At 65.1% G+C, this 57671-nt stretch carries 49 protein-coding genes and 1 tRNA gene (1 of these 50 cut by a window edge); 22 read left to right on the top strand and 28 right to left on the bottom strand.

All coding sequences use genetic code 11. The features are described 5' to 3' along the window. Window positions 1-71: 71 nt before the first annotated feature. Together YUU_RS0146865 and YUU_RS0146870 are read right to left on the bottom strand one after the other, a co-directional pair. Window positions 72-147: transfer RNA gene (locus YUU_RS0146865), tRNA-Ala, on the bottom strand. Between the two features lie 66 nt (window positions 148-213). Continuing rightward, complete coding sequence (locus YUU_RS0146870; RefSeq protein ID WP_027528282.1) at window positions 214-621, bottom strand: TIGR02300 family protein; 408 nt, start codon at window positions 619-621, stop codon at window positions 214-216. 179 nt (window positions 622-800) lie between these two features. On the opposite strand from YUU_RS0146870, the gene aroA reads away from it, so the two are divergent. From aroA to YUU_RS0146930, 12 genes are all read left to right on the top strand, one after another. Continuing rightward, window positions 801-2138, top strand: a complete 1338-nt coding sequence (gene aroA, locus YUU_RS0146875) for a 3-phosphoshikimate 1-carboxyvinyltransferase (protein WP_027528283.1) — start codon at window positions 801-803, stop codon at window positions 2136-2138. Next, window positions 2135-2773, top strand: a complete 639-nt coding sequence (gene cmk, locus YUU_RS0146880) for a (d)CMP kinase (RefSeq protein ID WP_027528284.1) — start codon at window positions 2135-2137, stop codon at window positions 2771-2773. Before aroA ends, cmk begins: the two co-directional genes overlap by 4 nt. A gap of 267 nt (window positions 2774-3040) precedes the next feature. Continuing rightward, the gene (rpsA, locus tag YUU_RS0146885) at window positions 3041-4750 is read left to right on the top strand and encodes a 30S ribosomal protein S1 (RefSeq protein WP_027528285.1); all 1710 of its coding nucleotides are present in this window, start codon (window positions 3041-3043) and stop codon (window positions 4748-4750) included. 187 nt (window positions 4751-4937) lie between these two features. Beyond that, window positions 4938-5918 (top strand): signal peptide peptidase SppA, encoded by a 981-nt coding sequence (gene sppA, locus YUU_RS0146890; RefSeq protein ID WP_027528286.1) that lies wholly within the window; start codon window positions 4938-4940, stop codon window positions 5916-5918. Between the two features lie 173 nt (window positions 5919-6091). Beyond that, the gene (locus YUU_RS0146895; RefSeq protein WP_027528287.1) at window positions 6092-6397 is read left to right on the top strand and encodes an integration host factor subunit beta; all 306 of its coding nucleotides are present in this window, start codon (window positions 6092-6094) and stop codon (window positions 6395-6397) included. A 73-nt stretch (window positions 6398-6470) separates the two neighbouring features. Next, a complete protein-coding gene (locus tag YUU_RS0146900) occupies window positions 6471-6863 on the top strand; it encodes a DUF1049 domain-containing protein (RefSeq protein ID WP_027528288.1) in 393 nt (130 codons plus the stop codon). 67 nt (window positions 6864-6930) lie between these two features. Beyond that, window positions 6931-7590, top strand: coding sequence for a phosphoribosylanthranilate isomerase (locus tag YUU_RS0146905; RefSeq protein WP_027528289.1), 660 nt, complete (start codon window positions 6931-6933; stop codon window positions 7588-7590). Beyond that, window positions 7587-8804, top strand: coding sequence for a tryptophan synthase subunit beta (trpB, locus tag YUU_RS0146910; protein WP_027528290.1), 1218 nt, complete (start codon window positions 7587-7589; stop codon window positions 8802-8804). The genes YUU_RS0146905 and trpB overlap by 4 nt, the downstream gene beginning before the upstream one ends. Further along, complete coding sequence (gene trpA / locus YUU_RS0146915) at window positions 8801-9637, top strand: tryptophan synthase subunit alpha (protein WP_027528291.1); 837 nt, start codon at window positions 8801-8803, stop codon at window positions 9635-9637. The genes trpB and trpA overlap by 4 nt, the downstream gene beginning before the upstream one ends. Before the next feature lie 212 nt (window positions 9638-9849). Next, a complete protein-coding gene (accD, locus tag YUU_RS0146920; protein WP_027528292.1) occupies window positions 9850-10791 on the top strand; it encodes an acetyl-CoA carboxylase, carboxyltransferase subunit beta in 942 nt (313 codons plus the stop codon). Next, window positions 10788-12131, top strand: a complete 1344-nt coding sequence (locus YUU_RS0146925; RefSeq protein WP_027528293.1) for a folylpolyglutamate synthase/dihydrofolate synthase family protein — start codon at window positions 10788-10790, stop codon at window positions 12129-12131. Before accD ends, YUU_RS0146925 begins: the two co-directional genes overlap by 4 nt. A gap of 77 nt (window positions 12132-12208) precedes the next feature. Further along, on the top strand, window positions 12209-12949 hold the full coding sequence (locus YUU_RS0146930; RefSeq protein ID WP_027528294.1) for a metallophosphoesterase: 741 nt from the start codon (window positions 12209-12211) through the stop codon (window positions 12947-12949). 74 nt (window positions 12950-13023) lie between these two features. Here YUU_RS0146930 and trxA read toward each other — a convergent pair whose 3' ends face one another. The 11 genes from trxA to ubiE all read right to left on the bottom strand — a co-directional run bounded on the left by trxA (window position 13024) and on the right by ubiE (window position 30226). Then, window positions 13024-13344 carry a thioredoxin gene (gene trxA / locus YUU_RS0146935; RefSeq protein ID WP_027528295.1) on the bottom strand — a complete coding sequence of 107 codons (321 nt, stop codon included), beginning with the start codon at window positions 13342-13344 and terminating at the stop codon, window positions 13024-13026. A 64-nt stretch (window positions 13345-13408) separates the two neighbouring features. Beyond that, complete coding sequence (gene addA / locus YUU_RS0146940) at window positions 13409-16918, bottom strand: double-strand break repair helicase AddA (RefSeq protein ID WP_027528296.1); 3510 nt, start codon at window positions 16916-16918, stop codon at window positions 13409-13411. Next, entirely contained in the window at window positions 16912-20058 is a 3147-nt protein-coding gene (gene addB / locus YUU_RS0146945) for a double-strand break repair protein AddB (RefSeq protein WP_027528297.1), read from the bottom strand. The genes addA and addB overlap by 7 nt, the downstream gene beginning before the upstream one ends. Window positions 20059-20302: 244 nt before the next feature. Continuing rightward, the gene (locus tag YUU_RS0146950; RefSeq protein WP_027528298.1) at window positions 20303-21025 is read right to left on the bottom strand and encodes a nucleotidyltransferase family protein; all 723 of its coding nucleotides are present in this window, start codon (window positions 21023-21025) and stop codon (window positions 20303-20305) included. A 113-nt stretch (window positions 21026-21138) separates the two neighbouring features. Continuing rightward, window positions 21139-21456 (bottom strand): pilus assembly protein PilZ, encoded by a 318-nt coding sequence (locus tag YUU_RS0146955; protein WP_027528299.1) that lies wholly within the window; start codon window positions 21454-21456, stop codon window positions 21139-21141. A gap of 77 nt (window positions 21457-21533) precedes the next feature. After that, complete coding sequence (gene tsaE / locus YUU_RS0146960; RefSeq protein ID WP_027528300.1) at window positions 21534-23057, bottom strand: tRNA (adenosine(37)-N6)-threonylcarbamoyltransferase complex ATPase subunit type 1 TsaE; 1524 nt, start codon at window positions 23055-23057, stop codon at window positions 21534-21536. After that, the gene (locus tag YUU_RS0146965) at window positions 23054-25558 is read right to left on the bottom strand and encodes a PAS domain-containing sensor histidine kinase (protein ID WP_027528301.1); all 2505 of its coding nucleotides are present in this window, start codon (window positions 25556-25558) and stop codon (window positions 23054-23056) included. The genes tsaE and YUU_RS0146965 overlap by 4 nt, the downstream gene beginning before the upstream one ends. A gap of 373 nt (window positions 25559-25931) precedes the next feature. Then, entirely contained in the window at window positions 25932-26390 is a 459-nt protein-coding gene (gene dut / locus YUU_RS0146970; RefSeq protein ID WP_027528302.1) for a dUTP diphosphatase, read from the bottom strand. Continuing rightward, a complete protein-coding gene (coaBC, locus tag YUU_RS0146975; protein ID WP_027528303.1) occupies window positions 26387-27838 on the bottom strand; it encodes a bifunctional phosphopantothenoylcysteine decarboxylase/phosphopantothenate--cysteine ligase CoaBC in 1452 nt (483 codons plus the stop codon). The genes dut and coaBC overlap by 4 nt, the downstream gene beginning before the upstream one ends. 55 nt (window positions 27839-27893) lie before the next feature. Further along, on the bottom strand, window positions 27894-29468 hold the full coding sequence (ubiB, locus tag YUU_RS0146980; RefSeq protein WP_027528304.1) for a 2-polyprenylphenol 6-hydroxylase: 1575 nt from the start codon (window positions 29466-29468) through the stop codon (window positions 27894-27896). Next, window positions 29465-30226 carry a bifunctional demethylmenaquinone methyltransferase/2-methoxy-6-polyprenyl-1,4-benzoquinol methylase UbiE gene (gene ubiE / locus YUU_RS0146985; protein ID WP_027528305.1) on the bottom strand — a complete coding sequence of 254 codons (762 nt, stop codon included), beginning with the start codon at window positions 30224-30226 and terminating at the stop codon, window positions 29465-29467. The genes ubiB and ubiE overlap by 4 nt, the downstream gene beginning before the upstream one ends. An 81-nt stretch (window positions 30227-30307) precedes the next feature. Here ubiE and mutM point away from each other — a divergent pair, with 81 nt between their 5' ends. After that, window positions 30308-31189, top strand: a complete 882-nt coding sequence (gene mutM, locus YUU_RS0146990) for a bifunctional DNA-formamidopyrimidine glycosylase/DNA-(apurinic or apyrimidinic site) lyase (protein ID WP_027528306.1) — start codon at window positions 30308-30310, stop codon at window positions 31187-31189. Between the two features lie 270 nt (window positions 31190-31459). Here the strand turns inward: mutM and YUU_RS0146995 are convergent, their stop codons facing one another. After that, on the bottom strand, window positions 31460-32203 hold the full coding sequence (locus YUU_RS0146995; RefSeq protein ID WP_027528307.1) for a ParA family protein: 744 nt from the start codon (window positions 32201-32203) through the stop codon (window positions 31460-31462). Window positions 32204-32574: 371 nt separating this feature from the next. Then, window positions 32575-33933, bottom strand: a complete 1359-nt coding sequence (locus YUU_RS0147000; protein WP_027528308.1) for a serine protease — start codon at window positions 33931-33933, stop codon at window positions 32575-32577. Window positions 33934-34171: 238 nt separating this feature from the next. Here YUU_RS0147000 and YUU_RS0147005 point away from each other — a divergent pair, with 238 nt between their 5' ends. Beyond that, a complete protein-coding gene (locus YUU_RS0147005; protein ID WP_027528309.1) occupies window positions 34172-34975 on the top strand; it encodes a molybdopterin-synthase adenylyltransferase MoeB in 804 nt (267 codons plus the stop codon). A gap of 12 nt (window positions 34976-34987) precedes the next feature. Here the strand turns inward: YUU_RS0147005 and YUU_RS0147010 are convergent, their stop codons facing one another. Beyond that, on the bottom strand, window positions 34988-35995 hold the full coding sequence (locus YUU_RS0147010) for an aldo/keto reductase (RefSeq protein WP_027528310.1): 1008 nt from the start codon (window positions 35993-35995) through the stop codon (window positions 34988-34990). Between the two features lie 116 nt (window positions 35996-36111). Between YUU_RS0147010 and YUU_RS0147015 the strand changes: the two genes are divergently transcribed. Beyond that, window positions 36112-37023 (top strand): LysR family transcriptional regulator, encoded by a 912-nt coding sequence (locus YUU_RS0147015; RefSeq protein WP_027528311.1) that lies wholly within the window; start codon window positions 36112-36114, stop codon window positions 37021-37023. Between the two features lie 3 nt (window positions 37024-37026). Here the strand turns inward: YUU_RS0147015 and YUU_RS0147020 are convergent, their stop codons facing one another. After that, the gene (locus tag YUU_RS0147020; protein WP_027528312.1) at window positions 37027-38028 is read right to left on the bottom strand and encodes a D-glycerate dehydrogenase; all 1002 of its coding nucleotides are present in this window, start codon (window positions 38026-38028) and stop codon (window positions 37027-37029) included. 328 nt (window positions 38029-38356) lie between these two features. Here YUU_RS0147020 and YUU_RS0147025 point away from each other — a divergent pair, with 328 nt between their 5' ends. Further along, window positions 38357-38884 carry an SH3 domain-containing protein gene (locus YUU_RS0147025; RefSeq protein WP_027528313.1) on the top strand — a complete coding sequence of 176 codons (528 nt, stop codon included), beginning with the start codon at window positions 38357-38359 and terminating at the stop codon, window positions 38882-38884. Between the two features lie 177 nt (window positions 38885-39061). On the opposite strand, the gene irrA is transcribed toward YUU_RS0147025, so the two are convergent. Further along, entirely contained in the window at window positions 39062-39553 is a 492-nt protein-coding gene (irrA, locus tag YUU_RS0147030) for an iron response transcriptional regulator IrrA (RefSeq protein WP_027528314.1), read from the bottom strand. Between the two features lie 352 nt (window positions 39554-39905). Between irrA and fabA the strand changes: the two genes are divergently transcribed. The 4 genes from fabA (at window position 39906) to YUU_RS55710 (ending at window position 44777) form a co-directional block, all read left to right on the top strand. Continuing rightward, complete coding sequence (fabA, locus tag YUU_RS0147035) at window positions 39906-40427, top strand: bifunctional 3-hydroxydecanoyl-ACP dehydratase/trans-2-decenoyl-ACP isomerase (RefSeq protein ID WP_027528315.1); 522 nt, start codon at window positions 39906-39908, stop codon at window positions 40425-40427. 48 nt (window positions 40428-40475) lie between these two features. Next, window positions 40476-41699: a beta-ketoacyl-ACP synthase I gene (fabB, locus tag YUU_RS0147040; protein ID WP_027528316.1), complete on the top strand. Its 1224-nt coding sequence runs from the start codon at window positions 40476-40478 to the stop codon at window positions 41697-41699. Window positions 41700-41853: 154 nt separating this feature from the next. Beyond that, window positions 41854-42651 carry an enoyl-ACP reductase FabI gene (fabI, locus tag YUU_RS0147045; protein ID WP_027528317.1) on the top strand — a complete coding sequence of 266 codons (798 nt, stop codon included), beginning with the start codon at window positions 41854-41856 and terminating at the stop codon, window positions 42649-42651. 140 nt (window positions 42652-42791) lie between these two features. Then, window positions 42792-44777 carry an autotransporter outer membrane beta-barrel domain-containing protein gene (locus YUU_RS55710; protein WP_051390303.1) on the top strand — a complete coding sequence of 662 codons (1986 nt, stop codon included), beginning with the start codon at window positions 42792-42794 and terminating at the stop codon, window positions 44775-44777. Window positions 44778-44793: 16 nt separating this feature from the next. Here the strand turns inward: YUU_RS55710 and YUU_RS0147055 are convergent, their stop codons facing one another. Beyond that, window positions 44794-45390: a glutathione S-transferase family protein gene (locus tag YUU_RS0147055; RefSeq protein WP_027528319.1), complete on the bottom strand. Its 597-nt coding sequence runs from the start codon at window positions 45388-45390 to the stop codon at window positions 44794-44796. Window positions 45391-45476: 86 nt separating this feature from the next. Here YUU_RS0147055 and YUU_RS59950 point away from each other — a divergent pair, with 86 nt between their 5' ends. Beyond that, window positions 45477-45695 (top strand): hypothetical protein, encoded by a 219-nt coding sequence (locus YUU_RS59950; RefSeq protein WP_156944961.1) that lies wholly within the window; start codon window positions 45477-45479, stop codon window positions 45693-45695. Here YUU_RS59950 and YUU_RS0147060 read toward each other — a convergent pair. The 3 genes from YUU_RS0147060 to YUU_RS0147070 are packed head-to-tail and all read right to left on the bottom strand — an operon-like array spanning window position 45685 to window position 47589. Beyond that, window positions 45685-46104, bottom strand: a complete 420-nt coding sequence (locus YUU_RS0147060; RefSeq protein ID WP_027528320.1) for a Rid family hydrolase — start codon at window positions 46102-46104, stop codon at window positions 45685-45687. The genes YUU_RS59950 and YUU_RS0147060 overlap by 11 nt on opposite strands. Window positions 46105-46155: 51 nt before the next feature. Continuing rightward, entirely contained in the window at window positions 46156-46644 is a 489-nt protein-coding gene (locus tag YUU_RS0147065) for a GNAT family N-acetyltransferase (protein WP_027528321.1), read from the bottom strand. A gap of 12 nt (window positions 46645-46656) precedes the next feature. After that, window positions 46657-47589 (bottom strand): hydrogen peroxide-inducible genes activator, encoded by a 933-nt coding sequence (locus tag YUU_RS0147070; protein WP_027528322.1) that lies wholly within the window; start codon window positions 47587-47589, stop codon window positions 46657-46659. Window positions 47590-47702: 113 nt separating this feature from the next. Here YUU_RS0147070 and katG point away from each other — a divergent pair, with 113 nt between their 5' ends. Then, on the top strand, window positions 47703-49859 hold the full coding sequence (katG, locus tag YUU_RS0147075) for a catalase/peroxidase HPI (protein WP_027528323.1): 2157 nt from the start codon (window positions 47703-47705) through the stop codon (window positions 49857-49859). Between the two features lie 90 nt (window positions 49860-49949). Here katG and pnp read toward each other — a convergent pair whose 3' ends face one another. The 6 genes from pnp to YUU_RS0147110 all read right to left on the bottom strand — a co-directional run. Continuing rightward, window positions 49950-52112 (bottom strand): polyribonucleotide nucleotidyltransferase, encoded by a 2163-nt coding sequence (gene pnp / locus YUU_RS0147080; protein ID WP_027528324.1) that lies wholly within the window; start codon window positions 52110-52112, stop codon window positions 49950-49952. Window positions 52113-52491: 379 nt separating this feature from the next. Then, entirely contained in the window at window positions 52492-52761 is a 270-nt protein-coding gene (rpsO, locus tag YUU_RS0147090; RefSeq protein WP_008540131.1) for a 30S ribosomal protein S15, read from the bottom strand. A 2-nt stretch (window positions 52762-52763) separates the two neighbouring features. Further along, window positions 52764-53882, bottom strand: a complete 1119-nt coding sequence (truB, locus tag YUU_RS0147095; protein ID WP_027528325.1) for a tRNA pseudouridine(55) synthase TruB — start codon at window positions 53880-53882, stop codon at window positions 52764-52766. Continuing rightward, complete coding sequence (gene rbfA / locus YUU_RS0147100; RefSeq protein ID WP_027528326.1) at window positions 53879-54322, bottom strand: 30S ribosome-binding factor RbfA; 444 nt, start codon at window positions 54320-54322, stop codon at window positions 53879-53881. Before rbfA ends, truB begins: the two co-directional genes overlap by 4 nt. A 156-nt stretch (window positions 54323-54478) precedes the next feature. Continuing rightward, window positions 54479-57160 (bottom strand): translation initiation factor IF-2, encoded by a 2682-nt coding sequence (infB, locus tag YUU_RS0147105; RefSeq protein ID WP_027528327.1) that lies wholly within the window; start codon window positions 57158-57160, stop codon window positions 54479-54481. Window positions 57161-57224: 64 nt separating this feature from the next. Then, window positions 57225-57671, bottom strand: partial view of an RNA-binding protein gene (locus tag YUU_RS0147110; RefSeq protein ID WP_027528328.1) — the 3' portion only. The gene runs 237 nt beyond the window's last position; the window shows 447 of its 684 coding nt (coding positions 238-684); its start codon lies off the right edge, out of view; its stop codon occupies window positions 57225-57227.

Here is a 57671-nt window from a genome sequence, read left to right on the forward strand (position 1 = left end):
TTCGCCGGACACCACGCTTCACCCTTCGGGCTCTGCGCGGCTGCGCCACGCGTAGCCCGAAGGGCGAAGCGTGGTGGAGCCAGGCGGGATCGAACCGCCGACCTCTTGCATGCCATGCAAGCGCTCTCCCAGCTGAGCTATGGCCCCTTAACCATCCGACGCGCCTTGGGCAGCGCGTCGGGAAAGACCCAGAACCACAGTTCTGGAATTATCTCAAGTCTCTTCATCGCCTCCGACATCACCAATGATGTCGGTTACGTCCTCATCGCCCTCTTCGTCGTCGGCGATAAAGGTCGAATCATCGTCATCGTCGTCCTCGAGGGTCTCGTCGACCTCGATGTCGTCCTCGGATTCGGGCACGGCCGCCTTGACCTTGCCGGTGTTCTCCTCGGCATCGGCTTCCTCGAGGGATACCATTTCCTCGGTCTCGGCCGGTTCCGGCGTGGTGTCCTGGGCCATGCTGCGCGCTTCGGCGCTGCGGGTCGGGCGCGCTGGCGCTACCGGAGCAATCGGCACCACCTCGCCAGTATAGGGCGAGATCACCGGATTCTTGTTGAGGTCGTAGAACTTCTTGCCCGTGGTCGGGCAAATGCGTTTGGTTCCGAGTTCGGACTTGGCCACGGCAGGAATCCTGGGAATGTCTGAAAAGCGGTGCTTCACTTGGCTAGTTGGCGGCCCGCTGTCAATAGCGCATTGCGGAAGAAAGACATGCCCGTGACGGCGGGCTGACCATGTGGTACCTGCGCGCGCGAGCCCAAGGAGCATTCAAGGTCTACCTGCGGGCATTCAAGGACACAATCTTGACCCATTCCGACCAACCGAGGCCGCTCCAGTCGCGCGCCAGCGGCGCCCTGACCGGGAAAGTACGGGTACCCGGGGATAAGTCGATCTCCCACCGCTCGCTCATCCTGGGCGCGCTGTCGGTCGGCGAGACCCGGATCACCGGCCTCCTGGAGGGCGAGGATGTCCTCAATACCGCCAAGTCCATGCAGGCCCTCGGCGCCGCGGTCGAGCGGACCGGGGATTTTGCCTGGCGCGTGCGCGGGGTCGGGGTGGCCGGCTTTGCCCAGCCCAAGGCGCCTCTGGATTTCGGGAACTCCGGGACCGGCTGCCGGCTGGTGATGGGGGCAGTTGCCGGTTGTCCGATTTCGGCGGTTTTCGACGGCGATGCCTCGCTGCGCACCCGTCCCATGCGGCGGATATTTGATCCCCTTGAGAAGATGGGCGCCAAGGTCATCGCCGTCGTCGAAGGCGGCAAGCTGCCGCTGACCCTGCAAGGCGCGCGTGACCCCCTTCCGATCACCTACAAAACCCCGGTGGCCTCCGCCCAGATCAAGTCGGCAGTGCTGCTGGCGGGGCTGGCTGCGCCGGGAACGACGACCGTCATCGAGAGCGAGGCGAGCCGCGACCACACCGAGCTGATGCTCAAGCATTTTGGCGCCGATATCACGTCGGTGGCGGAGGGCCAGCATGGCCGCCGCATCACGCTCGTCGGCCAGGGCGAACTGCACGGCGCCGATGTCGTGGTACCCGCCGATCCTTCCTCGGCGGCCTTTCCGGTCGTTGCCGCGCTGATCGCCGAAGGCTCCGACGTCGTGCTGTCCGACGTCATGACCAATCCGCTGCGCACGGGTCTCTTCACGACGCTCCGCGAGATGGGCGGCTCGATCGAGGAGAGCGAGGTCCGCGGCGATGCCGGTGAGCCGATGGCGAGCTTGCGCGTGCGCGCCTCGAAACTGCACGGCGTCGAGGTGCCGCCGGAGCGCGCGCCGTCGATGATCGACGAATATCTGGTGCTCGCGGTGGCGGCGTCCTTCGCCGAAGGCACGACCATCATGCGGGGCCTGCACGAGCTGCGGGTCAAGGAATCCGATCGGCTGGCGGCGACTGCCGACATGCTGCGCGTCAACGGCGTAAAGGTCGAGATCTCCGGCGACGATCTGATCGTCGAGGGCAGGGGCCATGTGCCCGGCGGCGGTCTCGTCGCCACGCATATGGATCACCGGATCGCGATGTCGGCGCTGGTGATGGGCTGCGCCTCCGACAGGGCCGTGAAGGTCGACGACACCGCCTTCATCGCCACCAGCTTTCCCGATTTCATTCCGATGATGCGTTCGCTGGGGGCCGATTTTTCATGATCATTGCCATCGATGGCCCCGCGGCCTCCGGCAAGGGCACGCTCGGCAAGCGCCTCGCGCATCATTATGGCTATCGTCACCTCGATACCGGCGTGATCTACCGGGCGGTGGCCCATGCGCTGATACAGGCGGGCGCCGACCTGCGCGACGAGGCTGCCGCCGTCGCAGTGGCTTTGGAACTTGATCCCGAAAAATTCGGCAATCCCGTCCTGAAGACCCAGCAGATTGGCGAGGCTGCCTCGGTGGTCTCCGCAATTCCCAGGGTTCGCGAAGTCCTGGTCAATTTCCAGCGGCAATTCGCCGCCGACCCGCCCGGCGCGGTGCTCGACGGCCGCGATATTGGAACCGTGATCTGCCCCGATGCGGACGTGAAGATCTTCGTCGTCGCCGACCCCAAGGTCCGTGCCCGCCGCCGCACCATGGAGGCGCGGTCGCGGGGCGAGGAGGCCGACGAAGCCGCTGTGCTGGCCGACATCATTGCGCGCGACGAACGCGACCAGAACCGGCCGATCGCGCCCTTAAAGCCGGCCGCGGATGCTTACTTGCTAGATAACTCCCAACTGGATATAGAAGGCGGCGTCCGGGCCGCCATCGACATTATCGAGGCCGTCCGAGCGGGCCGCCCGCGGACTTGAGCCGCGGTCGTCATTGGAGGAAGAGCCCGCTCCCGTTCTTGAAGGTCGATATTCCGATCCCCGTTTTGGGACCGGCGACGATTTGAGGCTCCGGAAACAATTCAACGTATCGAACGCGCGGGCTCTCGCCGGCCCGCTCTTGCTGCTTTCAGGGGAAGCCCCGGTGCAGCGAGCGGTCGCTCGAAGGTTTTGCGGACCTTCCGACACTGCGCGCACGATACGCCCATAAACCCAACGGCCGGCAAGACGTCCGCAACTGGAGAACAAATGGCTTCGACTTCCGCTAGTACCTACAGCCCCTCGCGTGACGATTTCGCCGCGATGCTCGATGAGTCCTTTGCAGGCGGCAATCTGCAGGAAAGCTCCGTCGTCAAGGGCAAGGTTGTTGCAATTGAAAAGGACATGGCCGTCATCGACGTCGGCCTGAAGACCGAGGGCCGCGTCGCGCTGCGCGAATTTTCCGGCCCCGGCCGTGAAAGCGACCTCAAGGTCGGCGACGAGGTGGAAGTGTTCCTCGATCGCATCGAAAACGCCCTCGGCGAGGCCGTGCTGTCGCGCGACAAGGCGCGCCGCGAAGAGAGCTGGGGCAAGCTCGAGAAGGCGTTCCAGAACAACGAAAAGGTCAACGGCGTCATCTTCAACCAGGTCAAGGGCGGCTTCACCGTCGACCTCGACGGCGCCGTGGCGTTCCTGCCGCGCTCGCAGGTGGACATCCGTCCGATTCGCGACGTCGCGCCGCTGATGAACAACTCGCAGCCGTTCCAGATCCTCAAGATGGATCGCCGCCGCGGCAACATCGTCGTCTCCCGCCGCACCGTGCTGGAAGAGACCCGCGCCGAGCAGCGTCAGGAACTCGTGCAGAACCTCGAAGAGGGTCAGGTCATCGACGGCGTGGTCAAGAACATCACCGATTACGGTGCGTTCGTTGATCTCGGCGGCATCGACGGCCTCTTGCACGTCACCGACATCGCGTGGCGCCGCGTCAACCACCCGACCGAAGTGCTCTCGATCGGCCAGACCGTAAAGGTCAAGATCATCAAGATCAACCACGAGACGCACCGCATCTCGCTGGGCATGAAGCAGCTGCTGGACGATCCGTGGCAGGGCATCGAAGCCAAGTACCCGCTGGGTGCCCGCTTCACCGGCCGCGTCACCAACATCACCGACTACGGCGCGTTCGTCGAGCTCGAGCCGGGCATCGAAGGCCTGATCCACGTCTCCGAGATGTCGTGGACCAAGAAGAACATGCACCCCGGCAAGATCGTCTCGACCTCGCAGGAAGTCGAAGTGCAGGTGCTGGAAGTCGATTCCGTCAAGCGCCGCATTTCGCTCGGCCTCAAGCAGACCATGCGCAACCCCTGGGAGGTCTTCGTCGAGAAGCATCCGACCGGTTCGGTGGTCGAGGGCGAGGTCAAGAACAAGACCGAGTTCGGTCTGTTCCTGGGTCTCGAGGGCGACGTCGACGGCATGGTCCACCTCTCCGACCTCGACTGGAAGCTTCCGGGCGAGCAGGTGATCGACAACTACAAGAAGGGCGACGTGGTGAAGGCCGTCGTGCTCGATGTGGACGTCGAGAAGGAGCGCATCTCGCTCGGCATCAAGCAGCTCGAAGGCGACCCATTCGCCGAGCCGGGCGATGTCAAGAAGGGCGCGGTCGTGACCTGCGAAGTGCTCGAAGTGAAGGAAGCCGGTATCGAGGTGAAGATCGCCGGTACCGACTTCACCACCTTCATCAAGCGCTCCGAGCTTGCCCGTGACCGCAACGACCAGCGCGCCGAACGCTTCGCCGTCGGCGAGAAGGTCGATGCCCGCGTCATCCAGTTCGACAAGAAGGCCCGCAAGGTCCAGGTGTCGATCAAGGCGCTCGAAGTCGCCGAGGAGAAGGAAGCCATCGCGCAGTACGGCTCCTCCGATTCGGGAGCGACGCTCGGCGACATCCTCGGCACCGCGCTCAAGAACCGCGGCGAGAACAAGTAAGCCAACCGCTTGTTTCGCAAGCATCAAAGCCCCGGCGTTTCGCCGGGGCTTTTTTGCTGCGCTCCTTCCGGGCTACGCGGCTACCACCCTTGCTTTCTTCAAATTGCGTCGCAATTGATGTATCCAGATAAGCCGATGGTCACGCTGCGCCTGCAAAAGGCGTGAACCCACATTTGGAGATTTTTCGATGTCGCTCGATTCGGACATCATCGTCGATCGCCGCCGGATCCGCCGCAAGCTGACGTTCTGGCGCGTCGCTGCCGCGCTGATCGCGATCGCGGCGATTGCAGGCGTGGCGCTGGTCGCGACGCCGGGCGCGCGCGGCACATTCGCGTCCGCCGGCTCGATCGCGCGCGTCCAGATCGATGGCCTGATCCGCAGCGATTCCGAGCGCACGCAGGCGCTCGAGCGGCTGGAGAATTCGCGCGCGGCCGCCGTCATTGTCCACATCAATTCGCCGGGCGGCACCACCGCGGGCTCCGAGCAGCTCTATGATTCCCTGACGCGGCTGAAGGCGAAAAAGCCGCTCGTCGTGGTGGTCGAGGGGCTTGCCGCTTCCGGCGGCTACATCACCGCGATCGCGGCCGACCACATCATCGCTCAGCAAAGCTCGCTGGTCGGCTCGATCGGCGTCCTGTTCCAGTTTCCGAACGTCACCGATCTCCTGAAGACCATCGGCGTCAAGGTCGAGGAGGTCAAATCCTCGCCACTGAAGGCAGCGCCGAACGGTTTTGAGCCCACCAGCCCCGAAGCGCGCGCTGCGCTCGATGCGCTGGTGAAGGATTCTTACGCTTGGTTCAGGGGACTAGTGAAAGAGCGCCGCGGCATGGATGATTCGCAGCTCGAGAAAGTCGCCGATGGCCGCGTTTTCACCGGTCGGCAGGCGATCGAGCTGAAGCTGATCGACCAGCTCGGCGACGAGAAAACTGCGGTGACATGGCTCGTCGAGCAGAAGGGCGTCAAGAAAGACCTGCCGGTCCGCGACTACAAGCTCCAGCCTCGCTTCGGCGATCTGCCATTCCTCAAAACGGCGGCTACCGTCACGCTCGAAGCCATCGGTTTGAGCTCGCTGGCGCATCAGATCGAGCGCAGCGGCGTCACGCAGGCGGTCGATCGGATCGGTTTGGACGGAATGCTCGCGCTATGGCAGCCGGCCGCGTCAAACTGACCGGGAACCGGGCGAGGTCGAGAGGGTTTTCCCGTTCGGCTTGTATTGTGACAGACCCCCTTTCGGACCTTTGTCACGCACTTTAGCGCGGTCCAAGCTTGATTTAGCGTCTTGACAGATCAAGGTATTTTCACGGAAATGGTCATCCGCACGCTTCCGGGTCCTATCTCTCGATGATCAAATCCGAACTTGTTCAGCGTATCGCCGAGCACAACCCGCACCTTTACCAGCGGGATGTCGAGAACATTGTGAATGCGATCCTCGAGGAGATCGTCGCAGCGCTCGCGCGCGGCGATCGGGTCGAGCTGCGCGGTTTCGGTGCTTTTTCAGTGAAGCATCGTCCCGCGCGCGCAGGGCGCAATCCGCGGACGGGCGCCCATGTGCCCGTCGACCAGAAGAGCGTCCCGTTCTTCAAAACGGGCAAGGAAATGCGCGAGCGGCTGAACCGCGACCATCCGGACCCCGGCGGGCCAGACTAGGGCCGGTGCCCAGGTTTGCTGGGGGGTGGCCGCTTGATGCAGCCACAAGCATGATTCAAGGCGAGCGATCGAGATGCGAAAATTCCTGACCGCGTTGATCGTGATTCCGTTCGGCCTGCTGCTCGTCGACTTCGCCGTCGCCAACCATCATTTGGTCAAGGTCTCCTTCGACCCCTTCAATTCGGCCGATCCGTCGCTGGCGATTGCCCTGCCGCTATTCCTGCTCCTGATTCTGGTGGCTGTCCTCGGGGTACTGGCCGGCGGCTGCGCCGTCTGGTTTGGCCAGCGGCATTGGCGCCGCGCGGCACGCCGCTACGAGGCCGATGCGAGCTCGGCAAGGGCCGAGCTGGCGGATATTCGGGCTTCTACGGCCCCTGCAAGGCCCGATCCGCAGCGGCTGCCGGTCCGCGCCGGAAGCGGCCTTTACGGCCCCGTCGGGCGAGACAAGCAGCGCGCGACGTTGTAGAAGCGGCCGCATCGAAAACCCCGTTTTTCCGGCCGCGCAGTGCACGGCCTCCACACGCTTTGAGACCATGTCCCTGCTCGTCAAGATCTGCGGCCTGTCCACGCGCGAGACGCTTCAAACGGCGCTCGATGCCGGCGCCGACATGGTGGGGTTCGTGTTCTTTCCGCCCTCGCCCCGGCATCTGTCGCTGGAAACCGGGCGCGATCTTGGCCGCCAGGTCAAGAAACGTGCGCTGAAGGTCGCGCTCACTGTGGATGCCGACGACGCGACGCTCGACAACATCATGGACGCGCTCTCGCCGGACGTCCTCCAGCTCCACGGCAAGGAGAGCATCGCCCGGCTGCGTGACATCAAGCAGAAGTTCGGCCGGCCGGTGATGAAGGCGCTGCCGGTCGAGACGTCGGCCGATCTCGCGGTGCTGCCCGGCTACGCGGCGGTTGCCGACCGCATCCTGTTCGATGCCCGCCCGCCGAAGGACGCAACGCGTCCCGGCGGGCTGGGGGCGACCTTCGACTGGCACCTTCTCGAAAATCTCGATCTGACGTTGCCCTATATGGTCTCGGGCGGGTTGCACGCCGAGAACGTCGCAGAAGCCCTTCGCCTCACCGGCGCCGGTGGCGTCGACGTCTCCTCCGGGGTCGAGAGCGCCCCCGGCGTGAAGGACCCGGAGATGATCAAAGCCTTTATTCGCGCCGCGCGCGCCACCCAAGAGTTGAGCGTACGATGACCAAGGCCAAACCAAACTCCTATCGCAGCGGCCCGGACGAGCGCGGCCACTTCGGCATTTTCGGCGGACGCTTCGTCGCCGAAACCCTGATGCCGCTGATCCTCGATCTGGAGAAGGCGTACAACGCGGCCAAGGCCGATCCGGCCTTCCAGGCCGAGATGAATGGCTATCTCAAGAACTATGTCGGCCGGCCCTCGCCGCTTTATTTCGCCGAGCGCCTCACCGAGCACCTCGGCGGCGCAAAAATCTATCTGAAGCGTGAGGAGCTGAACCACACCGGCTCGCACAAGGTGAACAACGTGCTCGGCCAGATCATGCTGGCGCGGCGCATGGGCAAGAAGCGCATCATCGCCGAGACCGGCGCCGGCCAGCATGGCGTTGCGACCGCAACGCTCTGTGCGCGCTTTGGCCTGGAATGCGTGGTCTATATGGGCGCCGTCGACGTCGAGCGGCAGCAGCCCAACGTCATCCGCATGGAGATGCTGGGCGCAAAGGTGTTTCCGGTGCAGTCGGGCACGCGCACGCTGAAGGACGCGATGAACGAGGCGCTGCGCGACTGGGTCACCAACGTGCACAACACCTTCTATTGCATCGGCACGGTCGCAGGTCCGCATCCCTATCCAACGCTGGTGCGCGACTTCCAGTCGATCATCGGCAACGAGACCAAGGCGCAGTTGCAGGAGGTTGAAGGCCGCCTGCCGGATTCGCTGGTCGCCTGCATCGGCGGCGGCTCCAACGCCATGGGCCTGTTCCATCCCTTCCTCGATGATTCCTCCGTCGAAATCTTCGGCGTCGAAGCCGCGGGCCACGGGCTCACGCAACTGCATGCAGCCTCGATCGCGGGTGGCCGTCCCGGCGTGCTGCACGGCAACCGCACGTATCTCTTGATGAACGAGGATGGCCAGATCCAGGACGCGCACTCGATCTCGGCCGGTCTCGACTATCCCGGCATCGGCCCCGAGCATTCCTGGCTGCACGAGATCGGCCGCGTCAACTATCTCTCCGCGACCGACGACGAGGCGCTCGCAGCATTCCAGCTATTGTCGCGGCTCGAAGGCATCATCCCGGCGCTGGAGCCTGCGCATGCCATCGCCAAGGTGATGGAGCTCGCGCCGAAGCGGCCCAGGGATCACCTGATGGTCGTCAATCTCTCCGGTCGCGGCGACAAGGACGTCCCGCAAGTCGGCGATATCCTGAGGGGCAAGAGCAAGTGACCACGCGTATCGACACCCGTTTTGCCGAGCTCAAGAAGCAGGGCCGCTCGGCTTTCGTCACTTTCGTGATGGCCGGCGATCCCGATCCGGCGACGTCGCTCGAGATCATCAAGGCGCTGCCGAAGGCGGGCGCCGACGTGATCGAGCTCGGCATGCCCTTCACCGATCCGATGGCCGACGGCCCGTCGATCCAGGCGGCCGGCCTGCGCGCGCTCAGGGCCGGCATGACGCTGAAGAAGACGCTTGAGCTCGTGCGCGGCTTCCGCAAGGACGATGATGCCACGCCGATCGTGCTGATGGGCTACTACAATCCGATCTACATCTACGGCGTCGGCAAGTTTCTCGCCGATGCAAAGACTGCCGGCGTTGACGGCCTGATCATCGTCGACCTGCCGCCGGAAGAGGACAACGAACTCTGCCTGCCCGCGATGAAGGCCGGCCTCAATTTCATTCGCCTGGCAACACCGACGACCGACGACAAGCGTCTGCCGGCCGTGCTCGCCAACACCTCGGGCTTCGTCTACTACGTCGCCATCACCGGCATCACGGGTGCGGCGGCTGCGGACGCTACGGCGGTGAGCGAAGCGGTTGCCCGCATCAAGCGGCATACAAAGCTGCCGGTCTGCGTCGGCTTCGGCATACGGACGCCGGAGAACGCCCGCGCCATCGCCTCGTATGCCAATGGCGCGGTGGTCGGCACGGCGCTGGTCGATGCCCTCAAGAACAGCCTCGATGCGGAGGGGCGCGCCACCGGCAAGACCGTTAACGCCGTCGCCGAGTTGACCGCATCCCTCGCCCAGGGCGTGCGGGGCGCGCAGCAGGCGGCGGAATAGGTCATAATTCCGCTTCTAAAGCGCGATGAGATTGGCCTGAATCGTCATCGCGCTTTAGGCTATTGTTTGAGCATGATCTTTTCGGAAAACCGCTTCACACTTTTCCGGATCATGCTCTAACGCGGATCACACGGCGGCTTGCCGGGGAAAGTCCCGGCCGCCATATATCCCTTCAGGCGATCCCGAGGCGGGATGGCTAATCGGAGCAAACCATGAACTGGCTCACCAATGTGGTCCGGCCGAAGATCCGCAACATGCTGCGGCGGGAGACGCCGGAGAATCTGTGGATCAAATGCCCGGATTCCGGGCAGCTCGTGTTCTACAAGGACGTCGAGGCCAACCAGTTCGTCATCCCCGGCTCGAACTATCACATGCGCATGGGGTCGGTGGCGCGCCTCAAGTCGATCTTCGACAACGAGACCTGGTTCGACGTCGCTCTGCCGGAGGTCGCTCCCGATCCACTGAAATTTCGCGACGAAAAGAAATATGCCGACCGCATCAAGGATGCGCGCGCCCGTACCAATCTGAACGATGCGATCAAGGTCGGCTACGGCAAGCTCGAAGGCGCCGCCGTCGTCATCGCCGTGCAGGACTTTGACTTCATGGGCGGCTCGCTCGGCATGGCCGCGGGCGAAGCCATCGTGCGCGGGCTCGAGCTCGCGGTCGAGAAGAAGTCGCCCTTCATCGTGTTCGCAGCCTCGGGCGGCGCGCGCATGCAGGAGGGCATTCTGTCGCTGATGCAGATGCCGCGTACGACCGTCGCCGTGCAGATGCTGCGCGAGGCAAAACAGCCTTATATCGTGGTGCTCACCAACCCGACCACCGGCGGCGTCACCGCGTCCTATGCGATGCTCGGCGACGTGCAGATCGCCGAGCCCGGCGCGCTGATCGGCTTTGCCGGCGCGCGCGTGATCGAGCAGACCATCCGCGAAAAGCTCCCCGAAGGTTTCCAGCGCGCCGAGTACCTGAAGGAGCATGGCATGGTCGACATGGTCGTGCACCGTCACGACCTGCGCCCGACACTGGCGCGGCTCTGCCGCCTCCTGACCAGGTCGCCGGCGCTGGAGGGCGCGTCGAAATCAGCGCAGCCGGTGACGAGCGCGGCGCAGATCGTATCGGCCCCCGACGTGGCGCCGGCCGCACCGCACGCGTGAACGCCTCCGCTGACAGCGCAAAGCCGTCGCTCGGTGACGTGATCGGGCGGCTGTCGGCCCTGCATCAGAAGCGCATCGATCTCGGGCTCGAGCGGATGCATCGCCTGCTCGAGCGGCTTGGCCATCCCGAGCGCAAGCTGCCGCCGGTGATCCATATCGCCGGCACCAACGGCAAGGGCTCGACACTCGCATATCTCCGCGCCACGCTGGAAGCAGCAGGCCTGCGCGTTCACGCCTATACCTCGCCCTATCTGGTCCGGATCAACGAATGCGTCCGGCTCGGCCGCGTTGGTGGCGGCGTGCTGGTCGGCGACGACGAGTTGCGGGCCGCGTTTGAAGAGGTCGAACGCGTCAATGCCGGTGAAGCCGCGACCGTGTTCGAGCTCAAGACCGCCGCCGCCTTTCACCTGTTCGCGCGAAATCCGGCCGATGTGGTGCTGCTCGAGGTCGGCCTCGGCGGGCGGCTCGATTCGACCAACGTGATCGACGCGCCGCTCGCCTGCGTGATCACGCCGATCAGCATGGATCACACGGATTTCCTTGGGCCGACGCTCGGCTCGATCGCCGGCGAGAAGGCAGGCATCATCAAGCGCGGCGTGCCCGTGATATCGGCCGAGCAGACGCCGGAGGCGATGGCCGCGATCGAAGCGCAGGCCAGGCGCATGCGCGCGCCACTGTTTGCCGCCGGCGAAAGCTGGCACGTCAATGTCGAGCACGGGCGTCTCGTCTATTCCGACGATCGCGGCCTGATGGATCTTGCGGCGCCGCGCCTGTTCGGCCGTCACCAGTTCGACAATGCCGGCCTTGCGATCGCGACGCTGCGCGCAGTCAGTGCCTTCAAGATCAATCATGCGGCGTTCGAAGCCGGAATCGTCGGTGCGGAATGGCCGGCGCGGATGCAGCGGATCACCTCCGGTGCATTGCTCGGCTGGGGACCGCAGGGCTCCGAGATCTGGCTCGATGGCGGACACAACGCGGAGGGCGGCCGCGTCGCGGCCGCCGCGCTCGGCGATCTCGAGGAGCGGGTCTCGCGTCCCCTGGTGGTGATCGCCGGCATGATGGCCAACAAGGACGCGCAAGGCTTTCTCGCCAATTTCGCCGGCCTCACCCGCCACATCATCGCGGTACCCATCCCGGAGACCGAGAACGCCATGCCGGTCGACCGGCTCGCGGATGCCGCGCGCAGTTTTGGTATGCGCGTCGAGACCGCGCCCGGCATAGAGGCCGCGCTGCGCGCCCTGTCACGGCTCGCCTATGAAGTGCCGCCACGCATCCTGATCACCGGCTCGCTCTATCTCGCCGGCCATGTGCTCGGCATCAACGGCACGCCTCCTGCATAAAGGTCTCGTGTCCCGGCTCTGCAGCGCACCGCGGAAGGAGCGCTGCGCTGCGTCCGGGGCACGAAGGAGAGACCACGATGCACTTTGCCGCGATTGCCGACGTCCACGGGAACTATCTCGCGCTGGAGGCAGTGCTTGCCGACATCCGCGCGCACGGCATCAAAGACATCGTCAATCTCGGCGACATGCTGAGCGGCCCGCTCGATGCGCGTCGGACGATCGATATCCTGATGCCTCTCGACGCCGTGCACGTACTCGGCAATCACGACCGCTATCTCCTCGACCGCCCGCCCGAGAACATGGGCTCATGGGATCGTCCCGCCCATGCGCAGCTGGATAGCGCGCGTCTCGACTGGCTGCGCGCGCAGCCGATGACGCGCGTGTTTCGCGACCAGGTGTTCCTCTGCCACGCGACACCGGAAAACGACGAAGTCTATTGGCTCGATACCGTTCATCCCGACGGGACGGTCGCGATGTCGCCGCTGGACCGCATCGAGCAGTTCGCAAAAGGCATCACGCAATCCCTGATCCTCTGCGCGCACACGCATCTTGCGCGCGCCGTGCGATTGCGTGACGGCCGGATGATCGTCAATCCCGGCAGCGTCGGCAGTCCCGGCTATCGCGACAAGCATCCGTATCCGCACTTCGTCGAGGCCGGCACGCCGCACGCGCGCTATGCGATCCTCGATCTGGTGAACGGCGCCTGGCAGGTGACGTTCCGCCACATCGTTTACGATCACGAGGCGATGGCCGCGCTGGCGCGGCGGAATGGTCAACCGGATCTCGCGCAGGCGCTCGCGACGGGATGGATCAGATAGCCGCAATGAACTTCACAAAACAAAACGGCCGGCATTTCGCCGGCCGTTGTCGAAAATAATCTTGGCTGGGCAAATCAGACGGCAGCGGTGATCCACTGCTGCAGCTTTGCCTTCGGCGCCGCGCCGACCTGGCGGGAGGCCATCTCGCCGCCCTTGAAGATCATCAGGGTCGGGATCGACATCACGCCGTATTTCGACGCGGTCTTCGGGCTCTCGTCGACGTTGAGCTTGACGATCTTGACCTTGTCGCCCATCGCGCCGGCGATCTCGTCGAGCGCGGGTGCGATCATGCGGCAGGGGCCGCACCATTCGGCCCAGAAATCGACGACCACCGGGCCGTTCGCCTTGAGCACTTCGGCTTCGAAATCGGAATCAGAAACCTTACCAACGGCCATGGGGATACCTCGCACAATGAGAGAAGGGCGCGACGGGAATCGCGCCCGAGATCATGGCGTCAACCTATGAACGGCGCCTTGCCGGGTCAAGGACGCTCACGCCGACATGAAGGGATGCCAGCGCCGCGTCCAGCGCGGGAGCGGAAATCTCCATATATTCAAGGGCCTCGGTCCAGAGCAGGACCGCCCTGATCGGCGTTTGGGGATAAAGCCGGGAGAGCACGGCCCGGTACAGCGCAAGCTGCCGGACATAAGCCGCCGGTGCCTCCGCGGCGCTCTTCGGCGCCGTCTGGTTGGTCTTGAAATCGACGATCAGGACCTCCCCGGGGGTCACCACCAGCCGGTCGATCTGCCCCGACACCAGCGCCGGCGGCCGGCCGGATCGTTCGAGCCGACCGACGATCGCGACCTCCGGCCGACTGCCCGCGGCGAACACGGCGGCAAAACGCGGCGCGGCGATCAAGGCGAGCACCTTGTCGGCCAGCGCGGCGCGGTCGGCTTCCGGCCAATCCGCGGCGTTGCGTGCCATGAAGCCGAGCGCAGACTCGCGCCGCCGGTCGGGGGCGATATCGGGCAGGGATTGCAGCAGCCGGTGCACCAGCGTGCCGCGCTGCAATGCGAGGGCCCGGGTCTGGAGCGATTCGCCCGTCCAGACCGCGCGGCCTTCCCCGGCGGCCTGGCCGGAGGGGTGCACCGGATCGTCATCGAGGATCTCTTGCGGCGCCGGGCTTCGCAGCCAGTCTGGCAGGGTGATGGTCTCCTCGGTCGAGGTCGCGGGCGTGCCCAGCGCCGCGACGTCCTCCGGCCGGGCAAAGCGGGTCACTTTGCCGAGCGGAGTCTCGATCGTCTGCTTCTCGAGGCCGGAACCGGTGAGGCCCTTGTCCACGAGGTCGTACCAGCACAGCTTTCGCACCGTGTTCATGTTGCCGGGCATGCAGCCGCCGACGATCAGCCGGTCCGCCGCGCGCGTCATCGCGACATAGAGCAGGCGGCGATATTCGTCCTCGGTCTCCTCGAGCATTGCCTTGCGCGCGTCGATGACTGGTTTCGGATCGTCCGCCTTCCGCCCGGCCCACACCACGACCTCACCGCCATTGCCGCGCGGCACCTGGATCAGCCGCAGCCGCTGCGTGTCCGAGGGCGAGGAGGTGGTATCGACCATGAACACCACGGAGGCCTCCAGGCCCTTGGCGCCGTGCACGGTCATCACGCGGACCTCGTCGCGCGAAATCTCCATGTCGCGCTTCACCTCGGTATCGGCCGAGCGCAGCCAGGCCATGAAGCCTTGCAGCGAGGCCGGCGCCTTGCGCTCGTAGTTCAGCGCGAGTTCGAGGAACTCGTCGAGCGCGTCGTTGGCCTCATGGCCGAGCCGCCGCAGGATGCGCGCGCGGCCCCCGTCGCCGCCGAGCAGCCAGGCATAGAAGGCGAACGGCGTCTCGTTGCGTGCGTGGGCCTCGCAGGCCTCCAGCCTGCGCTGCACGGTTGCGAATCTCTCGCTTGTTCGCCCGTGCTCGGCCAGCGCCCGGCGCAGCGAGCCCTTGCGGTCCCAGGCGAGCGCAAACAGGTCGTCATCATCGAGCCCGAACAGCGGGCTCTTCAGCGCCACCGCGAGCGCAAGATCATCCTGCGGCAGTAGCAGCGCATCGGCGAGGTTCATCAGATCGATGATGGCGATGTGCTCGGTCAGCTTCAGCCGGTCGGCGCCGGCGACGGGAACGCCGGCATGCTTCAGCGCCTGGATCACCGCGTCGAACGCATTGCCGCGCCGCCGCACCAGGATCAGCATGTCGCCATAGCGGAGGGGACGCCGCTCACCGGTATGCCCGGTCAGCGTGCCGCTCTCCACCAGACGCTTGATCTCGGCTTGGATGCGGCGGGCGAGCTTGACCTCGGGGCTCGTGACGGAGACGCCGTCGAACGGCGCGCGCCAGCCTTCGATGTCCTGCCTGTCGTCGGCCTCCGCTAGATCCCAGAGCTCGATCAGGCTCGGGCCGGCATCGCTGAGCGCATTGTGCAGGGGATGGCCGATCTCGATCGCGTGGATGCTCTTGTAGATCTCCGCCTCGCGGAAGACGTGGTCGACCGAGTGCAGGATCGTTGCACCCGAACGGAACGAATAGGTGAAGGCGACGGGATCGAATTTCAGGCCGGCTGCGGTGAACTTGCGATGCAGCTCGCGCCGGCGCGCGTCGAATTCGTGCGGCGCGGCACCCTGGAACGAGAAGATCGATTGCTTCTCGTCGCCGACGGCGAAGATGGTGCGGTTGAGTCCCTCCCGCGCGCCTTCGCCGGCGGTAAACTCGGAGATGATGTGCGCAACGATGTCCCACTGCCGCGGGCTCGTGTCCTGCGCCTCGTCGATCAGCACGTGATCGACGCCGCGGTCGAGCTTGTAATGCACCCAGCCCGAGCTGACGCGGTTCAGCATCGTCAGCGTCTTGTCGATGAGATCGTCGTAGTCGAGCAGGCCGCGCTCCTGCTTTTCGCGCCGGTAGTTCGCCGCCGCGGCGGTCGCGATATGCAGGAGAGCCTCGGTGCGATCGCGCACGGTGACCGCGCGGCGCCTCTCGATCAGTCCGCCGAGACGCTGCGCCTCGGCCTCGAACAGGCGCGCGACGGAGGGGTTGTGATCGCCGAACTTCTTGGTCAGAACGGCCTTGCGCGGCAGCTTCTCGTCGGTGAGGAAGACGCTCAGATAGGCATCGACCTGCGCGCTGCCGGAAAACAGTTTTGCCGCGCGTAAGCGCCCTGCCTGGTCGTTATCGGACTTGCTGCCGTCCTCCAGCGCAAAGGCGATGTCGTCCCAGCGCGAGCGCGGCAGGAAGGGGCCATCGAGAATTTCAAGCTCGATGTCCTCCATGCGGTCAGCGGCATCGACGCCCAGCACCGCCGCCATCTCCTCAGCAGCCGCTGCGGCGCTGCCGGCCGCATGGGTCCAGGCCATGAAATGATCGCGGCTAAGGCAGGCTTCGCGCACGACCTCCTTGAAGGTGACGTCGGCGGCGTTCGCCATGGCGGTCAGCAGCGCGCGGCCGGTGACGCTATCAGGGTCGCGCGCGGCCTCCAGCAGCACCTTCAGATTGGCGCGCTCCATCATGTCGGTCTGGTCGCGCTCGTCGATCACGGCGAAACGTGCCGGAACATTGGCCTCGAACGGAAACTGCTGGAGCAGGCGGGTGCAAAGCGCATGGATGGTCTGCACTTTCAAGCCGCCCGGCGTCTCCAGCGCGCAGGCGAACAGCTTTCGCGCCTCGCGCCGCAGTTTTGCGTTGGGGTAGGGGATCCCGGCGGCGCGGATCGCATCGTCAAGCGCGGCGTCATCCAGCGTCACCCAATGGCCGAGCGTGGTGAACACGCGCTCGGCCATGTTGGCAGCCGCCGCCTTGGTGAAGGTGATGCAGAGTATCTTTTCCGGCGGCACGCCCGAGAGCAACAAGCGGATCACGCGCTGCACCAGCACATGCGTCTTGCCCGAGCCGGCATTGGCCGACACGAAGGCCGATGCGGTCGGGTCGGACGCGCGCGCCTGCGTCGCACGCACGGCATCGGGGATAGGGCGCGGCGCCTTCACCATTCCTCTACCCCCAAGCCGCCGGCGGCGGACCATTCCTTGATGCGCGCGAGATCGTCATAGCTGCCGTAGCGGTTGGTCCACATCGGCAGGTTCAACGAGGTGTAGGCCTGGTTCTCGTCATCGAACGCGCGGATCAGTGCTTCCAGCTTGTTTCGCGCATCCGCGGCGGCGGTGTCCGGCGGCTGCGGCGCGTCGCTCGGCTTGATCTTGAGCTCGAGAATGCGCTCTTCGCCTGGCGGATTGTTGCCGCTCAGGCGAACGTAGACGAGCTGGCTGACGGATGAGCCGGCGTCGATGCCGGGAAAGCCGCCCTCGCGCAGGATCGCTGCTTCGAGCGTGAGCTGCGGCGATAATCCCATGCGCACCTGCTTGCCGGTCGGCGGCTGGCCGGTCTTGTAGTCGAGGATCGCGTAACCGCCGCCCTGCCGTTGCTCGATGCGATCCGCGCGCGCGGAGAGATGGAACGTGCGCTCATTGTCGAGCCGGATTGCTATCTCGCCGCGGGTCTCGGCGCTGATCGCCTCGATCGCGCCGCGCCGCGCTTGCTCCCATTCGCCAAACCAGCGGGCGATGCGCTGAAAGCGCGGCCACCACAACGCCCGCGCTTCGGGGCGCTCCATCAGCGGCGCAAAATGCTTTTCGCCGATCGCGCGCAGGACGCGCACTGGGTCCTGCGGCAGGCGCGCGGCATAGGCTTCCGTGAACTCGCCCAGCGCATCGTGGATGGCAGAACCGCGATCGGCTGCGGAGAGCGGCATGTCGACGGGATCGAGGGCATCGAGCCGCAGAATGTATTTTGCGTAGATCGTGTAGGGGTCGCGCAGCCAGTCCTCGATCGCGGTGACCGACAGCTTCAGCGGCCGCGTTGCGCGCGGTGGCCGCGGCTCGGGCTGCTTGATCGGCTTGACCTCGTCGGGCTGGTCCAGCGCGCTCGCGAACTGGACATATTTTTCGCCGCCGCGTTTTGCGGTCCTCCAGTGATCATCACCCGCAACCGCTTCCAGCCGGTGCAGGAAGCGCGAGGCCACCGCCGGCGCGCCACCGGCCTTGGCGGAATGGGTGAGGATCACCTCGTCGGCGCCGAGCAGCTGCGCGAAGTCATGCGCGGAGAGGCCGATGCGGCGCTCCGGCAGGTCGAGGCCGAGCTCGTGCCGCATCGGGCGGCTGAGCCAGGGATCGATGCGCGGCGAGGGCGGCCACACGCCTTCGATCAGCCCGCCGACGATGATGCGGTCGGCCTGCATCAGGCGCGATTCCAGCGGGCCATAGATCTGGAGCCGCGCGCCGGGCTTGTCCGGCCGCCGCACCGCGCGGTCGCCGAACGCGGTCTGGAACACGTCAACATAATCCGGCAGCGGCACCACCAGCCCGCTCGTCGTGCCGCCGCGCAGGAGATCGTCGAAGGCGGCGGCAAGTGCCAGTCCCTCGCGGTCCTCGAAGGCAAGCGAAACGCCCTGCTCGTCGCGCGACAGCGCGATCAGGATCTCGCGATGACGATGCGCGAGCTCGGCGAAATCGTAGGGCTTCGACGATGCCAGGCCCTCGATCGGCGCCAGCGCAGCTTGCAAGGCTGCGATCAGCGCCTGGATGCGATCGAGGTCTTCGGCCCTCAGCCGCGCGCGGGGCTCACTCCGATGCAGCGCGGAGACTTCGCTCCGCCAGAGTTTTGCAAGCTCATCGCGGAAGCGGGTGAACTCGCGCGAGAGCCCCGCCGCTCCCGGCGGCGGGCGCGTGCCGCGCAACACCGCGAGCTCCAAGCCTTCGATCGCGCTCGTCCACGCGCCGGACGTGGCGCCGAGCCGGCACAGCTGATGCTTGAGCAGCGCGAGCAAGGTCGGCGGCTCCAGGCCCTTCGTCGCAACTTCCGCCGCAAGGCGCGCGAAGGTGCCGGCGGAGGTTTCCATCAGCACGTCGCCGCCGGAATCGTCGAAGGCAAGATCCCAGCGCGCGAGCGCCGCCATCACCCGCCGGGCCAGTGCGCGATCCGGTGTCACCAGCGCGGCGGATTTGTCGAGATGCCGCGCCTCGCGCATCGCAATCGCGATCGCGAGCGCTTCCATCTCGGGATTGGGCGCCTCGACGACGGCAAGCCCTTTCATGCCGGCGCCGATCTTGCCGGCGACATCGCTCTGCTTCAGCCGGTCGTGCCATTTCTCGGTCGCGCTTGACGGCCGCATCGATTCGGAGGCCAGGAGATCGCGACCACCTTCCGCCGGTGGTTGGAGGATGTCGACGTCGCTGCGCCTGATTCCGAAACGCTGCAACAGCGCGTGCATGGCATATTGCGGATGGTTCGAGGCGGGATGTTCCGCGAACTTGCCCAGCGCATCGCGCACGCCGCCGATGGTCCGCCAGGCGTCCTCGTCGAGATCGGTGTCGAGCCCCGGCAACACCACTGCGCCATGCGGGAGTGAAGCAACCGCGTGCAGGAATTTTGCGGTGGCCGGCATCGAACCGGTCGAGCCCGCTGCGATCACGGGCCCCGCGGGATGCGCGGTCAGCCGTTTTGCTTCTGCGGCGATCAGTTGATCGCGCCGCGCTGCAGGTTCGATCCGGTTGATCTCGGCGAGATGGCTCGGCCAGGCCTCGCGCGCGATGCGCAGAAACTGAAGCGAATGCTGCCAGTATTGATCGAGCTGGTCGGGAATGAGCCCGTCGAGCGCGCTCCAGTTGACGCCGCGCGTCACCATGTCGTCGATGAGGCGCGCAAGATCCGAGGCGAGCGCCAGTGTCGAGGCGGGGCCGCCGACCACCAGCGGCGCCAACACCTCGCCTTTGGCCCAGGCTGCGACCAGCCGCGCCAGCGTCAGCCTGCGTTCGAGCTCGCCCAACCGTGGCGGAATGTCGAGCGGTGTCGTGCCGGAAAACTGCTCGGCCTCGTCGGCAAAGGCGAGCTCGTCCTCGTCGATGTCGCCGAGGGCGACGATGCGCGGCAGCACCACCGCGTCCGTCTTCATCTCCTCCAGGAAGATCTCGCGCACCACGCGCATCGCGCGCCGCGTCGGCAGATAGAGCGTGGCATCCGCCAGCCGCGCCGGTTCCTTGCGCGCCTCAAAGCCATCGACCAGCCGGCCGTCGAGCAGCGCGGCGATGACCGTGCGCAGGAAGGGAACCGAGACTGGAACGGTGAAGACGCGCATGAGCTGCCTGATTCGGGGATCAGGCGCCAATATAGGGAGACAGCTTCAAATGGTCATGAGCGCAAGCGAGGTCTTCCCCGCTGTTCGCCACTCCACGTGCTCTCGTGCCCCGGACGCGGCGCGGCATGAAATGACGCTCCGCTGAGCCGGGGCCCACGTTGCGTCATCACGGCTGTGGGCTGTGTGGGTCCCGGCTCAGCAGTGCATCGCTGCGCGCTGCACTGCGTCCGGGACACGAGAGCGGCTAAGCCACGCTCTCCAGGAACGCCTCTTCGGCGGCGTGCACGGCATCGGGGGTGCCGACGTGCATCCACAGGCCGTCGAGGCGGAGGCCGAACAGCCGCTCCTGCTCGCCGGCGCGGTCGAACATCTTCGTCAGCGAGAACTCGCCCTTCGGGGCGCCTGCAAATATGGACGGCGAGATGATGGCCGCGCCTGCGTAGACAAACGGCACCACCTGATGCTCGCGGCGCGCGCGCAGGGTGCCGTCCGGCAGCATCGAGTAATCGCCGCGGCCGCCATAGCCGATGCTGCTCGCGGTCGGCGCCATCAACAACAGGATGTCCATCCGCGCCGGATCAAAATTCTCCGCGAGCCGCTCCAGGTTGGAGCGCACGCCGTCGATCCAGAGCGTGTCGGAGTTGACGTGGAAAAACGGGGCGTCGCCCAGCAACGGCAGTGCCTTGACCACGCCGCCGCCGGTGCCGAGCACCTGGTCGCGCTCGTCCGAGATGATCACGCGCGGCCGCTTGCGGCCGGCGACATGGTCGATGATCTGATCCGGCAAATAGTGCACGTTGACCACGGCCTCGGTGACGCCGGCCTGGTCGAGCTTGTCGAGCACATGGTCGAGCAGCGGCTGGCCCGCCACGCTCACCAGCGGTTTCGGCATCTTCTCCGTCAGGGGGCGCATGCGCAGGCCGAGGCCGGCTGCGAGCACCATCGCTTTGGTCGGTTTGACGGACATGCCTGACTTTCTCGAAAACCTCTGGTTCGTGGCCCCAGCAATCCTAGCACGCGGATCAGCCGGCCAAATCGCCATAATCACCTGGGATGACGTTTGTACGACGGGTGTTGCAATCAAGCTCCCGCAGATGTGGACCGCGCCTTTTTCCGCTTGTTGCCCTGTTTGAGGAAGTTGACGCCGATCTGGTCGCCATTGACCCAGGCCAGCTCGCAGCGCCGGTAGGCCAATCCGGTGGACGACAGCAGCAGAAAAAATTCCTTGAGGTGCAGGCCCTCGACCGAGCCCTCGATGGTGAGCTTGGCGCCGGTCTCGCAGACGTCCTCCATCGTGCAATCGCGCCGCCAGGTCCCGTCGATTCCCATCATATGGGCAGGTATCCCGCGCTCGAAGACGACGCGATCGCCTTTGCGTCGTTCGGTGCTCGCTGCCATGCGTCCTCGCTTCCCACCCGTATCTTTGCGGCCTCCAGCGGACGAGATTACGGCTGCGATGGCTAACAGCCGGTAAATCAGCCCTTCGGCGGCGGAACGTTGGCGAGATACCAGTCGCGCATATGGGCCAGTGACGGGTGCGCCAGCGAGCGCTGAAGATAGGTCCAGATCCGCGGCTGGTGGCGCAGATAATGCGGCTTGCCGTCGCGGCGGTTGAGGCGCGCAAAAGTGCCGAGAAGGCGCGTGTTCCGTTGCGCCGACATGACGGCGTAGAGCTCGGCAAAGCCCGCCGGATCGAAGCCGGCATCGCCGGCGCGGCGTGCCTTGATGTAGCGCGACAGCAGCGTCAGCTCGAGGCTTTCGGGCACGTCGATGCGGGCGTCCTGGAGCAGCGACACGACGTCGTAGGATTGCGGGCCGAGCACGGTGTCCTGAAAGTCGATCACGCCGAGACGTGAGATGCCTGTGCGGTCGGCAAGCCAGATCAGATTGGGCGAGTGATAATCGCGCAGCACCCAGGTCTTCGGCGCCGCCAATGGCTTCTCGAGCAGCTCGCGCCACATCGCGAAGAATTCCGCGCGCCTCTCCTCGCTCAGCGGAGCGTCGCGATCTGGGAGGTACCATTCCGGCATCAGCCCGATCTCGATCAGGAGTGCCTCAGTGTCGAAGACGGGAATGGCGTAGTCGCCATGACCGGACAGCGGCAATATCTCCGGCAAGGCCCTGCCGTGCAGCGCGGCCAGTGCGTCGGTCGCGACCTCGTAGCGTTCGGCAATCGGGTGCGGCGGATCGCCCTCGATCACGCCCTCGTTGCCAAAGTCCTCCGTGATCAGGAAACCATGGTCGAGATCGGAATGGTGGATCACAGGCGCTGAGAGGCCTTGTGCGCGCAGGCCTTCGTCGATCGCGACGAACGGTTTTACGTTCTCGGCGAGATGCACCGCGGCGCTGTAGGACTTTCCGTTGTAGATCGCGGCGCCGTCGGGGCGCTGCGGAAAATTCATGAGGATGACGATCTCGTCGTCGCGGATCAGCCGCCCATAGGAACGGGTCGAGGCGTCGCCATTCATGCGCCGCCGCGTTGCGCCCATGTAACCGGATCTCTCGAGAAACTCGCGCAGCGCTTTCAGCCGCGCGACCGTCGCTGCGGCCCTGCCGTAGCCGGTGATATCGGCCGCGCGCGCGGTCGATCCGAGCGCGGGCCGATGCGTGAGCGCGATATCGATGCGATCCAAGGGCAAGGCGGACGGCGCGCGCTCCGGCCATTCGACGAGGACGAGCGTGGCATCTGGCAGCGGCGACAGCCCGATCTCCTCGAGCTCGGCTTCGTCCTCGACGCGATAGAGATCGGCATGCAGCACCGGATATGGCGGCAGCTCATAGCCCTGCACCAGCGTGAAGGTCGGGCTCGGCACCTCCAGCGCCTCGTTGTCCGCGAGATAGCGGATCATCGCGCGTGCAGCGGCGGTCTTGCCGGCGCCGAGATCGCCGGAGAGCGTGATGACGTCGCCAGATCCGACCAGCAGTGCGAGATCGGCCATGAGCTGCGCTGTCGCCATCTCGTTGAAAAGCGCGACGGAGAATGTCGTTGATGCGGTCATTCGGCGGCGTCGCGATGCGCCGCCTGGTCGGTCGGAAAATCGCAGGTCACGGTCGTGCCCTTGCCGACGCTCGAATCCACCCGCACCTTGCCGCCATGCAGCTCGACGAAGGAGCGCACCAGCGACAGGCCGAGGCCGGCGCCGCGATGGCGCGAGCCTTGCGAGCGGCTTTCGAACCAGTTGAACACCTTGTCTTTCATGTCGGCAGGTATTCCAGGCCCGGAATCTGTCACGGTGAAGACCACGCTGCGCTCGGTGCGGCGCGCGCTGATGCCGACGGTGGAATCCTGCGGCGAGAAGCCGACCGCGTTGGCGAGCAGGTTATAGAGTACCTGCACCACCCGCTTCTCGTCGCCAATGAAGCTGCCGGCGTCGGGCGCGATCTCGACCTTGAGGCGGATGCGGTCGGTGGCGAGCCGGTCCTGGATACCTTCAGCGGCAAGCTCGATTGCCTTGGAGACGTCGACCGGGCCGAGCTCGAGCTTCATCGCGCCGGCGTCGATGGTCGCAAGATCCAGGATGTTGTTGGTCAGCGCGAGCAGCGCGTTGGTCGATTTGGTGACGTAGTCGAGATATTCGGCCTGCTTCGGCGTCAGCGGACCGGTCGAGGGATCGCTGAGGAAGTGCGCGAAGCCGATGATGGTGGTGAGCGGGGCGCGCAGCTCGTAGGAAACGTGGTGGACGAAATCCACCTTCATCTGGTCGGCGGCTTCCAGCGCCTCGTTGCGCTCGCGCAGCGCGCGCTCGACATTCTCGGTGTCGGTGATGTCCTGGAAGGTCAGCATCGTGGCGCCGTCGGGCAGCGGCCGGATCATGCCGTTCACGACGCTGCCGTCCTTGCGCTCCAGCTTCAGCGGCACGTCGACGCGATTTTCGATCGAGGTGATGGCCTCGCGAATCTGCCGCCAGACATGCGCCTCGTCGAACAGCGGCTGACACCAGCCCTCCACGGCCTGGATGTGCGGCTGCTCGCGCAAGGCCTCGTTCGACAGCTTCCACATCCGCGCGAAGGCCGGGTTCGACAACTGGACCTTGCCGTTGCTGCCGAACACCGCGACGCCTTCGGCGAGGCTGTCCAGCGTCTCGCGCTGCACGCGGATCAGGCCGTCGAAGCGGCGGGCGAGATCGAGGCTCTCGGTGACGTCGTCGAACAGATAGGTGACGCCGCCTTCGGGGCTGGGCGTGGTGACGACAGAGAGCGCGCGACCGTCGGGCAGGAACCATGTGTCATGGGCGGTCTCGACCGCGCGATAGGCCTCGTGCAGCTTGGCCTTCCAGGCACGGAAATCCGGCTGCTCGGGCAGCTTGCGTGCGGCGCGGAGCTGATCGAGCACGCTGGAATCATCGGGATTGGCATCGAGGAAGGTACGGTCGAGATCCCAGAGCCGGCGATAGGAATCGTTGTAGAAGGCGAGCCGCCGCTGTCCGTCGAACACGGCAACGCCGGAGGAGAGCTGGTCGAGGGTGCGGCGATGCGCCTCCGCCATCCGCACCAGCGCCGAGCTCAGCGCATCCGCTTCGCTGGCGTCGATCGCGACGCCGACGCTGCTGTCGCCGACATTGACGGCACGCACGTCATAGATGCGGCGCTCGCCGCCGATCACGATCGGCAGGCGCGAGGTGAAGCTGGCCGCGTCCTTCAGCCCGCGCTCCATGTCGGCGCGGTCGGCGCTGTCCAGGAGCTCGAGCTTGCGCTCCTGGGCATCGATGACGCTTGCCGCTTCGGTCGCCCGCACATAGGCCGGGTTGGCGTAGGCGAGCGCTCCGTTCGCGCTCTTGGCCCAGATCGGCCAGGGACTAGCCGCGGCAAAGCCGCGCAGCATCTCGGTCTCGTCGAGCAGCGCCTTGTGGCGCAGATTGGTTTCGGCGAGCTCGCGCCGGAGCCCCGAGAGTTCGCGAATCCTGACAATGGCCTGGCCGCCGATGGCGCGGCCGATCGCCTCGAGGGTACGGCCGCTCGCGGTGGACAGATTGAGCTGGAACCCGTCGCCATGCTCGCGCAGCGCATCGACCGCGTGATCCATCTGCAGCGCCGGCTCCGGCGGCAGCCAGGTTCCAAACGCCAGCACGCGCTGCGGCGAGGAGTCACGCGGCAGCACCATGGAGATGTCGCCGGAGATCTGCGCGCGATTGTCGCCCGCGGGCCAGGAGATCAGGATCTGCGGCTCGGCGAACAGCAGCGCGCCGAAGCGGTCGGCCTGGAGTTGCAGTTCCCCGATCCGGGTCTGCAACCGCTCCTCGTTCTTCGCGGTGCGGACGCGGGTCCGCATCAACAGGATCGCGGCGACCACCGAGAAGCCCAGCAGAGCGAGCGCGGTCGCCAGCACCGCGATTTCCTGCCGGTTGAAGTCCAGCAGTGTGGAAAGTGTGTCGACGAGATCGGCGGCATCCGCCGGCGCAGCCGGAAGGAGCGCCGCAAGAGCGCCACCGATCAGGCCGTTGCGCGCCAACGACGTGCACGACAGCAGCGTCCGACGCATCGACACGATCACGCCTGACATCATTGCCCCAAGACCGCACGAATTTGCGCCCGGCGATTTCCCCCGCCGCGCGCGAATCAAGAGACAATATCCCCTTCGTGACTCGACCGGTAAGAGTCCAGATCGTGAACGCAAAGGTGGCCCCAAAAAAATGCCGGCCACGCGGTTCCAGGTCCATGTAGTCCTGCGGCTGATTCGGCTGGAGTTGCCACGTGTTAGCGTGTCACGCTGGCCGCCGCGATGGTGGTGCGCTCCCTCTCCCGCTTGCGGGAGAGGGTTGGGGAGAGGGTGTCTCCGCAGAGAGATTCCCAATGAGGAAAGAGCCCTCACCCGCGTCGCTTCGCTCCGCGACCTCTCCCACAAGCGGGAGAGGTGAAGCCAACTCGCGGCTGTGTCAGCGTCCGGTGGAGCCGAAGCCGCCGGCGCCGCGATCCGTCGCCGACAGCGTGGTGACGGGAACCAGACTGGCCTGAACGACAGGTGCGATCACCATCTGCGCGATGCGCTCGCCGCGCTTGATCTCGAACGGCGTATCGCCGTGATTGATCAGGATCACCTTGATCTCGCCGCGATAGTCCGCATCGATCGTTCCGGGCGAGTTCAGCACGGTGACGCCGTGCTTGGCGGCGAGGCCGGAGCGGGGCCGCACCTGCGCCTCGTATCCGGCCGGCAATGCGATCGCGAGTCCCGTCGGCACCAGCGCGTGCTTGCCGGGGGCGAGCGTCAGAGGTTCGCCCTCGGGAACGGCGGCCATCAGGTCGAGGCCGGCGGCCTCGGCCGTCTGGTAGGCCGGCAGCGGCAGGCCTTCGGCATGGCCCAAGCGTTGCAGTTCGACGGTGACCTTCGTGCTCAAGATGCGGGCTCCAGGGATTTGTCGGCCACGCTCTTTACGACATGCGCGATCAGCTCGGTGGCGACCTGTTCCTTGGTCATCACCGGCCAGGAATCAACCGCAATCTCGCCGTCCTCCCCACCGCTTTTGCGGCTGAGCAGATGCACGGTGTTGCGGTCGCCGCCCATCACGCCAGTTGCCGGCGAGACGTCGTTGGCAACGATCCAGTCGCAGCCCTTGCGCGCGAGCTTGGCCTTGGCGTTGTCGATGAGATGCTCGGTTTCGGCGGCAAAGCCGATCACCAGCGGCGGACGCTTGTCGCTGAGTTTCGAGATCGTGGCGAGGATGTCGGGGTTTTCGACGAGTTGAAGCGGCGGCATGCCGGCCGACGTCTTCTTCAGCTTCTGCTCGCCCTCATTGGCGACCCGCCAGTCGGCAACCGCTGCGGCGAAGATGGCGATATCGACCGGAAGCGAGGCCTGCACATGCTCCAGCATCTGCCGGGCTGATTCCACGTGCTTGACCGTGACGCCGTCGGGATCGTTGAGGTCGACCGGGCCGCTCACCAGGATCACCTCGGCGCCTGCGGCCTGCGCGGCGGCGGCAATGGCAAAGCCCTGCTTGCCGGAGGAGCGGTTGGCAATGTAGCGCACCGGATCGATCGGCTCGTGGGTTGGCCCCGCGGTGATCAGCACGCGCTTGCCCGCGAGCGGCCGCGGCACCGGCGGCCGCAGCAGGCGCTCGGCGGCGACGGCGATCTCGATGGCCTCGGACATCCGGCCGACGCCGGCCTCGCCCGCTTCCGCCATCTCGCCGGCGTTGGGGCCGATCATCACCACGCCGTCGCGCTGGAGTTGCGCCACGTTGCGGCGTGTCGCGGCGTTATTCCACATCAGCGGATTCATCGCCGGGGCCAGCAGGATTTTTCGGTTGGTGGCGAGCAGGATGGCGCTGGCGAGATCGTCGGCATGACCGCATGCCATCTTGGCCATCAGATCGGCGGTTGCCGGCGCCACCACGATCAGGTCGCAGTCGCGCGCGAGGCGAATGTGGCCGGCGTCGAACTCGCTCTGGGGATCGAACAGGTCGGTATAGACACGCTCATGGGAGAGCGCGCTTGCCGCCAGTGGCGTGACGAATTGCTGCGCGGCCTTCGTCAGCACGCAGCGGACGTCGACGCGTCGCTCCTTCAGCCGGCGGATCAGGTCGAGCGATTTGTAGGCTGCGATCCCGCCGCCGATGATCAGGGTGACGCTGGCCTCGGCCACGGCGCCGGTGCGCGGGGATGGGGGAGCGGGAGACGCCGCGGGCGGCGCCGCGAACGGCGTCAGCGGCTCCTCGCGGCCCTCGATCAGCTCCCGCAGGATGACCCGGACCTCTTCCTCGACCGACCTGCGGTTCTTGGCCGAGCGCAGGCGCAAATAGGTTTTGACGCCTTCGTCGAGCTTGCGGATGGTCAGGCTGGCCATGACGCCCTCCAGCAGGGAATGATGGCAATGCTATCACATCATGAATGCATTGCAATCAATTCCCTCGGATGGCGAGGAGGATTCCGACCAGGGCGAGGGCAATGACCCAAAGGCCAATCGTCTGCCACCGAGCTTTGCGGCCCTCCGCGCGGGCCATTTCCTCGATCGTGTCCGACGACAGCATGTGGCCTTCGCGGGTCATGGTTTCCAGCTGCTCGAGCACTGTCACGGCGCGGCTCGCGATTGCAGGCAGTCCCGCCAGCACCCGGCCGAGCTCGCCGGCGCCGGAAATCGCGCCCTGGATGCGGCCGACCGGGCCGAGATTTTGCGCGATCCACTCGCGCACCACGGGATCGGCGGTTTTCCAGATGTCGAGCTTGGGATCGAAGCCGCGCGCGACGCCCTCGACCACCACCATGGTCTTTTGCAGCAGGATCAGCTCGGGTCTGGTCTGCATGTCGAACAGGCCGGTGACCTCGAGCAAAAGCGTCAACAGCTTCGCCATCGAGATTTCTTCGGCGGTGCGGTTGTGGATCGGCTCGCCGATGGCGCGGATCGCCTGTGCAAAGTTCTCGACCGAATGGTGCGAGGGCACGTAGCCCGCCTCGAAATGCACCTCCGCCACGCGGCGATAGTCGCGGGTGATGAAGCCGAGCAGGATTTCGGCGAGGAAGCGCCGCTCCTTCAGGCCGAGCCGGCCCATGATGCCGAAATCGACCGCGACGAGATGTCCCGCATCGTCCAGGAACATATTTCCCGGATGCATGTCGGCATGAAAAAAGCCGTCGCGCAGCGCGTGGCGCAGAAAGCTCTGGATGACCTTGCGGCCGAGGTCGGGCAGGTCGACATGGGCCCCCTGCAGGCGCACGTGGTCGTTCAGCGCGATGCCGTCGATCCACTCCATCGTCAGCACGTTGTGCGTGGTGCGATCCCAATCGACCGTGGGCACACGGAAATCCGGATCGCCCTGCGTGTTCTCCGCCATCTCCGACAGCGCGGCCGCTTCCAGCCGCAGGTCCATCTCCATCGCGACCGAGCGCGACATGGTGTTGATGACCTCGACGAGGCGCAGGCGGCGTGCTTCCGCCGAATAGGTCTCAGCCTTGTGTGCGACGAAGAAGAAATCGGAGAGGTCGCGTCGGAAGCGCGCGGCGACGTTGGGTCGCAGCACCTTGATCGCGACCGCCTTGCGCACGCCGTCGCGTACCACCTCGCCACGATGCACCTGCGCGATCGAGGCCGCCGCAACGGGCGGGCCGAAGCTCGCGAACACCTCCGTCAGAGGACGCTCCAGCGATGTCGCGATCGCGGCTTCCGCCTCGGCTTGCGAAAACGGCGGCAGGCGATCCTGGAGGCTTTCAAGGTCGCGCGCCATGACGACGCCGACGACGTCCGGGCGTGTTGCCAGGAACTGGCCGAGCTTGAGATAGGCCGGGCCCATCCGGGTCAGCGCGCGCGACAGTCGCGGTCCGTGCTTTGGGCCGCGCCGTTCGACGAGGCGGGCAAGCTTCAGGGCGAGTTGTCCAGGCGGCGGCACCAGGCTCGGATCGACGGCGCCGAACACGCCCTCGCGCGCAAACACGATCGCGGCGCGGGCAAGACGCGCAATGTGGGTAATGGCAGAGATCACAAACGCCAGCCTGAATGCAATGCGACGATGCCGCCGGACAGGGTCTGCCAGCTCACGCGGGAGAAGCCGGCCGCGCGGATCATGTCGGCGAAGGCGTTCGGCTTGGGGAATTTGCGGATGGACTCGACGAGATACTGATACGATTCGGCATCGCCCGTGACCATGCGGCCAAGCGGCGGAATCACCTTGAACGAGAACAGGTCATAGAGACGATCGAGCCCGGGCATCTCGACCGTGGAGAACTCCAGGCACAGGAAGCGGCTGCCGGGCTTCAGCACCCGATAGGCCTCGCCAAGTGCGAGATCGATCCGCGGCACGTTGCGGATTCCGAAAGCGATCGTATATGCGTCGAAGCTGCGATCGGCAAAGGCGAGCGCTTCGGCATTGCCCTCGACGAAATCGACCTGGGTGTCGAGATGCCGCTTCTCGGCGCGCTCGCGTCCCACGGCCAGCATGTTGGCGTTGATGTCGCAGACCGTGGCATGAAAGCCGGAGCCTGCCGCCTTGGCGGCACGGAAGGAAATATCGCCGGTGCCGCCGGCGACGTCGAGCAGCGCGAACGGCCGGTCACTCCGCGGCGGATCGAGCGCGTTGATCATGATGTCCTTCCAGACCCGGTGCAGGCCCCCGGACATCAGGTCGTTCATCAGGTCATAGCGCGAGGCGACGCTGTGAAACACATCGTTCACCAGCGTCTGCTTGTCGCTCAGGGGGACGTCCCTGAAGCCAAAATGCGTGGTTTCGCCCGGCCGATCCATTACTCTACTCCACGAGGCGGACCATAGCGCGGCCGCCGCAATGGCGCTATCACACCGCCCTCATAAGGTGAATGCCTGACCATGCCTGAATTGCCCGAAGTCGAGACCGTCCGCCGCGGCCTCCAGCCCGTCATGGAAGGCGCCAAAATCGTCAAGGCAGAGGCCCGCAGGGCCGATTTGCGCTTTCCCTTTCAGCCGGACTTCGTGGCACGGCTCCAGGGCCAGGTGGTCACCGGGCTCGGCAGGCGCGCAAAATATCTCATGGCCGATCTCGCCTCCGGCGACGTGCTGTTGATGCATCTCGGCATGTCCGGCTCATTCCGCGTGATCAAGCCCAATGATGAAAAGTCGCCGGGAGAATTTCACTATCCCAGGGGCAAGGACTCCTCGCACGACCACGTGCTGTTTCGCATGTCCTCGGGCGCCGACATCGTGTTCAACGATCCGCGCCGCTTCGGTTACATGAAAGTGATCGCGCGCAACGCGCTCGAGGACGAGCCGCTGTTGCGCGGGCTCGGCCCCGAGCCGCTCGGCAACGAATTCGACGCCGCGATGCTGGCGCAGTCCTGCGCCGGCAAGAAGACCAGCCTGAAGGCCGCGCTGCTCGACCAGCGTGTGGTGGCGGGGCTTGGCAACATCTATGTCTGCGAGGCGCTGCATCGCTCGCATCTGTCGCCGCGCCGGATCGCCGCCACGCTTGCCACGCGAAAGGAGGAGCCGACCGATCATGCCAAGCGGCTGGTCGGCGCGATCCATGCCGTGCTCAACGACGCCATCAAGGCGGGCGGCTCGAGCCTGCGCGATCATCGCCAGACCACCGGCGAGCTCGGCTACTTCCAGCATTCGTTCAAGGTCTATGATCGCGAAGGCGAGCCCTGCAAGACGCCGGGCTGCGGCGGCATCGTGAAGCGCTTCACCCAGAACGGACGATCGACGTTCTGGTGCCCGAAATGTCAGAAGTGAGGATCAAGCTCGCGGCCGAGAAAGCCGTGAGTCTCTGCGCGGCTGACGAACCCACCACGAGCGTCATTGCGAGCGCAGCGAAGCAATCCAGACTGTCACCGCGGAAAGATTCTGGATTGCTTCGCTGCGCTCGCAATGACGGGGCGGATGAAGCCTTCGAATGGCGAAGCGAAGCAATCCGGCCGGGCTGGTGGGCGGATTGCTTCGCAGCTTGGGCGCCCTGCTACCGGAAAACGGGGAGCCCGGCTGTCGTCTGAGCGATCGCCCCGCTCAGGACGCCAGTGTAGCTGTGTCCTTCGACGTGATCTCTGCGGCGGCGTGCAACATTCCGTTGGCGGCCGAGATGACCTGATCGATCAGCAGATTGGTCGTCGTCGCGAGGTTGAGCCGGGTCTCGATCCAATCCCAGAGCCCGCGGATCTCGGCGGCCGACTTGCTGCCGGGCGCGAATTCGCTGACGGCAAGGCCGGCGGCGAGCGAATCCTGGTGATCGTTGCGCATTACGATCATCGGGCGCGCGAGCACGTCGGCGAGCTCGAGCGCGGCTTCCTCGCCGAGCGTATTGGCCGCATTGTCGATGCGCTGGCCGCGGATCGGTGTCTGGTTCAGCACGAAGCCGAAGGGCCGTTTCCAGGCGCGGGCGACGCTGAGCGTCGAGGCGGTAGCCTCGATGTCAGCGACCGTGGGCCGGGCCGGGATCAGGCACAGGTCGGAATGGCGAATTGCAGCGGTGGTCGCGGCGCTGAGGCCGGCCGCGGTGTCGACGATCGCGAGCTGCAGGCCGCTCGCCGCCAGCATCTTCAAACGTGGCTCGATGTTGGAGGCCTGGTAGATCGGTTCGACCACGGGATCAGCCGTGGTGCGGCGGCGCTGCCAGTTCGACAGCGTGCCCTGCGGGTCGGTCTCGATCAGGCGAACGCTGAATCCGGCCTGCCGGGCGGCCAGCGCGAGGCCGATGGCGAGGGTGCTCTTGCCACTGCCACCCTTTTGGGTGGCCAGTACGATAGTATGCATAGATGTTGAATCCTCTGGAATGCTTGGGTCTCGGGTAACGCCACGCGAACGTGCATCGATGGTGATGCTGAGCTCTTCTCGCTCAGGACGTGCCCGGCCCGATCCAAAGGGGATCGCGGATGTCCGAATCAACGGTACGATGATGGCGGAATCTGGGATTGCGGCGAATCCGTAGCAATACTGAATCAGTAGTCGTACGTACCGCTCGTGCGCCGGAAGCAGCGCAGCGCGCCAGCGGTGCGCTGCTGAGCCGGGGCCCAGAAACTGCGCGCTGAGTATTTGGGTTGCATGGGTCCCGGCTCGGAGGCGCGGCATTTCATGCCGCGCCTCGTCCGGGACACGAGAGAAGAAGCGTGGCCGTCGCCTGATCGTTACTTCCGCACGCAGATGACGCGCACGACGGCCGCTTTTGCATCCGTCGAGCTGCCATTGCCGGTTACATCGTTCGCCTTCAGGAAATCGCGCACGGCATCGGCAGGCACCATCACGGCCTGCGCGGCAGGCGCCGCGTTGGCGGGGCCGGCGACGACCAACGGTTTCAGCAGTGCGATGCCGGCGAACTTGCCGTCACCATCGATCGCGGCGGCGCCGGAAAATCCGACCGCCGGCGCCGGCGAGAGCGCTGCATCGCCGCCGGTGACGGGCGCCAGCGCAGTCTTGAGGCTCGAGACCGCGGCGCTGCCGCCTTGATTCTGCGGATCGGCGATGCCGATGACATCGACGGCCGCTTTGGCCGCCCCGCTCGCCAAGTTCAGCGGCTTCAATCCGCGCGCTCCGTAGATATGCAGCAGCGCGAGATCGTGCTCCTTGTCCTCCGCAAGCCGGTCGGCATTGCCATAGCCCCCGATGGTGATGGCAAGGCACCCGTCGGTCACGAGACGGTCGGTGACGATCGCGCCGTCGTCGGTAACGACGATGCCGGTGCCATATTCGACGGTTTTCCGCGGTGGCGGTCCCGCCTGCGGCATCGAGGGAAACGCGTTGAAGGCGCTCGACATCGCGATCACGACCGGCTCGACGGTGTTTTCCATGGCCTGGTCGTAGAGGATCGTCATGATCCGCACCTCGTCACCCCTGAAGGTGCCGCGCACGTAAAACTTCTTCAGGCCCTGCAATCCCGACAGCACGAAGAAGTCGGGCTTCACCACCGTGTAATCGACCTTGCGCCCGGCGGGGTCCTTCTTCTCGACTTCCGCGAGCTTTGCGGTGGTCGGGTTCGCCTCCTTGCGGCGGCTGAGCAGCACCTGCACCGTGCCGGTCGGCGAGGTCCATTTCGAGCCGTTGGCGTCGGTCGCCTGCTGCGGCACGAGCTTGCCGGGGATGCCGAGCCGCGCGCCGCTGGTAGGCTCCATCACGATCTTCCAGCCGACGCTCTCCTGCTTCTTGCGCGCCGTCTCGGTGAGTGCGGCCCGCTCCTGCGGGTTCAGCACACCGGTCGGCTTGCCGCCGTTCGCTTTCTGGTATTCCTTGATGGCGTTGACCATGCGCTCGCTGACGTCGCCGGTGATCGCGCCGTTATACTGCCCGACCCAGGCGAGGTCGGATTGCAGCAGAAGGCGCTCCGCCTGCGCCATGGCGTCCGCGGTCTCGGACGGCGTTTGCAATGCGGGACGGATCGGAACGGTCTGGACCGTCTTCGGCCTGGTGCCGGGAAGCGGCGGCGTCGTCATCTGCGCGTGCGCGCTCGCCGCGGTCACCAACACAAATGTTGCCGCGAGCATCGATCTCATGACAAATCCAACCCGGCCATTGAACGTGGGCTCATTGAAGCACATCTCGTTGGTCGCAAACAATCTCGGGGTGGTTCAGGCCTGCGATAGAGGGCGCGAAGCCATGTTCTCATGTCCTCATCCTGAGGAGCGACCTCAAGGCCGCGTCTCGAAGGATGGCCCCGGGTGACATGCGGGCCTTCAGGGTCGAGACGCGCGTTCCGCGCTCCTCACCATGAGGGTCAAGAGAGGAACGACGATGCTGAGTCCCGACGAACTCGAACGCTATGCCCGCCATATCGTGCTGCGCGATGTCGGCGGGCCGGGTCAGGCCGCGCTGAAGCAGGCCTCCGTGCTGGTGATCGGTGCCGGCGGTCTCGGCGCGCCGGCCCTGATGTATCTTGCCGCCGCCGGCATCGGCACGCTCGGCGTGGTCGATGACGACGTCGTGTCGCTCTCCAACCTTCAGCGCCAGGTCATCCACACGACGCCCGATATCGGCCGGCACAAGGTCGAGAGCGCCGCGGAGCGGATCGCGGCCCTCAATCCGCATGTGCGCTTCGTCGGTCACGCCACCTGGCTCAACGCCGACAACGCGCTCGGCCTGATCGGCGATTACGACCTCGTGCTCGACGGCTCCGATAATTTCTCAACCCGCTATCTGGTTTCGGACGCCTGCTTCTTCGCGAAGAGGCCACTGATCACGGCCGCGCTCGGCACCTTCGACGGTTCGCTGACGACAATCCGCGCGCACGAAAAGAACGAGGCCGGTGAATTCAATCCGACCTATCGCTGCCTGTTCCCGGAGGCGCCGCCGCCGGGCACCGTGCCGGCCTGCTCCGAAGCCGGCGTGATGGGCGCGCTCGCCGGCGTGCTGGGCTCGATGATGGCGCTGGAAGCAATCCGTGAGATCGTCGGCTTCGGCGAGGGCCTGGTCGGCCGTCTGTTGATGCTGGATGCGCGCGCGATGCGCTTCGAGACGCTGCGCTACGCGCGCGATCCGGCCAATCCGCTCAACGGCGATGGACCCGTCTTCGACGATCTGAGCATCCACCGCGAGTAGTGGCGGGCTTGCTCAGCGCGCGAGCGGCCGCTCGCTGTCCAGATGTGCCATCTGCTCGGCGGCATAGCGCGTGCCGGAGGCGACATCCGGCGGGAAGGCTTTTGCGAGCGCCGCAAGATGCGCCGGCGTCAGTGTCACCTTGGTCGAGCCGAGCGCCTCGGTGAGACGGTTGCGGGTGCGGGCGCCGACCAGCGGCACGATCTCCTTGCCCTGCGCCGCCACCCACGCGATCGCAACCTGCGCCGGCGTGGCACCGATCTCGGTAGCGATCGCACGCAGCGAGTCGACAAGCGCGAGATTGGCGTCGAGGTTCGCCCCGTGGAAGCGCGGGGTCATCAACCGGTAATCCCTGCCGGCCTTGCCGCTGTCCTTTGTCCAGTGGCCGCTGATCAGACCGCGCGACAGCACGCCATAGGCGGTGATGCCGATGCCGAGCTCGCGGCAGGTCTTCAAAATATCGCGCTCGATGCCGCGCGCGATCAGCGAATATTCGATCTGGAGATCGACGATCGGATGTACGGCGTGCGCGCGGCGAATGGTGTCGGAGCCAACCTCGGACAGGCCGATATGCCTGATGTAGCCGGCCTTCACCAGCTCGGCGATTCCGCCGATCGGCTCCTCGATCGGAACATTGGGATCGAGCCGCGCCGGGCGATAGATGTCGATGTAATCGGTGCCGAGCCGCTGAAGCGAATAGGCGAGGAAGTTCTTGATCGCGGCCGGCCGGCAATCGATTCCGGCGAATTCACCGGCGGGTCCGCGCAGCGCGCCGAATTTGACGCTGAGCTGCACCTTGTCGCGCGGGCGATCCTTCAACGCTTCCCGGATCAGCATTTCATTGTGGCCCATGGCGTAAAAGTCGCCGGTGTCGAGCAGCGTGATGCCCGCATCGAGCGCCGCATGGATCGTGGCGATGCTCTCATCGCGGTCGGCCGGTCCGTAGACCTCCGACATGCCCATGCAGCCGAGACCGATCGCAGTGACGGTGGGGCCGGTTGAACCGAGTTTGCGCTGTTCCATGATGGCTCTCCTCGAATGGCGGGCAGGCTGCGCCGCGTGATGAGGTCAGATATGCGCATGGCCGATTACGCCGATAAGCTGGACAATTCAGAATAGCTTGTTCATCATATCGAACAATGGCCGATCCTGACCTGCGTGATCTCGACGTCTTCGTTGCTGTCGCCCGCACCCGCAACTTCCGGCGCGCGGCGCAGGACATTCGCGTATCCGTGTCGAGTCTCAGTCAGCGCCTACGAGATCTGGAGGAGCGCCTCGGCGTCCGTCTGATGAACCGCACCACCCGCAGCGTCGCGCTGACCGAGGCAGGCGAGCTGCTGCTGTCGCGCGTGGCCCCGGCGCTGCGGGATGTTGGTAATGCCCTCGATCAGGTCCGGGGCCTGCGCGAGGTTGCGTCGGGCCGCCTGCGCATCAATGCGCCGCCGCCGGCGGTCGATCTGGTGTTGGCACCGATGGTCGGGCCGTTCCTCGCGGCCTATCCGCAGGTCGATCTCGACATCGTTTCCGAAAGCGGTTTCGTCGACATCGTCAGTGCGGGCTTCGATGCCGGCGTGCGCTATGGCGAGCATCTCGCGCAGGACATGGTGGCGATCTCGCTGAGCGGTCCGCAAAGCTATGTCGTCGTCGCATCACCCGATTACGTCGCGCGGCGCGGCATGCCCCGGCACCCGAAAGATTTGCTCGACCATGATTGCATCCGCGCCCGCTACAGCAGCGGCGTCATGCACGATTGGGAATTCGAGAAGGGCGGCCAGATCATGAAAGTCGATCCACCGGCCAAGCTGATCTCGACCAACATGGGTCTTGCCATGCGTGCCGCGCTGGACGGCGCTGGCATCTGGGCAAGCCTTGATGGCTATGTCGGCGAAGCCCTGAAGTCCGGTGCGCTGGTGAGCATGCTGGAGGATTGGTGCGAGCCGTTTCCGGGACCGTTCCTGTACTATCCGAGCCGGCGCCAAACGCCGCCCGCGCTGCGCGCCTTCATCGATTTCGTCGCCGGCTGGCGCAAACGCGAGACGCGCGAACAATAAATCTCAGAGCATGCTCGGTAGCACGCGATCCGGCGGCTTGTGAGCGTCGAGGAAGGTGCGGATGTTGATGATCACCTTCTCGCCCATGTCGACGCGGCCTTCGATGGTGGCCGAGCCCATGTGCGGCAGCAGCGTCACCTTGCCGGCTTTCGCGAGCCGCACCAGCTTCGGATTGACCGCGGGCTCGTGCTCGTAGACGTCGAGGCCGGCGCCGCCGATCTCGCCGGCTTCGATCAGCTTGATCAGCGTATCCTCGTCGGTCACCTCGCCGCGCGCGGTGTTGACGATATAGGCCTCTTTCCGGATCAGCTTCAGCCGCCGTGCCGAGAGCAGGTGATAGGTCGCAGGCGTGTGCGGACAGTTCACCGAGATGATGTCCATCCGCGCCAGCATCTGGTCGAGGCTTTCCCAATAGGTCGCGCCAAGCTCCTCAGCGATCTTCGGGGCGACGGGACGGCGATTGTGATAGTGGATCTGCAGGCCGAAGGCGCGGGCACGGCGCGCCACGGCCTGGCCGATGCGGCCCATGCCGACAATGCCGAGGCGCTTGCCGCCGATGCGATGGCCGAGCATCCAGGTCGGCGACCAGCCCGCCCAGGGTTTGCCTTCCGTGAGCACCGAGGCGCCCTCGATCAGCCGGCGCGGCACCGCGAGGATCAGCGCCATGGTCATGTCGGCGGTGTCCTCGGTCAGAACCTTCGGCGTGTTGGTGACGGTGATGCCGCGCGCATGCGCCGCCTCGACGTCGATATTGTCGACACCGTTGCCGAAATTCGCGATCAGGCGAAGCTTGCAGTCGGGCTGGTTGATGATGTCGGCGTTGATATGGTCGGTCACCGTCGGGACCAGCACTTCGGCCGTGCGCGCGGCCTCCGCGATCTGCTCCCGCGACATCGGGGTGTCGTCAAGATTGATCCGGGCGTCGAACAATTCGCGCATGCGCGTCTCGATCGAGTCCGGCAGCTTGCGTGTCACGACGACGAGGGGTTTTTTCTTGACCGACATGTCCTGCTCTCATGAGGCTTCGCTGGCCGCCTCTGTGGTCAAAGGCTTACCGTTCAGACCTCATTAACCCGGTTGTTCGACACTGGCCTTGCCGCATCGTCCCCGGCGTTTCCTTCAAGCTCTCCCGACGTTTCCGGCCGGAAAATCGGGCCAAACTGGTTTGTTAGACGCTCGTCCTCTCTAGCAGATGGCCGGGCCAAGACAAGAACCACGGCAGCGGAGGGAAAGACCCGCGTGGGGCGGGGAGAGGACATGCGGCATGGATTTGGAAGTGATTTCTCGGAATTCGGCTCGCTTGCGCCAGGGTTCCGGCAGGAGACGGGTCGTGATGGCGTTGGGGCGTTTTTGGTCGGTGGTGGTGCTCGTCTTGGGTTGGCTGGGCGCATCGGTCAGCCCCGGACATTCGGCCAAGGACGCGGTTCAGACCGCGAGCGGCCTTCCCGTGCCGCGCTATGTCAGCCTCAAATCCGACCATGTGAATGTCCGCGCCGGCCCGACCAAGGACAACGATGTGGCCTGGGTCTACACCCGCGCCGGCCTGCCGGTCGAAATTACCGCCGAGTTCGAGAACTGGCGCCGGGTGCGCGATTCCGAAGGCGCCGAGGGCTGGGTCTATCATTCATTGCTGTCGGGGCGCCGCACCGCGGTCGTCACCATGAAGCACAAGGACGATCTCGCGCCGATCTATGATCGCGCCGACACCGAGAGCGCGGTCGCCGCAAAGCTCCAGGCCGGCGTCGTCGCCCAGGTCAAGAAATGCACCACAGGCTGGTGCCACGTCATGGGCAACGGTTTCGACGGCTGGATCCAGCAGGAGCGGCTCTGGGGCGTCTACTCCGACGAGCTGGTGAACTGACGCCGCAGGCGTCATCCCGGGGCGATGCGTCAGCATCGCAATCCGGGATCTCGAGATTCCCCGAAGCGCAATTGCGCTCGGAGGTCTGGTGCTCGCGCACCATCCCGGAATGACCACGCAAATAAAAATGGCCGGGACAAGCCCGGCCATGACGATCTCTCGTCCTGTTTCGAGAACTCAGCGCTTCTTGCGCAGGCGCACCACCATGTCGATGCGCGCGATCTCGTAGCCCTCGGGCACGTCGGGCATCTTCGAGAGCGCCAGATGCGGGTCGGGAATGTCGACCAGCTCGTGGCTGTTCTCGAGATAATAGTGGTGGTGCGTGGTGACGTTGGTGTCGAAATAGGTCTTGGTGCCGTCGACGCTGACCTGGCGCAGCAGACCGGCATCGGTAAGCTGGTTCAGCGTGTTGTAGACGGTCGCCAGCGACACCGGAACCTTGGCCAGCGTCGCTTCCTCGTAGAGCATTTCGGCGGTGAGGTGCCGGGCACCCTTGCCGAACAGCAGCCAGCCCAGCGCCATGCGCTGGCGCGTCGGGCGAAGCCCGGCGGCCTGGAGCATTTCGTTGACGTCGTGCCACGGGCAGCCGGTCAGGGCCGGCTGGCGTCCGGAGTGGAGGGACGCGGAATGGGCGGTTTCGTCATGGTGGTTCGGGGCGCTATCGCTCATTTCCGATTTCAGGGCACGCGAGGAAAAACACTATTGTTCTGCAATATATGGACGGATAGATGCAGATGCAAGTTTCTCGCAACTAGAGCGGTTCTAAGTCGGTCCGGAACCGGGACGAGATGCGATCATTTTACCCTGTAAAGGGCGCTTTGACGCCGGGAGGGCCTATGATAGAGAGCGCGCGGTCCCGCTTAACCGATTTTGGCGCAGCCGGGCTCAACGAGGCTTGGCCCGCGGTCCGTCCGGTCACGCGGTTTTCGCGCCTGACAACGGCGAATGGCGCTCCTTCCGTCGAGAAACGGGGCCATTCTCGCCAAAACTGCCCCATCGGGATTTGAACAGAGGCTCCGGGATGCTGAACAGGCGCAACGGTTACGAATACGAGGATTTGCTGGCGTGTGCCCGCGGCGAGATGTTCGGCCCAGGCAACGCCCAGTTGCCGCTGCCGCCGATGCTGATGTTCGACCGCATCACGGAAATTTCGGATACCGGCGGCGAGTTCGGCAAGGGGCTGGTGCGGGCCGAGCTCGACGTCAAGCCGGACCTCTGGTTCTTCGGCTGCCATTTCAAGAACGACCCGGTGATGCCGGGCTGCCTAGGCCTCGACGCGCTCTGGCAGATGGTCGGGTTCTACCTCGGCTGGATCGGCGGCGAGGGACGCGGCCGCGCGCTGGGGTTGAGCGAGTTGAAGTTCGGCGGCCAGGTGCTGCCCGAGGCCCGCAAGGTCGTGTACCAGGTCGATATCAAGCGCGTAATGCGCTCAAAGCTGGTGTTGGGCATTGCCGACGGGTGGCTTTCGGTCGACGACACGATTATCTATCGCGCCAAGGATCTGAAGGTCGGCCTGTTCAAGCAGGGCACGAGCCTGGGCTGAAGCAAGGCGCATCAATTTGAAGGCGACAACGATTAGGGCGAGGCGGTCATGAGGCGGGTTGTGGTCACCGGGATGGGCATTGTCTCGTCCATCGGAAACAACACCCAGGAAGTGCTTGCGAGCCTTCACGAGGCGAAGTCAGGCATCTCGCGGGCAGAGAAATATGCCGAGATGGGCTTCCGCTCGCAGGTGCAGGGCGAGCCGACGCTCGATCCCGCCGCTGTGATCGACCGGCGCGCGATGCGCTTCCTCGGCCAGGGCGCCGCGTGGAATCACATCGCAATGGAGCAGGCGATCCAGGATTCCGGCCTCGGGCCTGACGAAGTCTCCAACATCCGCACCGGCATCATTATGGGCTCAGGCGGCCCGTCGGCCCGCACCATCGTCGAATCCGCCGACATTACCCGCAGCAAGGGACCGAAGCGTGTCGGACCTTTCGCGGTGCCGAAGGCGATGTCGTCGACGGCGTCCGCGACGCTCGCGACCTGGTTCAAGATCAAGGGCGTGAACTATTCGATCTCGTCGGCCTGTGCGACGTCGAACCATTGCATCGGCAATGCCTACGAGACGATCCAGATCGGCAAGCAGGACATCATCTTCGCCGGCGGTTGCGAGGAATTGGACTGGTCGCTGTCGGTCCTGTTCGACGCCATGGGCGCGATGTCCTCGAAATACAACGACACGCCCGCCACCGCCTCGCGTCCCTATGACGTCAATCGCGACGGCTTCGTCATCGCAGGCGGCGCCGGTGTGCTGGTGCTGGAAGAGCTCGAGCATGCCAAGGCGCGCGGCGCGCGCATCTATGGCGAGATCGTCGGTTATGGCGCGACGTCGGATGGTTACGACATGGTCGCGCCGTCGGGTGAAGGCGCCGACCGCTGCATGCGCATGGCGATGTCGACCGTCAAGACCAAGGTCGATTACATCAACCCGCACGCCACCTCGACGCCGGCGGGTGATCCGCCGGAGATCGAGGCGATCCGGAAGGTGTTCGGCGTCGGCGAGAAGTGCCCGCCGATCTCCGCCACCAAGGCGCTCACCGGCCATTCGCTGGGCGCAACCGGCGTGCAGGAGGCGATTTACTCGCTGCTGATGATGAACAACGGCTTCATCTGCGAGAGCGCGCACATCCAGGAGCTCGATCCGGTGTTCGCCGACATGCCGATCGTGCGCAAGCGCATCGACAACGCCAAGATCGGCACCGTGCTGTCGAACTCCTTCGGCTTCGGCGGCACCAACGCCACGCTGGTGTTCAGCCGGCTGGATGCGTGATTGTTCGATTTGGTCATGCCCCGCGAAGGCGGGCCATCCAGTACGCCGCGGCCTCTCGATTTATCACGAACCGTCCTGGAATACTGGATCGCCCGCTCCAGTGCGCAAGTGCGCACAAGGCGGGCGATGACGTCGAAATGGGAGCTATGAGGCGATGGAAGGTCTGATGAAAGGCAAGCGCGGTCTGATCATGGGCATCGCCAATGATCACTCGATCGCCTGGGGCATGGCGAAGGCGCTGCATGCCCACGGCGCCGAGCTTGCCTTCACCTTCCAGGGCGATGCCCTAGGCAAGCGCGTCAAGCCGCTGGCGGAGTCTCTTGGCGTGGAATTGGTGCTGCCTTGCGACGTCGAGGACATCGCCAGTGTCGATGCCACATTCGCTGCCTTGCGCGAAAAGTGGGGCAAACTCGATTTTGTGATCCACGCGATCGGCTTTGCCGACAAGAACGAGCTGAAGGGCCGCTACGCCGACACCAGCCGCGAGAATTTTTCGCGCACCATGGTGATCTCCTGCTTCTCGTTCACGGAAGTGGCCAAGCGCGCTGCCGAACTGATGACGGAGGGCGGCAGCATGATCACGCTGACCTTCGGCGCCTCCATGCGCGCGATGCCGAATTACAACGTGATGGGCGTGGCCAAGGCGGCGCTGGAAGCCTCGGTGCGTTATCTCGCCGCCGATTTCGGTCCACGAGGCATCCGCGTCAATGCGATCTCTGCAGGCCCCATCCGCACGCTCGCCGGCTCGGGCATCGGCGAGGCACGCGCGATGTTCGCTTTCCAGCAGAAGCATGCGCCGCTCCGCCGCGGCGTCACGCTCGACGAACTCGGCGGCTCGGCGCTGTATCTGCTGTCGGATCTGTCCGGCGGCGTCACCGGCGAGGTGCACTACGTCGATTCCGGCTACAACATCGTCCTGATGCCGAAGCCGGAAGATCTGAAGGCGGAATGAGCCTTCCGAGGCCCGACCGGGGCCGCGGCGCCTCCTCGCACCCCACGATCATGGGGCAGACTCGGCAATAGGATGATGTTTCCTGCGCCCGGTAGCGCCGCACGACCGGCGCGTCCCGCGGTTCGGGAGGAATCTTGCCGATGGTGCGTGCGATCTGTTGCGCGGGTGTGCTCGCGTCCATTGCGGGCGCTGCCCTGACCTGCGCGAGCTTCCCTGTCCTGGCACAGTCGGCGATCTGGGATTCGGCCCTGTCCAATACGCACTGGTACGTGCCGACGGCACAATTGCTGGCCTACGCTGCGCCGATAACGGGTTTTTCGAATCCGATTCCAATCGGCGATCAGACGCTGTGGTCGCTATCCACCGCGACGAATGGATCATTCACCGGGACCAGCGTCGCGCAGCTCAAGATCGGGTCGGCGCTCGTGACCGACACCTCCACGATCCAGGGCTTCGTGACGACGGCGGGGCAGATCACGATGCTGTTCACGCCGACCTCGGGAGGCGCCGTGACCGTCGGCCTCGGCAACATGCGATCTATCAACGGTGTAACGGAGATGGAAATGCAGATGATCACGGGGGATAGCCTCCTCGTGACCCACTGGGCCTATATGCTGCCCTATGACCCCGCGACCTTCACGCCGCCGCCCTCGCAGGCCGTCCCGGCCAATTCGGTGCCGCAATGGGCATGGACGGCCGGCACGCCGTGGCGGATCGTCAGTCCCGCCCTGTTCGGCACGTCCACTCCCGGACGTTTCGTCATCACGAATTATCAGAACGGATATTTCTGGGGCGTCGGTATCGCGCCCACAGGCGGTGCCACCAGTTTCACCCTGCTGGGCTCCGTGACGCCGGAGGGCAACGTTCTCTTCAACACGCTGTCACGCGGCAATCTCACCAGTCTCTATGGGACCGCAAGCGGCGACGCGTCGGGTTCGCAGATGCTGGTCAGCACCTACGACCCGACGGGCAATCCGACCGGCGCGATAGCCTACCTGTCGCTAGTGCAGCCCTATGCCGTCACCCTGCGATCCCAGAACAACCGGGCAGGGATTGGCGCGGCCGACACGCTCTACCAAATGTCCACGACGTCGCTTGGCTGGACGGGCTCCATGGTGCCGGGCTTCCTCGCCCTGGACAATCTGAGCGGTCCGAGCCTGTCCAACGCCATCAATCAGACATTGCCCGTTCTCACCGGCGCGGCGTCGCAGGCGACCTATGCGACGCAGCGCGCGCTTCAGCAGGCCGTCACGGGACGTCTTGACGACATTCGTGGGCTCAGCTCCGGCGTTGTGCCCGAGCGGAACGTCTGGATGAAGCCGTTCGGCGGCATCGTCCGGCAGGGAAGCCTCGATGGCGTCCCCGGATACAACGCCTCCGGCGGCGGCGTAGCCGTCGGCGCGGACGCTGCGATTTCGCCACGCGCGATGCTTGGCGGCGTGTTTGCCTATTCCCGTCAGGCGATCACGGGAAGCGAGGATGCGATTCCCAATCGGCTCGCCATCGATTCATATCAGCTGGGACTCTACGGCGCTTACGCCGTCAGCCGCGACCTTCACGTCGATGCCCAGCTTGACGGCGCGCTCAATGACAATGGAGAAAGTCGCTCGCTGACTTTCATCAACAACACCGCAGCAGGAAACTATCGGTCCTACAGCGCTCACGTCGGTGTTGCGGTCAAGAAGCAGATCCCGCTCGAGGTTGGACTTACGCTCGTGCCGTCATTTCGACTGGACTACGGACAGGTGCGTTCGCCCGCCTATCAGGAAAATGGTGCCGGCGGCTTCAGCCTCAACGTCGATTCGCAAGTCTATCGGGAGCTGACCCTAACGACGGGGCTCAAGGGCGCGTATCAGCTGGCGAGGCAAGCCTATCTCACCGGCGAAGTCGGGATCGGCTACAACGCGTGGAATCGGGGATTACAGATCAGCGCGACATTTGCCGGAGGTGGCACGAGCTTCGTCACCAACGGTCTCAACCTCTCGCCATGGATCTACTCGGCGGGCCTCGGATTGGTCGTTGCCGGCAGCGACCGTGTCGATCTCGGCATTCGGTACGGCCTCCAGGCCACGACGTCCGGATTGCTGCAGCAATCCGGTCTGGCCGTCCTTAAGGTCAGGCTTTGAGTCCGACGCAGTCGCCTCACCCCGCCGCGATCTTCTCTGCGCGCTGGAATGCCGGCCGCGCCACGCAGCGGGCGATATAAGCGTCGAAACTGGGGCGCGGCGGCACCAACTTGAACATCCGCACGGCGAAGTTCAGCCCCGAGCCGATCACGATGTCAGCGGCCGTGAACTCGTCGCCAAGGATCCATGGTCCCTTGGCCAGCGCGGTGTCGAGGACGTCGAACACTTGCGTCGCGCTGCCCCAGGCCGCTGTGGAGGTGGGCACCTCGAGCTTGGTGAAGATCTGGATCAACCCGGGCTCGATGCAGGCCGGCCCGAAGAACAGCCATTGCAGGTATCGTGCGCGACGCGGATCGGTCGGCGCCGGCGCGAGCTTCGTCTCCGGATAGCGATCGGCGACATAGGCGCAGATCGCGGCCGCCTCGCCGAGCGCGGCATCGCCATCGACCAGGGCCGGTACCTTGCCCATCGGATTGATCTTCAAGTACTCCGGCGCCTTCTGCGCGCCCGTCGTGATGTCGGTCAGTACACGCTCATAGGGCAGGCCGGTTTCTTCCATCAGCCAGAGCGCGGAGAAGGAGCGCGAGCGGGGCGACCAGTAGAGCTTGATCATGGGATCTCACCTTTCATCGGGACGCGATCTTCCTCGTGCATCGCGCGTCTTGTGCAACTTGGCAAGTCGCTACGGCTGGGGTTGCGATGCATGTTTCACGCGAGATGTTGGTCAACGCTCCCTTTCCGCACGCTTTGGTACAACGTCATCAAAATGCACAAGACACTGAAAATGAGCCTGCAATCGCCGCTGGCGTGTCGCAGACGCTTTGGTCGATGGACGATCTCTGCGAGAAGATGGACGCTGTTGCGCCGAAGCCTGGAAAGCGCAGCCCCTACAAAAAGCACGTTGCCGTCACTCTCTAAAGGCCGTGACGCGGATTTCGACGTGCATCTTGGGGTCGCCAAGTACCGCGACGCCCAGGCACGTCCAGATCGGCTTATGATCGGGCATCCGAAGGCGAAACTGCCGCGCCATCTCCGCTGTAGCTGCAAGGATCGTCCCGTCCGGTTCCGGCGTATGGTATGAGTTGATGTGAGCGACGTTTGCCCAATCAAGCCCGACCTCATTCAGCATGAAGGCCACATTATCGAAGGCTTGATTGATCTCTGCCTCAATCGGAACGCCGACCGGGAAATCGAGCGTATCAGGATGCCAGCCGCCTTGGCCGGATAACTCAACTCGGCCATCGGTCTCCAAGACCATCGAATAGCTGTATTCTCTGGCGTTCTTTTCGCCCCAAGCGCCCGGAGAATTAAGCTTGAACCTCGCCACATTGCTCTCCCGTCGCGAGCATCGCGAGCCTATCGCAGGCAGCCCTTCATTTCAAACTAGGACACTACCTGGCAATCGATCGACGCTGTTCTTTCTGCGCCACCGATAGCACTTCATCATGAAGCCCGTTGCCGTCGCGATCTCTTCCCGCTCGAACATGAAGCCCTCGCGCTCGTACCAGCGCCAAGCCTTCTCGTTCTCACGCACGCAGCGCAGGACGATCTCGTCGGGCAACTGCGTCCGCGTGAAGGCGAGCAGCTGCCGGCCGAGCGAGCGTCCCTGATAGCTTGGCGCGACGAAGAGCATGTCGAGATAGAGTTTTGGCAGATGCAGCGCCAGCATGGCGGCGATCACGCCATGATCATCGGCGACAAAGAGGCTCCAGCCATCCTCGATCTCGCGCCGCACGCGCGCGCGCAGGTTCGCGAGCAGGAAATTGCTTGCCTCCGCCAGGCCGGTCGAGACCCAGCTCTCCATCCAGACGCGGGCGATCTCGTCGTATTCGTGCGGCTCGGCAGGACGGATGACCGGAGTGGACATGGGTATGATCGATCAGGCCCTGCGTGGAGCGGCTGTTGCCGCATGCCGTGCGCGCACCTTGCCGGCCGACAGGCACACCACCTCGGAGATTTGCAGGAGCTGCCGTGCCAGCGGGCTGGTCTTGCGCCAGACCATGCCGATGGTGCGCGAGGGCTGCGGATCGGCGAAGCGCGCGACCGAGACGGAGGCCGAGCGCGTCTCCACCGGCAGGGCCATTTCCGGGATCAAGGTCACGCCGATGCCGGCGCTGACCATCTGAACCAGCGTCGACAGTGAATTCGCATCCAGCATCTCGCGCGGCGGGGCCGATTGCATATTGCAGAACGACAGCGCCTGGTCGCGGAAACAATGTCCTTCCTCGAGCAGCAAGAGCCGCATCTCGCGCATCATCTCGCGTGAGGGCACCGGCGTTCCCTCATCCGTGCCCGGTCGCACCAGCAGGAATTTTTCCTCGAACAGTGCAACTTCGGTCAACGATGGTTCGGAGACCGGCAGCGCGACGATCGCGGTGTCGAGCCGGCCTTCGGTCAGCTCCTGGATCAGCTTGGGTGTCATCGTCTCGCGCACGCGGATATCGAGCTCCGGATGCAGGCGCGTGAGGTTCTTGGTGATCGTGGGCAGCAGATAGGGCGCGATCGTCGGGATCATGCCAATGCGCAGGCGGCCGGCGAAGCGGTCGCGCGAGGCGCGCGCGAAGTCGCCGAGCTCATCGACCGAGCGCAGGATCTCGCGCACGCGCTGGGCGAGCTCCTCGCCGAAGCGCGTGAGTGCGACCTGGCGCGCGCTGCGCTCGAGCAAGAGGCCGCCGAGCGTCTCCTCCATTTCCTTGATCTGCATCGACAGCGCCGGCTGCGAGATCGAGCAGGCTTCCGCCGCGCGCCCGAAATGGCCGAGACGCGCCAGCGCATCGAAATATCGGAGCTGCCGCAGCGTCAGATTTATCATCAGAAAATCCTATCGCAGCGATCATTAAAGTCAACTTTACCTGATAAGAGGGGGCGCCTAGAGTCGCTTGACCTGGGTCATGGCGAAGTTCGACGCCACCAGAGGAGGTATTCATGGACGATCAAGCAAAATGCCCGTTCACGGGCGGCAAACCCGCACCCTCGAACCGCGAGTGGTGGCCGAACCAACTGGATGTCCAGGTCCTGCACCGGAATTCCGATCTGTCGGATCCGATGGGCGAGGACTTCGACTATGCCAAGGAATTCAAGACGCTCGACCTGAATGCGGTCGTCAAGGACCTGCATGCGCTGATGACCGACTCCCAGGAGTGGTGGCCGGCCGACTTCGGTCACTATGGCGGCCTGATGATCCGCATGGCCTGGCACAGCGCGGGCACTTACCGCATCACCGACGGTCGCGGTGGCGCCGGTGCCGGTCAGCAGCGCTTCGCGCCGCTGAACAGCTGGCCCGACAACGCCAACCTCGACAAGGCCCGCCGGCTGCTGTGGCCGATCAAGCAGAAGTACGGCCGCAAGATCTCGTGGGCCGACCTGATGATTCTCGCCGGCAACGTCGCGCTGGAGTCGATGGGCTTCAAGACGTTCGGTTTTGCGGGTGGTCGCGCCGACGTCTGGGAGCCGGAAGAATTGTATTGGGGTCCCGAAGGCACGTGGCTGGGCGATGAACGCTACAGCGGCGAACGCCAGCTCGCCGAGCCGCTCGGCGCGGTGCAGATGGGCCTCATCTACGTCAATCCGGAAGGACCGAACGGCAAGCCGGATCCGGTCGCGGCCGCCAAGGACATCCGCGAGACGTTCTTCCGCATGGCGATGAACGACGAGGAGACCGTCGCGCTGATCGCCGGCGGCCACACCTTCGGCAAGACCCACGGTGCGGGCGATCCGTCTCTCGTCGGACCCGAGCCGGAAGCCGGTGCGCTGGAAGATCAGGGTCTCGGCTGGAAGAGCAAGCACGGTACGGGCATCGGCGCCGACGCGATCACCGGTGGTCCGGAAGTCACCTGGACGCAGACGCCGACGAAGTGGAGCAACTATTTCTTCGAGAACCTGTTCGGTCACGAATGGGAGCTGACCAAGAGCCCCGCGGGCGCGCAGCAGTGGAAGGCCAAGGTGACCGAGGCGGTCATTCCGGACGCGTTCGACAAGTCCAAGAAGCATGTTCCGACCATGCTCACGACCGACCTCTCGCTGCGTTTCGATCCGGCCTATGAGAAGATCTCGCGGCGCTTCCTCGCGCATCCCGACCAGTTCGCGGACGCCTTTGCCCGCGCCTGGTTCAAGCTCACCCACCGCGACATGGGTCCGATCGCGCGCTACCTCGGCCCGCTGGTGCCGAAGGAGACGCTGATCTGGCAGGATCCGATTCCGGCCGTCGATCATGAGCTCGTCAGCGAGCACGACGTCGATGGCCTGAAGACGAAGATCCTGGCTTCCGGCCTCTCGGTGTCCGAGCTGGTCTCCACGGCCTGGGCATCGGCCTCGACCTTCCGCGGCTCCGATAAGCGCGGTGGCGCCAACGGCGCGCGTATCCGCCTTGCCCCGCAGAAGGACTGGGAGGTCAACCAGCCGGCCCAGCTCTCCAAGGTGCTCGGCAAGCTCGAGGCGATCCAGAAGGAGTTCAACGCGGGCAAGAAGAAGGTCTCGCTTGCCGACCTCATCGTCCTCGGCGGTGGCGCCGCGGTCGAGAAGGCTGCGAAGGACGCCGGTATCGACGTGAAGGTGCCGTTCACGCCGGGCCGCATGGATGCGTCGCAGGAGCAGACGGACGTTCCGTCCTTCGCGCCGCTCGAGCCGCGGGCTGACGGCTTCCGCAACTATGTCGGCGGCAAGCATCAGTTCCTGAGGCAGGAGGAAGCTTTGGTGGACCGGGCGCAGCTGCTCGTGCTCACCGCGCCGGAGCTGACGGTTCTCGTCGGCGGTCTGCGCGTGCTCGGTGCCAACGCAGGCGGTTCGAAGAACGGCGTGTTCACGGCGAAGCCGGGGACGCTGACCAACGACTTCTTCGTCAACCTGCTCGACATGAGCACGCAGTGGGCGCCGGTTGCCAACGGCGCGTATGAGGGACGTGACCGCAAGACCAATGCGGTCAAGTGGACCGCGACCCGCGCCGACCTGATCTTCGGCTCGCACTCCCAGCTCCGCGCCTTCGCCGAAGTCTATGCGAGCGCGGATTCGAAGCAGAAGTTCGCCAAGGACTTCGTCGCGGCCTGGACCAAGGTGATGAACGCCGATCGCTTCGACATCGCCTGAGGTGCTCTACCTCTTCCCGCTGGGGAGAGGTGAAGGAAAACAAAAAGGGCGGCCGAGAGGCCGCCCTTCGTGTTTGCAGTGCCGAGAGATTTACTCGCCGGCCGCTTCGCGCGGAGCCTGCTGGCCCTCGGTAGCCTTCTGCTTGGCCTCGAGGTCCTCGCCGGTCTGCTGGTCGACCGCCTTCATCGACAGGCGGGTCTTGCCGCGATCGTCGAAGCCGAGCAGCTTGACCTTGACCTTGTCGCCTTCCTTGACGACGTCGGTGGTCTTTTGCACGCGGCTGGCAGCGAGCTGGCTGATGTGGACGAGGCCGTCCTTGGAACCGAAGAAGTTCACGAAGGCGCCGAACTCCATCACCTTGACGACGGTGCCGTCATAGATCTGGCCGACTTCGGGCTCGGACGCGATCGACTTGATCCACTTGATCGCGGCCTTCATCGCCTCGCCGTCGCTGGAGGCGACCTTCACGGTGCCGTCGTCCTCGATGTTGACCTTGGCGCCGGTCTTCTCGACGATCTCGCGGATCACCTTGCCGCCGGTGCCGATCACTTCGCGGATCTTGTCGGTCGGGATCTTGAAGGTCTCGATGCGCGGCGCGTATTCGCCGAGCTCGGCGCGAGCCGCGGTCAGGGCCTTCGCCATCTCGCCCAGGATGTGGACGCGGCCGTCCTTGGCCTGGCCAAGGGCGACGCGCATAATCTCCTCGGTGATGCCCTCGATCTTGATGTCCATCTGGAGCGAGGTGATGCCCGCTTCCGTGCCGGCGACCTTGAAGTCCATGTCGCCGAGATGGTCCTCGTCACCGAGAATGTCCGAGAGAACCGCGAAGCGCTTGTCTTCGAGGATCAGGCCCATCGCGATGCCGGCGGTCGGCCGCTTCAACGGCACGCCGGCGTCCATCAGGGCGAGCGAGGCGCCGCAGACCGACGCCATCGAGGACGAGCCGTTGGACTCAGTGATCTCCGACACCACGCGCGTGGTGTAGGGGAATTCGTGGTGCGGCGGCAGCACGGGATGGATCGCGCGCCAGGCGAGCTTGCCGTGGCCGATCTCCCGACGCTTGGTGCCGCCGAGGCGCCCGGTTTCGCCGACCGAGTAGGGCGGGAAGTTGTAGTGCAGCAGGAAGGTTTCCTTGTACGTCCCCGACAGCGCGTCGATGTACTGCTCGTCCTCACCGGTGCCGAGCGTGGTCACGACCAGCGCCTGGGTCTCGCCGCGGGTGAACAGCGCCGAACCGTGGGCGCGCGGCAGCACGCCAACTTCCGCGACGATGTTGCGGACCGTCTTGACGTCGCGGCCGTCGATGCGCTTGCCGGTATCGAGGATGTTCCAGCGAACGATCTTGGCTTCCAGCTCCTTGAACACGGCGGCGACACGGAGCTTGTCGTATTTCGGCTCCTGCCCTTCCGGGAAGAAGTGCGCCAACACCTTTTCCTTGGCGGCGCCGACCGCGGCGTAGCGTTCCTGCTTGATCGGGATCGCGTAGGCGGTGCGCAGCTCCTGCTCGATCAGGCCGAGCATCTCCTTCTCGATCGCGGAATTGTCGATCGCGACGACTTCGCGCGGTTCCTTGGCGGCCTTCTCGGCGAGCTCGATGATCGCGTTGATCACCGGCTGGAAGTGGCGGTGACCGAACATCACCGCGCCGAGCATGATGTCCTCGTTGAGCTCCTTGGCTTCCGATTCCACCATCAGCACGGCGTCGGCGGTGCCGGCGACGACGAGGTCGAGCTGGGTATCGACCATCTCGTCGAGGGTCGGGTTGAGCACGTACTCGTCATTGACGAAGCCGACGCGGGCGGCGCCGATCGGACCCTTGAAGGGCGCGCCGGACAGCGTCAGCGCGGCCGATGCGGCAACCAGCGCCACGATATCGGGATCGTTCTCCATATCGTGCGACAGCACGGTGACGATCACCTGCGTCTCGTTGCGCCAGCCGTCGACGAACAGCGGACGGATCGGACGGTCGATCAGGCGGGAGACCAGCGTCTCCTTCTCGGTCGGACGGCCTTCGCGCTTGAAATAGCCGCCGGGAATGCGGCCCGCGGCATAGGCCTTCTCCTGGTAGTCGACCGTCAGCGGCAGGAAGTCGACGCCTTCGCGCGGCGCTTTCGCGGCCACGACAGTGGCGATCACCACGGTCTCGCCGTAGGTCGCGAGGACGGCGCCGTCGGCCTGGCGCGCGACCTTGCCGGTTTCAAGCTTGAGAGGGCGTCCGCCCCAGTCGATCTCGACTGAATGCTTATTGAACATAGATGTCTTCTTTCATGGGTTCTCGAAAGAAGGGGCGCGTCGAAAAACAAAAACCATGCGCAAGATTGCGGGACGCTGATCGAAACGGGTGATCAGCGTCCTGCGATCCTGCCATGGTTTTTGGATTTCGGATGGCGTCCATCCTTTCGGGTCATACGGGCGCCTTGCCCGTTGCGCCCAGCCGCCGGATTGCTGCTGGACAGGTCAGTCGGCATGAGCGTGAACGCCAAATCGCGGCCTTCGACCATCATGCCCCGGATGCGAATCGGTATTGGCCCGCACCCGACATGCGCGTGAGCCTCGATCAAAAACCTTGAAAAAAGTGCTTTCGTTCGAAACCACGCGCAAAAACGCGCGCCGGTGGCGCGCGCAAGAGCTCTTAACGACGAATGTTGTGCTTCTCGAGCAGCGCCTTGTACCGCGCCTCGTCCTTCTTCTTGAGGTAGTCGAGGAGCGAACGGCGCGTCGACACGAGCTTCAAGAGGCCGCGGCGCGAATGGTTGTCCTTCACGTGGGTCTTGAAATGGTTCGTGAGGTTGTTGATGCGTTCCGAAAGGATCGCGACCTGGACCTCAGGCGAGCCGGTGTCGCCGGCCTTGGTGGCATTCGTCTTGATGACTTCCGCTTTGCGTTCTGCGGCAATCGACATCGTCAATTTCTCTCGTTGCGACCGGTGCTGGCAGTCAGGCCGGTCAGGTTGAACACACGCTTGGGGATGATTTCGCCATTGCCAACTTCAGCAAGCGCCAAAAGACGGCCTGCCACCGTGACATAGACTGTGCCGCTACAAGTGGGCGCATCCCGTCCGCGCAATAAAACGGCCTGGCCCCGATGGAGCCTTGCCGCATCAGCCCGAGTGACGGCCAGTGCCGGGATGTCGTCCAGCGCGGTCTCAACGGGCAAAAGCGCGTCGGCGAGGCTGCCCTCGCCGGACGCGGCTCTATGGCACAAAGCCTCCAACTGATCCAGCGGAATCATGTCGTTCTCGCCAAATGGACCGACCAGGGTCCGCCGCAGCGCGCAGATATGGCCGAAAGTGCCAAGAATCCGGCCCATATCGCGGGCCAACGCGCGGACATAGGTCCCCTTGCCGCATTCGGCTTCGAATACCGCTCGATCGCTATCTGGTTGATCCACAAGGGATAAATGGTGAATCTCAACCGGGCGGGGGGCCAGTTCCACGACCTCGCCGTCGCGCGCCAAGTCGTAGGCACGCTCGCCCTGGACCTTGATCGCGGAATAGCGCGGCGGGACCTGCTCGATGACGCCGGTGAACCGGGGCAGCAGCGCCAGGATGGCCTCCCGGGTCGGGCGCTGGTCGGAGGTCGCGGTCGCCCGGCCCTCGATATCATCGGTATCGCGCTCCTCGCCCCAGCAGACGGTGAAGCGGTAGCGCTTGCGGCCGTCCATCACGAAGGGGACGGTCTTGGTGGCTTCCCCGAGCGCGATCGGCAGGCCGCCGGAGGCGAGCGGATCGAGGGTGCCGGCGTGGCCGGCGCGCTTGGCCTGGAACAGGCGCTTCACCACCGCAACCGCCTGCGTCGAGGTCATTCCGATCGGCTTGTCGAGCACGACCCAGCCGTGCACATCGCGCCGGTCGCGGCGCGGCTGATTGCTCTTCTGCTGCTTGGCGCGCGGATCATTGTTGACGCGGCGCTCCTGCGCATGCGGCGTGGCGTCGCCGCGCATCTCGGCAAAATTATTTTTTTGCACGTCGCGCGAATCAGCGTCTTCGGTGCCGATTGCACCGTGAGCCGGGTCCGTCATCATTGTTCTTCTTCCCGATCCGAATCCGGATACTGTTCCAGATCCTTGTCCAAGTCTTTTTGCACCGCAGGCGTTCGCAATAATTTCTCGATCCGTTCCGCTTCGTCGAATCGCTCGTCGACGCGGAAGCGAATGTCAGGTGCAAATTTCAGGTTAACGCGCCGCGCGACTTCGCCGCGCAGGAATTTCTTGTTGCGATCGAGCGCTGCAATCACGCGTTCGGTGTCGCGGCCGCCGAGCGGCATCACGTAGATGGTCGCGAGCTTCAAATCCGGCGACATCCGTACCTCCGGCACGGTGATGATGTGGCCTTCGAGGTCCGCATCATGCACATTGCCTTGCGCCAGAATATCGGCCATCGCATGGCGAACCTGCTCGCCGACGCGCAACTGTCGCTGCGAGCCGCCGGGCGCGGAGCTCTTTTTCTGATGGTGGCGGGGCATTTCTCTGAAAAATCACCTCATCATGCCTGTGATGGGACACGGGCATTGTCATTGTCATGTTGAACGAATGAGACGTCGATGGCCGGAATGAATCCGGCCATCGCGCTCTCGCAATTTCAGTTCAAAAAGATCCAGGCGCTTCGGTAAGATTTGGACTTACAGGGAGCGCTGGATCGTCTCCACTCGATAACACTCGATCACGTCGCCCACGCGCATGTCGTGGTAGCTCTCGAAGGCCATGCCGCATTCCTGGCCGGCCTGCACTTCCTTCACTTCGTCCTTGAAGCGCTTCAGCGTCGACAGCTTGCCTTCGTGCACGACGACGTTGTCGCGGATCAGGCGCACATTGGCGCCGCGTTCCACGGTACCGTCGGTGACGCGGCAGCCGGCGACCTTGCCGACCTTGGAGATGTTGAAGATCTCCAGGATCTCGGCATTGCCCAGCATGGTTTCGCGCAGGGTCGGCGCGAGCAGACCGCTCATCGCCTTCTTCACGTCATCCACGAGGTCGTAGATGATGTTGTAGTAGCGGATCTCGATGCCGTTGCGCTTGGCGGCCGCGGCCGCCTCCTTGTTGGCGCGAACCGAGAAGCCGATGATCGCTGCGTTGAAGCCTTCAGCGAGCGTCACGTCGGATTCCGAGATGCCGCCGACACCGGCATGCAGGATGCGGGCTGCGACTTCGTCGGTGCCGAGCTTCTCGAGCGAGCCGAGGATCGCTTCCAGCGAGCCCTGGACGTCGGCCTTGACGATCAGCGGGAATTCCTTGCGGCCCGCGGTCTTCAACTGCGACATCATCTGCTCGAGCGAGCCACGCATGCCGGAGATCGAGGCTGCCGCGTTCTCGCGCTTCTGGTGCGCGCGGTAGCTGGTGACCTGCCGGGCGCGGGCTTCGTTCTCGACGACCGCGAGACGGTCGCCGGCCTCCGGCGGACCGTTGAAGCCGAGCACTTCGACCGGCACCGACGGACCTGCCTCCTGCACCGTGTCGCCCTGATCGGAGATCAACGCACGGACACGGCCCATCTCGGCGCCTGCGACGATGATGTCGCCGACACGGAGCGTGCCGCGCTGGACCAGCACGGTCGCGACGGGACCACGGCCGCGGTCGAGCTTGGCCTCGATCACGGTGCCCTCGGCCGGACGCTGCGAATTGGTCTTCAGGTCGAGGATTTCGGCCTGCAGCGCGATCATCTCGAGCAGCTTGTCGAGATTGGTCTTGTTCTTGGCGGAGACCTCGACGTCGACGACTTCGCCGCCGAACGATTCGACCTGCACCTCATGCTGGAGCAGCTCGGTGCGCACGCGCTCGGGCTTTGCGTCGGGCTTGTCGATCTTGTTGATCGCCACGATGATCGGCACGCGCGCCGCCTTGGCGTGGTTGATGGCCTCGACCGTCTGCGGCATCACGCCGTCGTCGGCCGCGACCACCAGCACGACGATGTCGGTGACCTTGGCGCCGCGAGCGCGCATGGCGGTGAACGCGGCGTGGCCGGGCGTGTCGATGAAGGTGATCTTCTTGCCGCTCTCAGGCGACAGGACCTGATAGGCGCCGATATGCTGGGTGATACCGCCGGCTTCGCCCGAGACCACATTGGCATGACGGAGCGCGTCGAGCAGCGAGGTCTTGCCGTGGTCGACGTGGCCCATCACGGTCACGACGGGCGACCGCGTTTCGGTGTCGGTGGAATCGTCGACGGCGTCGAACAGGCCTTCCTCAACGTCCGACGCGGCGACGCGCTTGACGGTGTGACCCAGTTCTTCAGCGATGAGCTGCGCAGTGTCGGCGTCGATCACGTCGGTGATCTTGTGCATCGCGCCCTGCTTCATCAGCATGCGGATGACGTCGACCGCGCGCTCGGACATGCGGTTGGCGAGTTCCTGGATGGTGATCGCTTCCGGGATCGTCACCTCGCGGATCAGCTTTTCCTTCGGTTCGTTCGAGGCATGGCCCTTCAGGCGCTGGGTGCGTCGGCGGAACGAGGCGATCGAGCGCTCGCGCACTTCGTCGGCATTGAGCGCGGTGACGACCGTCAGGCGGCCGCGCTCCTTCTGCGGGCCGGGCTTGTGGGTGGTCTTGGGGGCTGCCGCCGGACGCGCGACGCCGCCGGGACCGCGGCGGATCTGGCGCGGACCCTCGTCCTCGTCCGGTCCGGCGGCGACTGCGGGGGCGCGACCCGCCGGGCCGGCCGGCCGCTGCGTGGTCGTTGCGGGCCGGGCCGCGGAGGCCGTCGGCCGCGCACTGGTCGTCCCGGGCCGCGGCGCAGGAGCCACCGGTGCTGCCGTCGCGGTGCGCGCCGCAGATTGCGGCTGCTCGCCTTCGCCAAAACGCTTCTTGGCCTCGATCTCGGCCTTCCGCTTGGCTTCGTCTTCGTGGCGATGACGTTCGTCCTCGGCCTTGCGGCGGGCTTCAGCGGCCTCGCGCTCAGCGCGCTCGGCGGTTTCGCGGATGGCGCGGCGCTGGGCCTCTTCCTCGGCCTGGCGGCGTTCCTCGACCTCGCGCAGCTTGGCATCGGCCAGCGCGCTGGCGCGGGCGGAACGTTCGTCCTCGGTCAGCGTGCGCAGCACCACGCCGGAATTGGCGTTGCGCGGCGCGGCGGGCGGCGGAGCCGGGCGCGCCGCAGGAGCGGGGGCGGCCGGCGCCGGCTTCGCAACCTCAGGGGTGTGCGGCTCGGTGTCCCCGATCCGGCGCTTGCCGCGCTTCTCGACCACAACCTGCTTGCTGCGGCCATGGCTGAAGCTCTGGCGCACGGTGCCCGTTTCGACGCGCGGCTTGAGCGTCAGCGTCTTGCTCGGAACGCTCAGCTTCTTGTCGCCAGGGGTCTTGGTATCAACCATTCAGCAGTCCTAATCTTGTTGTCGTTGTGCGTTGCCGCACCGTCATACCGGTCGTCGTTTGTCTTCAGAAATCCTGGCCGCGCTTTTCGGCAGTCTCGTCATCGTCCGCCATCCGGTATCGGACCAGCATCTGGCTACGTGACAGGAATGTCCTGCTCGCCGGGCCCGCGAGCAGCGCAGCATGTATCACATTTGACCTGCCTAGTGCCAAATCCAATTCTGCCGATTTCAATGCGGTGACGACCGGAATTTGCGTCTTCTCGTCGCGATTCCGCTCGTTTTGCCGCACCATCGCGTCCAATTTGCGGATTCCGTCCTGAGCTCCGTCACTGGCGTGGATCAGGACTGCAACCGCTCCCTCTTTCAGGGCGGTCTCGACTTTGCCGAAACCGGCCAGGACCTGGCCCGCCTTGGTGGCAATCGCCAGCGCCTCGGTCACACTCCGAACCAGCAGCGTTTCCGTGTCAGAGGGAAGCGTCGGCGGGACGCGCAAATTGCGCCTGAAGGCCTT

The sequence above is a fragment of the Bradyrhizobium sp. Ec3.3 genome (assembly GCF_000472925.1).
Lineage (GTDB): Bacteria > Pseudomonadota > Alphaproteobacteria > Rhizobiales > Xanthobacteraceae > Bradyrhizobium.

What these genes read in the sequence shown, in the direction of transcription:
- cmk (WP_027528284.1), top strand. Translation starts at nt 2,135, where the DNA reads ATGATCATTGCCATCGATGGCCCCGCGGCCTCCGGCAAGGGCACGCTC.
- rpsA (WP_027528285.1), top strand. Translation starts at nt 3,041, where the DNA reads ATGGCTTCGACTTCCGCTAGTACCTACAGCCCCTCGCGTGACGATTTC.
- sppA (WP_027528286.1), top strand. Translation starts at nt 4,938, where the DNA reads ATGTCGCTCGATTCGGACATCATCGTCGATCGCCGCCGGATCCGCCGC.
- YUU_RS0146895 (WP_027528287.1), top strand. Translation starts at nt 6,092, where the DNA reads ATGATCAAATCCGAACTTGTTCAGCGTATCGCCGAGCACAACCCGCAC.
- YUU_RS0146900 (WP_027528288.1), top strand. Translation starts at nt 6,471, where the DNA reads ATGCGAAAATTCCTGACCGCGTTGATCGTGATTCCGTTCGGCCTGCTG.
- YUU_RS0146905 (WP_027528289.1), top strand. Translation starts at nt 6,931, where the DNA reads ATGTCCCTGCTCGTCAAGATCTGCGGCCTGTCCACGCGCGAGACGCTT.
- trpB (WP_027528290.1), top strand. Translation starts at nt 7,587, where the DNA reads ATGACCAAGGCCAAACCAAACTCCTATCGCAGCGGCCCGGACGAGCGC.
- accD (WP_027528292.1), top strand. Translation starts at nt 9,850, where the DNA reads ATGAACTGGCTCACCAATGTGGTCCGGCCGAAGATCCGCAACATGCTG.
- YUU_RS0146930 (WP_027528294.1), top strand. Translation starts at nt 12,209, where the DNA reads ATGCACTTTGCCGCGATTGCCGACGTCCACGGGAACTATCTCGCGCTG.
- trxA (WP_027528295.1), bottom strand. Translation starts at nt 13,344, where the DNA reads ATGGCCGTTGGTAAGGTTTCTGATTCCGATTTCGAAGCCGAAGTGCTC.
- addA (WP_027528296.1), bottom strand. Translation starts at nt 16,918, where the DNA reads ATGGTGAAGGCGCCGCGCCCTATCCCCGATGCCGTGCGTGCGACGCAG.
- addB (WP_027528297.1), bottom strand. Translation starts at nt 20,058, where the DNA reads ATGCGCGTCTTCACCGTTCCAGTCTCGGTTCCCTTCCTGCGCACGGTC.
- YUU_RS0146950 (WP_027528298.1), bottom strand. Translation starts at nt 21,025, where the DNA reads ATGTCCGTCAAACCGACCAAAGCGATGGTGCTCGCAGCCGGCCTCGGC.
- YUU_RS0146955 (WP_027528299.1), bottom strand. Translation starts at nt 21,456, where the DNA reads ATGGCAGCGAGCACCGAACGACGCAAAGGCGATCGCGTCGTCTTCGAG.
- tsaE (WP_027528300.1), bottom strand. Translation starts at nt 23,057, where the DNA reads ATGACCGCATCAACGACATTCTCCGTCGCGCTTTTCAACGAGATGGCG.
- YUU_RS0146965 (WP_027528301.1), bottom strand. Translation starts at nt 25,558, where the DNA reads ATGTCAGGCGTGATCGTGTCGATGCGTCGGACGCTGCTGTCGTGCACG.
- coaBC (WP_027528303.1), bottom strand. Translation starts at nt 27,838, where the DNA reads ATGGCCAGCCTGACCATCCGCAAGCTCGACGAAGGCGTCAAAACCTAT.
- ubiE (WP_027528305.1), bottom strand. Translation starts at nt 30,226, where the DNA reads ATGGATCGGCCGGGCGAAACCACGCATTTTGGCTTCAGGGACGTCCCC.
- mutM (WP_027528306.1), top strand. Translation starts at nt 30,308, where the DNA reads ATGCCTGAATTGCCCGAAGTCGAGACCGTCCGCCGCGGCCTCCAGCCC.
- YUU_RS0146995 (WP_027528307.1), bottom strand. Translation starts at nt 32,203, where the DNA reads ATGCATACTATCGTACTGGCCACCCAAAAGGGTGGCAGTGGCAAGAGC.
- YUU_RS0147000 (WP_027528308.1), bottom strand. Translation starts at nt 33,933, where the DNA reads ATGAGATCGATGCTCGCGGCAACATTTGTGTTGGTGACCGCGGCGAGC.
- YUU_RS0147005 (WP_027528309.1), top strand. Translation starts at nt 34,172, where the DNA reads ATGCTGAGTCCCGACGAACTCGAACGCTATGCCCGCCATATCGTGCTG.
- YUU_RS0147010 (WP_027528310.1), bottom strand. Translation starts at nt 35,995, where the DNA reads ATGGAACAGCGCAAACTCGGTTCAACCGGCCCCACCGTCACTGCGATC.
- YUU_RS0147015 (WP_027528311.1), top strand. Translation starts at nt 36,112, where the DNA reads ATGGCCGATCCTGACCTGCGTGATCTCGACGTCTTCGTTGCTGTCGCC.
- YUU_RS0147020 (WP_027528312.1), bottom strand. Translation starts at nt 38,028, where the DNA reads ATGTCGGTCAAGAAAAAACCCCTCGTCGTCGTGACACGCAAGCTGCCG.
- YUU_RS0147025 (WP_027528313.1), top strand. Translation starts at nt 38,357, where the DNA reads ATGGCGTTGGGGCGTTTTTGGTCGGTGGTGGTGCTCGTCTTGGGTTGG.
- irrA (WP_027528314.1), bottom strand. Translation starts at nt 39,553, where the DNA reads ATGAGCGATAGCGCCCCGAACCACCATGACGAAACCGCCCATTCCGCG.
- fabA (WP_027528315.1), top strand. Translation starts at nt 39,906, where the DNA reads ATGCTGAACAGGCGCAACGGTTACGAATACGAGGATTTGCTGGCGTGT.
- fabB (WP_027528316.1), top strand. Translation starts at nt 40,476, where the DNA reads ATGAGGCGGGTTGTGGTCACCGGGATGGGCATTGTCTCGTCCATCGGA.
- fabI (WP_027528317.1), top strand. Translation starts at nt 41,854, where the DNA reads ATGGAAGGTCTGATGAAAGGCAAGCGCGGTCTGATCATGGGCATCGCC.
- YUU_RS55710 (WP_051390303.1), top strand. Translation starts at nt 42,792, where the DNA reads ATGGTGCGTGCGATCTGTTGCGCGGGTGTGCTCGCGTCCATTGCGGGC.
- YUU_RS0147055 (WP_027528319.1), bottom strand. Translation starts at nt 45,390, where the DNA reads ATGATCAAGCTCTACTGGTCGCCCCGCTCGCGCTCCTTCTCCGCGCTC.
- YUU_RS59950 (WP_156944961.1), top strand. Translation starts at nt 45,477, where the DNA reads ATGCATGTTTCACGCGAGATGTTGGTCAACGCTCCCTTTCCGCACGCT.
- YUU_RS0147065 (WP_027528321.1), bottom strand. Translation starts at nt 46,644, where the DNA reads ATGTCCACTCCGGTCATCCGTCCTGCCGAGCCGCACGAATACGACGAG.
- YUU_RS0147070 (WP_027528322.1), bottom strand. Translation starts at nt 47,589, where the DNA reads ATGATAAATCTGACGCTGCGGCAGCTCCGATATTTCGATGCGCTGGCG.
- katG (WP_027528323.1), top strand. Translation starts at nt 47,703, where the DNA reads ATGGACGATCAAGCAAAATGCCCGTTCACGGGCGGCAAACCCGCACCC.
- pnp (WP_027528324.1), bottom strand. Translation starts at nt 52,112, where the DNA reads ATGTTCAATAAGCATTCAGTCGAGATCGACTGGGGCGGACGCCCTCTC.
- rpsO (WP_008540131.1), bottom strand. Translation starts at nt 52,761, where the DNA reads ATGTCGATTGCCGCAGAACGCAAAGCGGAAGTCATCAAGACGAATGCC.
- truB (WP_027528325.1), bottom strand. Translation starts at nt 53,882, where the DNA reads ATGATGACGGACCCGGCTCACGGTGCAATCGGCACCGAAGACGCTGAT.
- rbfA (WP_027528326.1), bottom strand. Translation starts at nt 54,322, where the DNA reads ATGCCCCGCCACCATCAGAAAAAGAGCTCCGCGCCCGGCGGCTCGCAG.
- infB (WP_027528327.1), bottom strand. Translation starts at nt 57,160, where the DNA reads ATGGTTGATACCAAGACCCCTGGCGACAAGAAGCTGAGCGTTCCGAGC.